Raw genomic sequence first — 57,671 nt, 5'->3', positions numbered from 1 at the left:
CAGCCATATTCAAAGCACGCATTGTAGCATCATAATTGACTCCTTTTTCATAGCGACTTGAAGCCTCTGTGCGATTAGCATGACGTAAAGCAGCTTTTCTGACTAAAGTTGGGTCAAAAATAGCTGCTTCCAAAATGACATCAGTAGTATCCTCTTTGATTTCTGAATTAAGTCCGCCCATCACTCCAGCCATCATTACAGGCTGATCACCATTTGTAATTACAATATCATTAGGATCAAGGTCAACTTCATGGTCATTTAATAAAGTTAGTTTTTCATCCGCAGTGGCTTTTCTAACAACCAATTGACCACTTTCAAATGCTCTTGCATCATAAGTATGCAGTGGTTGCCCAGTTAAAAGCATGACATAATTTGTAACATCAACAACATTGTTAATTGGTCTGATTCCAGCATTCCAAAGACGCGCTTGCATCCACAAAGGGCTATCACAAATTTTGACATTTGTGATTTTGCGGAGATAAAACTTAGGTGCTAATTTACTATCGACCTGAACTTTAAGCTGATCAGTCCAATCAGGACCATCTGCTTTCAAGGCAACGTCTTCGACTTTAACGGGTTCATCAATAATAGCACCAACTTCATACGCGGCCCCTTCCATGGACAAAGTATCAGCGCGATTAGGAGTAATATCAAAGTCAAAAATATAATCATCCATACCTAATAACTCAAACACTTCTTGACCAGGCTGAAGATCAGCATCAGTAGGAAACAGAAAAATACCGTCAACATATTTTTCAGGGACAACGCTATCAGCAAAGCCAATCTCCTGTAATCCACAAATCATCCCATTCGATTCATAGCCACGCAGCTTACCTTTCTTAATTTTAATATTATCGGCAATTCTAGCACCAGGAAGGGCTACAATTACATCTTCTCCTGCTGCAACATTAGGCGCACCACAGACAATTTGATGCAGCTCTTCATCTCCCACATCAACATGTGTTACATTTAAATGCGTCCCTTCAATCGGTGTACAATCAAGAATGTGCCCAACGACTAACTTCTTAAGTCCTTCTTTGGGATGCTTAACATCGGCAACTTCGACTCCAGTTCGAGTGATTTTTTCACCTAATTGATATGGATCTTTGTTAAGTTTAAGAAAATCTTGTAGCCATTTATACGAAACTAGCATTTATCTTTCCTCCTTACTGAATTGTTCTAAGAAACGAACATCATTAGTATAAAAGTCACGAATGTCATCAATCCCATATTTTAAAATTGCAAAGCGATCCAGTCCGACACCAAAAGCGAACCCACCATAAATTTTTGAATCAATACCCGCATTTTCTAAAACATTTGGATGAACCATACCAGCACCTAGAACTTCAATCCATCCTGTATATTTACAAATTGCACAGCCCTTACCGTCACAATTAAAACAGGAAACATCCATTTCAACCGATGGTTCAGTAAATGGAAAGTAACTTGGCCGTAATCGTGTCTTACGATCCTGACCAAAAACGTGTTTAGTCATCATTTCAAGTATCCCTTTAAGATCACCCATGGTAATGTTTTTATCAACAACCAAACCCTCCATTTGCATAAATTGATGAGAATGAGTCGCATCATCATCATCACGACGATAAACCTTACCCGGACCAACCATCTTAAGAGGGCCTTTAGAAAAGTCAAATTTTTCTAAGACACGTGCTTGATCGCCAGAGGTTTGTGATCGTAACAAGTCTTCTGTATCAATGTAAAAAGTTTCTTGCATGTCACGAGCTGGGTGATCTTTGGGAAGATTCATCATTTCGAAACAATAATGGTCAGTTTCGATTTCAGGTCCTTGAACAACTTGATAACCCATTCCAATAAAATATTTTTCTAAATCATCTAAAATAATATTGATTGGATGTTTTGAACCGACATGTGTTGCCCGACCTGGCAATGTAACATCAATCCGTTCTTTTTCTAGCTGTTTTTCTGCAAGTTCTTTTGCAATTTCTGTTTTTACATTATCTAGATTATGATTAAATAAATCACGAACTTTATTAACCTGTTTTCCAATATCACGGCGCTTGTCCGGATCAACATCTTTCATCGAATGTAAGATTTCGGTCAATTCACTTTTACGACCGACAAGTTTAACACGAACTTCATTCAACGTTTGTTCATTTTTAACTTTGGCAATTTCGGCTAAGCCTTTTTCGCGTAGCTTGTTGAGCCTATCAAATAAATCCATTGTTTTTTCCTTTCAAACAAAAAAGTTCCGCCCCCTCTAAAGGGACGAAACTTCGCGGTACCACCCTAGTTTAAGCCACTAATAGCTTACACTTAAGTTTTCGATAACGGCGAATACCGGAATTGATTAGATCCTACTAGTAAGGTGAAATTCACAGATCCGTTCAAACTTTTCTTTCAGCTCACTAAAAAAGTCTCTCTGCATAAATGATTTCTGCTACTAATCTTACTTTCTGTAATTACTTAATAGAATAATTCTTTTTTACAAAACTTGCAAGTAAATACTTTATTCTCACACCCACTTATCTGCCCAATCATGAATTTGATTAAAAACTGGCTTAAGTTCCTCACCTTTTCGGGTTAACCGGTAAGAAATAATTTTAGTATTAGCATCGACAGAGCGTTTAATAATATTTTCCTGTTCGAGCTCTTTCAATCTTTCAACTAACACCCGATCAGAACAAGCAACCACACAACGTGCCAAATCCTTAAATCGAAGATATTTACTACCACACAGAGAGCTAATGATTAAGCCGTTCCATTTTTTGCCAATAATTTGAAAAGCATTAATAAAATGTTCGCATGATTCAAAATCAGTAGCGCCACAGTCAGCTTGATCCTCTGTTTTCGTGACTTGTGACATAAAACTTTCCCTCCATCGTCAAGTGATAATTACGGTTCTAATTATAAAAAATTCACTTACTAAAAACAAGCTCTTTAATCAAGCAAAATGATAAATTATGATACCAGCGGCTACAGCAGCATTTAATGATTCAGCCTGTCCCTTAATTGGAATATATAGCCGTTCATCACAAAGATGTGCAATTTCTTCGCTGACTCCATGAGCCTCATTACCAATCACTAGCCCCAACTGTGGAAGCGGTGCAAAATTTTGTAATTGCTTTGCTGAGTGATCCAGCATGCTTGAATAAACTGGAATTGCGTTGCTATGAAATGTTCCAATCACGTCTGGTAAATCTTGTGTGATTAGATCAATGTGAAACTGACTACCTTGCATTGCTCGTTGAGTTTTGGGATTGTATAAATCGACACTTTGTGGTGCTAAAATTACACCATTGAAGTTGGCAGCATCAGCCGTTCTAATGATTGTGCCAACATTGCCCGGATCCGAAAGTTGATCAAGCAGGACCCATTTGCCATAGTTAAACGAAAAATTTTTAGGTTCGGAAACTTTCAAAACCATAAAAATATTTTGTGAATTCTTGGTACTCGATAAATGCCGTGAAATTGCATTATTAATTGTAACGATTTTACTAGTGGTCAAATCTATATGATAATTGTCTTTAGCCTGAGTTAAAGATTCAGCTGTACCCAAAAGATACACATACTTATGTCCTGCCTTCAGAGCTTCTTGAACCAAATGAAACCCTTCGATTATATATAAGCCAGTTTCTTCACGGTATTTTTTTTGCTTCAACTTGGCTAAGTTTTTGATTAACTTATTGTTAACCGAACTAATTTGTTCCATTAATCAAACATCTTCTTTCAAACTTCAATTATAGCGTATAGTTCTTAGGTAAAATGGTAAAATTAAAATAGTCTAGTCTATAGAAAGGAATAATTATGGGTCTTTTTAATAAAAAACGGCAAACTAATACTGAATCACCAATTGAAACTTGGCAACTAACTGTTTCAGGAATTGTTCAAGGCGTGGGCTTTCGCTGGAGTGTCTTAAACTTAGCAAAACAAATGAACATTTGTGGTACCGTATGCAATAATAGCGATCAAACTGTTACTATCACTTTACAGACTAGTTTAGACCGCGTCAACCAGTTTTGCACTGAGCTGCCCAAAAAAATTTCACAATTTGCACGAATTACAAAAATACATAAAGAAAAATTAACAAATGTAGCCAAAATGAGTAGTTTTCATGTATTATATTAGTTATTGACTAAGTTTATTAATATGGTGGATTTAATGAAAAAATATCGTAAATATATCGGATTGACTGTCCTTTGCTTGGCAGTCATGTTAATTGTTACAGCATGTTCACAACACAGTGGTGCTAACAGTGCCCCACCAACCGGCGGTTTTTATGGGTGGATTTATCAATATATCGGATTACCTTTGCAGAATATTATGTTGTACTTCTCTAATATTATTGGTGGCGCAAATGGTGCTGGTTGGGCAATCATCTTGATGACTTTCGTAGTTAGAATGATCCTTTTGCCTTTAATGTTAAGTCAACAAAATAAATCAACTACACAACAAGAAAAAATGGCCCGTTTACAACCCCAAATGAAGTTAATCCAAGACACAATGAAACGAAAAGATTTAAATCAAGAACAACAAATGACTTTGGCAGGCTGGCAGCGGCAACTTTATTCGCAAAACAATCTATCATTGACTGGTGGAATTGGATGCTTGCCATTGATTATTCAGTTTCCAATCATGATTGGAATTTATCAGGCAGTAATGTATTCTCATAGTTTGGCCAACTCATCATTCTTTGGTATTTCATTGAGCAGTCGTTCAATTGTGGTCACCATTATTGCCACAATCTTTGCTTTTATTCAGGGATATCTTTCATTAGTTGGTATACCTAAAGAGCAGAAAAAGCAAATGCAGTCTATGATGTTGATGAACCCCTTAATGACATTGTTTATTTCATTATCTGTTTCAGGCTCCGTTGCTCTTTATTGGGCAGCTGGTAACTTCTTTTCAGTTATTCAACAGTTGATCGTAACCTTTATTATTATGCCCAAGGTTAAACGAAACGTTGATAAAGAATTACAGCATGAGCCAATTAAAGAAGTAGTTAATAAGGCAAAGATTGATGAACTGTTGAATGTTGCACCTCAAGCATCTCAAGAAAATAAGCAAGTCAATCAATTACATCAAGATCTTCGTAAACGTAATAAGGGAAAGCAGCAAAAAAATCATAAAAATTAAAAATAGCTATATATAAATAAAATATTTTAATTTGCAAGACTTCATTTTGAAGTAAAGCTAACCTCCTAGATGGGTTCAAAACCCAGCTGGAGGTTTTTATTATGGATAAATTAATTTTTAAGCAAAAAGTGTTTCCTATAGCTAAAATAACTATTAAGAAACACTTTTTTAATTATTCAGGAATCACGCTTTTGCTTATCTTGTTCACGCTGACGCAGATTGTCCGCCTGCTGTTTTGTCAAAGATGGAAAGGTTATGATAAATTGGCTTCCTTGACCCTCCACAGATTCAACACTAATTTTACCATGATAGCTAATAACTAACTTTTGAGCAATTGCCAAACCTAAACCATTGCCACCTTTTTCTCGTGTTCTTGCCTTGTCAACACGATAAAAGCGATTAAAAATTTTACTTTGGTCTGCTTCAGAAATGCCTTCACCATAATCCTGTACAATAATATTAACTTCATTATTGAGCAATCCGGCTGAAATATTTAGTTCCTTGCGGGTAGTTGAATATTTAATTCCATTGTCGATTAGTACGACCAATAATTGTTCCAAATGTCCTTGATAAATTTGAATTTCAGTTTCTAATGGTAAATCATCCATATCAAGCCTTATAGAAAAGTCTGGATGAACCATAGATAAATTTCCTGTGACTCTCTTTAATACATCTGAAACCTTAGTCACTGCGTTCGGATACTGTACATTAATTTGTTCAGCTCTGGTTAAATCTAACATTTCTTGAATTAGATGCTGCATTCGCTTTGCTTCTTGCAATGAAGCTGTAATCGACTCAGATAAAATTTCTGGATCATCTTTTCCCCAACGTTCCAACATATTTAAATGTCCTTCAATTACGGCAACCGGAGTTCGTAATTCGTGTGAAACATCGCCTACAAATTCCTTTTGCTGCTCAATATAGCGTTGCATCCTGTCAAGCATTTGATTAAATGAAATTGCAAGTTCCTGCAATTCATCATGGCGATGAAAATCTTTGATTCTTGCCGTACTATTTGGATCTGCATTAACTTCTCCGGCTACTTTAGACATTTCTTTGATCGGCTTAACAATCCCCAAAACAATAATGAAAGAAATTATTGTAAAGATTATAATTGCAACCAGAGAAATACGAATCATCCATTTAAGTAGATCCCTCATCAAGCCGTTATAATATGACATCTTATTTTTGACCACAATATAGCCTGTTACTTGCCCATTCTTCATAGACCGAACCTTTTGATAAGTCAATAATTGACGGCGATGATTATGATAAACAGTCTCCATTAAGATATCACCTTTAAATGATTTGAACTGAGGAATATTGCTACCATTGTCAAAAACGTCTTCTTTTTCAAGATTATAAACCACAACATTTAAATCGGGGTTGGTCAAAGAAGACAGCAAGTCATCGTTAAAAGCACTGGTTCCATATTCTGATTGACTAATTGCAGGACTTCTTTGTAATACTTTTTGTGTTGAAGGAGTCAATGATGGAACCACATTAGAAATCTGCAACTCTGTTGGAATTCGCATAAGATTAGCATTAAGCTTGGTCATCATTTCGCTTGATGTTTCCTTCTGTTGCACCAATGATTGTTGTCCCACAATCGAATATATTACAACTGAAAATACAATAAAAGAGACCATTATCGTTAATGCAACGACACTCACCCAATGTACTATTAAGGATGAATGTTTGGTCTCCTGAAATTGTTTATCTTTATTTCTTCTCATCATCTTCGTCTCTTACCATATATCCAGTACCACGAACGGTCTTAATATACGATTGTTGGCCAGGAATGTCGATTTTATTACGCAAGTAGCGAACATAAACTTCGACAACATTTGTTTCAATATTTGAACTTGGACCCCAAATTTTAGACAATAACTGATCACGACTAACCACATTATTCTTGTTTTGAATTAAAGTCATTAACAAATTATATTCGCGCTTAGTTAGATCAACAGTCTTGCCATCACCACGGCGGACAATTCGATTAGCAGTTTCAATTGTTAAGTCTTTAAACTTAACTACTTTCTTTTCGATAGTACCATCGGAAGCTTCTTTTTCAATTTTTACTCGACGTAAGACTGCTCGTAGACGAGCCAATAGTTCCTCAATTGCAAATGGTTTAACAATATAGTCATCTGCACCATGATCTAAGCCAGAAACACGGTCAATTACAGAGTCACGAGCTGTCATCATAATGATTGGCGTACTCTTAACTTGACGAACACGTCGAGCAATTTCAAGCCCATTTAAATCAGGAAGCATTAGATCTAGCAAAATCGCATCAAAGTCTTCCTTTAATGCTAAATCTAAACTTTTACGTCCATTACCTTCAACGACAGTATCATATTTTTCATGTTTTAATTCTAATTCTACAAAACGTGCCAAATTCTTTTCATCTTCAACAATTAAAATTCTTGCCATTTCTCTATCCTTTTTAAAATTATTAATTTCTAAATTAGACTCCATTTTATAAGTAAAGCATACTTTAAAAGTGATTTTAAAACAAGATTAAAAATCGAGTTACTATTTTTCTTGTTTTTCATTTTGCTTTTGAAGATCACACTTACTTATTGTCATTGCAATCTTCTTGCTTAAATAAATCCTTTAACTTTGCAAATGCCGGATTAATTTGATTGCTTTTATTGCGATTATACTCCTCCTCAGAAATAACTGACCAACCATTTCCATGAGGATATATTTCCTTTTCTTTTTCCTGCTTGGTCAGAATAGTCGTAGGAATATGTAACAAAATATTGTCTTCAATTGCTGTTTGCAAATCAATCAAATCATTTTCAACTTTTATAATTGGGATTTCTGTTTCATCTAATTCTTCCTTCGATACATCTTTTTCTGTATAATTTTCGCAAAAATGGAACTGTTCATGTAGCTCGACTGGAGCAAGACTTCGACTTGAAGGAACTATCAAATCTGCTGTCACAGTAAAATCACCAGTAACATATGGTTCACTATAAAACAAATCACCGCTAATTTTGACTTTCTCAATCTGGTACAGTAGTTTCTGACTTCGCTTTAAAAATTCTGGCCGCATTTCCACGTTTTGTTCAAGATGAATTAAAGGTTCTGTACTTTTAACAATTTGTGAAAAATTCAGTGATAACATTTCTACACCTCCACTGGACGGCGACCAAAATTTTGGTCAACCTTTGTTATTTGTTCATATAATCGATCAACCCGCATTTGTAAATGCAATGACCCATATTTTGTGTTCTTTTGATCTATTTTAGAAACAATTTCAGCAGATGTTTCTTTTCTAATTTGCTTTAAATATTTCTTACCTAGCTTACTATAACCAAGTAAGAATAGCGATTCATGATTGAAACTATCAATCATATCATCTTGTGTAACATTTAATAATGTATATAAACTGAGCCTACGCAAACGTGAATATGTGTAACGTTTAGACTTAACTCTCCGCAAGAAATCAGTGAAATTTTGCGCCAAATGAATTTCATGTTTCATCTTATATTCGAGCCCTTCGTTCATTTGATAAATTTTTTGCAATTCTACAATTGAAGAAGATTCAAGACGATACTTCAAAAAAGGAAACAACAGATTCCAATTTGGATATGCCTGCTGTTTGCGAAGCAAATTTATTTCTTTAAGTGGCATCCATTGTTTTAAGTTAAAGTCAACTTGGTTATGTAATATAAGGTTACGAATCGCACTTGCACTCTGAACTATACCATTGTGTTGCAAAATATCATCGTGACCGGCTCCAATTCGGTTAACTGGATGTAAAACTAATGGCGAACCCAAATTATAATTAGCAACGGCATAAGCCAAGGCTAAAATTGCATTGGGTTCATTAACTTCTTGACCAACTTCACGAGCCACCATTTGATTATACTGAGTAGAATATGTTTGACTATAGTCATTAAAGTTCATATGGTTGGGAGGTATTTCAGCAATTTTACTTCCTAAATAAGCAAAATTTTGAGTTGCATCTTCAACGCCAAAAATTAAGTGATTTACGCCGATCTTAACCAATAAATCAATACTACCAAGAGCAAACAAATCTGCTGGTTCAACTGAGGTTGAAAAAGGGAGTTCAAACACCAAATCTGCTCCACTTTCAAGGGCAGTTTGCGCTCGTGACCACTTATCCATAATTGCCATCTCACCACGTTGCACATAATTTCCTGACATGACGACAATAATTGGATCTTTACTACGAGCAAGATTGCGTGCCTCATTCATCAAAAACTCATGCCCACTATGAAAGGGATTATATTCTGCTATGATCCCAACTACACTCATTGTTAGTTAATCTTCCTTTAATTCTATTTTTTTACCATCTACCCATAATTTTTCAACATTATAAAAATCACGAGCTTCTTCAGTAAATACATTAACCACAACATCACCTAAGTCAAGTAGCAGCCAATTTGATTCACTGGTCCCTTCAACTCGATAATTATAAAAGTTGGCTTTATGAGCTTCATCAATAATCGCATTCGCAATTGCGTGCAACTGCCTATTTGAGCCAGCACTAGTCACAACATAATAGTCAGACAAAATGCTATACCCTTGCATGTCATAGGCAGCCGTATCTTCGCCATGACGATCACTAATCGCTTTCAAGACGAAAGCTAAGATATCTTTACTAGTCAATTTTTCTCCTCATTATCTTTAATACTCCACACATTATATGCAGCCAAAGTGCGTGGATATACCTTATTTCTATTTCCTATTAAAAAATTAAGAGTGTGAGCTAATTGAAAACCAACACCTTCATCCAAATTAGCAAAAGTGATTTCTCGTGCCGTGTCGACACCCACAAAATCTCTTCCCGGCTCAATATAATCAGCCATATAAACGATTTTGTCAAGCATTGTCATTTCAGTATCACCCGTAGTATGGCGTCTAACGGCTGTTAAAATTTCAGGATCAGTAATTTTTAAATCTCGTTTAATAAAATATGTTCCTACAATTCCATGCCAAATTGCCGGCCCCCAATTCAAAAGCTCTTGATCAAAGCCCTGTGTCTGAATTGTTTTGCGAAAATCCGCAACCGAAACTTGTTTGGCATAATCATGGATAAATCCTGCTAAAGCAGCCTTATCTTCATCATAATTGTTAAGATGTGCCAATTTACGTGCCGTCAGACTTACTCCGATACAATGTTTAAAGCGCTTATGATCCATGTTATTTTCTTCTAACTTAATCAATTCACTACTGGATAATGAAGAATAAGTATTTTTCAAAACAAAATCAGTCATTATAAAGCCTCTTTTGGTAAAGATAATTTTCAACAGCTTCTGGCACCAAATATTTAATGGAGCCTCCCATTGCAATTGTTTGTCTAATTAATGTTGAACTTATTTCTACTTTTGGCACATCAACCCAAATTATTGGTAAAGTTGCCTTTTGTGGGTACCCTGGTCGCTGAACACCAACTAAAGTAGCTAATTGTGCTATCTTAGTAGGCTCCTTCCAACTTTTCAAATTATTAACCTGATCACTACCTATAATTAAATAATAGTGGTTTTGGGGCTGTATATTATGTAAATGACGCAATGTATCAACTGTATATGAAACGCCACCGCGAAATAGTTCAAAAAGCTTTACATAAAATTGTGGATTATCGTGCGTAGCTAATTCAAGCATATTGGCTCGATCTTCAGGTGAAACTTTCGGTGCATCCTTTAAGGGTGGAATATTAGTTGGAATAAACCAAATTTCATCTAAATGAAGTTTAGTTACGACTTGTTGCGCAACAAGCAGATGTCCCAAATGAACCGGATTAAAGGTGCCACCCAAAATGCCAATTTGTTTACCCTTAAGTGAATCAATTTTTTCCGTTTCAACAGCAACTACTGGACTTTTTTCATCCTTAGAAATAGCAATCATTTTCCCCTCTAAATCAGTGCGCGTCTTATACCTAAGCCAATTTGGCTAGGTGTATAAACTTTAACTAAACAATCATTTGGCACTGTTACAAATCCGATGCCGCCAAACAAGAGATCACTCTTACTACTTGTATGAAATTTTTTCCCTTTCAATTCTGGTAGTTTATCCTCATTACTTGGCGGACTAAGCAATTTCCCCACATGTTTTGAGTAAAATTCATCAGCTTTTTCTGTCTTAGTTCGGTGAATATATAATTCTCGTGCAGCATAAACTGTAAAACTAGCAGGTTCACCTTTCAAAAAATCAATTCGACCTAATCCGGCCAAAAACAGAGTGTTACCTGGCTTCAATTGATAAGTTGCCGGTTTAAGCGGTTTTTGCGGTGAAATAATTGCTAACTCTTTTGCACTTAAATGCGTTGCCAATTGATTTTCTGTCATAATCCCCGGAGTATCAACCAATAAGTGTCCATTTTCTAGTGGAATTTCAATTTTATCAAGTGTAGTTCCTGGAAAGCGAGAGGTGGTAATCAAATCTTGAATATCGCCCATTTGATCAATGATTGCATTTAGCAAGGTTGACTTGCCGACATTAGTCATCCCAACAAAATACACATCTTGGTTGCGTGATTCTATATCAAGATAAGATATTAATTTTTCAAGATTTTTTTGCTTTTTAGCACTAACCAAAAATATTTTCTTAGGGAATAAACCAACACGATTCGCTTCTTGACGCATCCAATCCTTAATCTTACTTTGACGCAAATTTTGCGGGAATAAGTCAAATTTATTCCCAACTAAAATGAAATCATTATTACCAATAAAACGTGTTATTGATGATAAAAGTGAATTAGTAAAGTCAAACAAATCTACTACGTTAACAATTAACGCTTTTTTTTCTGCCATTGAATTTAACAAAGCTAAAAAGTCATCATTATTGGTATCTACCGGCATAATTTCATTATAGTGACGCAAGCGAAAGCATCGCTGACAATAAACATCATTATCTTCACCATCTTGAACATTCTTCAATCTGGATGCAGGAATGTACCCGGCTTCTTCAGGACAAGTCGATTGCAATATTGCCCCACAACCAATACAAATAATTTTATCATCCATGTTTTAATGTCTCCTTAAAAGTTACAGGGTGTGATAAACCCAAAAAGAAAAAAATAATTTTTTCCAAAAAGCGGTTAATGCGCGTATTCCACTTATCTGTCTGAACAAGTGGTTTAACTAACACTGATTTTACGCCAGCAAGATTACCCGCTTGAATATCCGTAATCAACTGATCACCAACCATCATTACTTGATTAGAACTTAAGCACATTTTTTGTGTTTTATTTTTAATTGCAAACGGTAGCGGCTTTTTTGACTTGGCCACAAAGTCAATCTGATAAGGATTAAGCACCTTACCAACCCGCTCAGCGTTATTATTCGAAATAACCACCAATTTAATTCCAGCATCAGCTAAACGTTCGTTTAGCCTTCCCATTTCATTTGCCGTTTCAAACTTATTCCACGCTAAAAGAGTATTGTCTAAATCAGAAAATACCGCTTTAATTCCTAATTGGTGAAGCATATCGGTATCTAGATGATAAATTGTATCAATTGTATATCGTGGCCTAAATAACATTTAACTTTCCCCTCATTGTCATTCCATAGTTTAATATACCAAAGATTAACCTTCAAGTAATAATTTTTTACATAAAAAAACGGCGCAAATGCGCCATTTTCTAGCTTAGTTTAAAGCCTTCTTAGCAGTTTCGGCTAATGTTGCAAAAGTTTCTGAATCGTTATAAGCAATATCAGCTAACATTTTACGGTTAATGTCAATACCAGCAACTTTCAAACCATGCATCAGCTTAGAGTAAGAAATGTCATTTTGTCTAGCTGCAGCATTGATTCTAGCAATCCATAACTTTCTGAAATCGCTCTTACGTCTTCTACGATCACGGAATGCATATCTATAGGATACAAATAATTGTGTACTTGCAGCCTTAAATTGCATATGCTTTGCGCCACGGTACCCCTTAGCAAGCTTCATAACCTTCTTACGACGTTTACGTGTAACTGTTCCACCCTTAACTCTTGGCATCTAAAATTCCTCCTAAATATCGTTTTTACTTAATAATTAACGCATTTGAGAGAGCATCTGTTTGATGCGCTTCAAGTCGCTGCGTGAAACTAATGCAGCTTTTCTCAAATGACGACGTTGTTTCTTAGTCTTACCGTGGAAACGGTGACCAGTAAAAGCGTGATGACGTTTTAATTCACCAGAGGCAGTTCTTTTAAAACGCTTAGCAGAAGCGCGGTGGGTTTTCATTTTAGGCATTTTCTAATTCCTCCAAATTAACTATTTATTTTTTATCACTCTTAGGAGCAAGTATTAAGAACATCGAGCGACCTTCCATCTTTGGCTTGCTAATCACAGTAGCAATATCAGATGTAGCTTCCGCCATCTTTTCAAGTACATCGCGTCCTAATTCTTTATGAGTAATAGCTCGACCCCTGAACCTAATCGAAACACGAACCTGAGCTCCTTCTTTAGTTAGGAACTTTTGAGCGTGTTTTAATTTAGTATTGAAATCATTGCCTTCAATTGTCGGACTTAGGCGAATTTCTTTCACACTAACAGTCTTAGACTTCTTACGTGATTCTTTAACCTTTTTTTGTTGTTCAAAACGGTATTTACCATAGTCCATAATCCGGGCAACCGGTGGTTTGGCATTAGGCGAAATTAGAACTAAATCTAAACTTGCAACACTGGCTTGGCGTAATGCCTCATCCTTAGTTACAACACCAACTTGTTCACCATCTTCATTAATTAAACGAACTTCACGTGCACGTATCTGATCGTTTAATATCAAATTCCTTGGTATAATTCTTCACCTCCATGTTAATTTGAGGACAAGAAAAAGACGGGTACTAAGTGCCCCGCCTTTAATCAACAGAAAATATCGATTAGCCCAGAGGTCAACTTAACTTAGGCGAGAAGCGGGAAGCTCCTTCTTGTTCTCAACTAATGCGATTATACACGTTCTCATTATTTACGTCAAATAATTTTTGTTTCAAGCGTAAATATAATTCTTAATTGCGATACATCACTTTATAATTAAAACCAGGTACTTTGCTGAACCATTTCTTAATCAACCGATTATATTTCCCACTATGTTGTAATTTCGAAATTGCTGTATTTATGGCATTTTCTAATTCAGGCTGATGTTTATTTATTGCTATTCCGTATGGCTCTTTTGTAAAAGTCCCGCCACGTACCGTTAACCTCGGGTTTTCGACTGCCAAGCCATATAAAACACCGTTGTCACTCGAAAGTGCATCCCCTTGACCCGCTTTTAACGCGATTACGGCTTGACCATAATCCTGCATTTGAACAACTTTAGCTTTGGGTGCCACTTTTTTAATCACATCAACTGAATTATCCCCTACAATGCCAATCACTGTTTTACCAACCAAATCATGAATGTTTTTGATTCTCGAATTTTTTCTAACTAAGAGTGATTGGCCTGCTGCAAAATAAGATTTAGAAAAATTAATTATCTTTTTACGTTCTGGTGTAATAGTCATCGTTGCAATAACGGCATCAACATTCCCATTCTTCAATAATGGAATTCGTGATTGTGCAGTCACCAAAATAAACTTTGCTTTTCCCTTTGATCCTAAAATTTCTTTAGTAATGGCTTTTGCCATATCAACTTCAAAACCTTTTTCTTGATTATCTTGAGTATCAGTTAAACTAAACAATCTAACATCACTCTCAATTCCCCAAGTAAGTGCATGAGACTCTTGTACATTCTTTAAAGCATTTCGATCAGAAACACTTTGGCTACAACCGATTAATAAACAAGCACTGAGTAATATCGGAATTAGCCCTAATATTTTCTTCATAATGGCTCTCCCAATATTTAAATATCGATTGTTAAAAAAATCCAGAGTAACTATTATCAATTATTTATTACGTGAATATGATTTAACATCCTGCTTAATTTCTTTGATGAATTCATCAAATGTCTTTGATACCTCTTCTTCTGTTCCATAACGCCGAACATTAACACTATTTGACTTCATTTCCTTATCGCCTAAAACCAAGGTATATGGAACTTTTTGAGTTTGTGATTCACGAATTTTATAGCCCAACTTTTCATTACGTAGATCAGCTTCTGCTCTAAAGCCACGCTTATTGAGTTCGTCACGAACCTTCTTAGCATACTCAGCATGAGCATCTAGGTTAACTGGAATAATTTGCACTTGAGTTGGAGCCAGCCAAGTTGGAAAGGCACCTTTATAAATTTCGATTAGATAAGCAATAAAGCGTTCCATTGTACCAACAATTCCACGGTGCATCATTACTGGACGATGTTCTTCACCATCTTGACCAATATATGAGAGATCAAAGCGTTCTGGTAGCATAAAGTCAAGTTGAATTGTAGACATTGTTTCATCTGCTCCTAATGCAGTCTTAGTTTGAATATCCAATTTTGGACCGTAAAAGGCAGCTTCGCCTTCAGCTTCAACATAATCAAGTCCCATGTCATCCATTGCCTTTTTTAGCATTGACTGACTTCTTTCCCACATTTCATCATTAGCAAAATACTTTTCTGTATTCTTTGGATCACGATACGATAATCTGAAGTAGTAATCAGTGATATCGAAGTCATTATAAACATCCATAATTAATTTCAATATTTTAGAAAATTCTTCCTGCACTTGATCTAAAGTAACAAAAGTATGACCATCGTTCAGTGTCATTTCACGCACACGTTGCAAACCAGACAAGGCTCCAGATTTCTCATATCTGTGCATCATTCCTAATTCAGCAATACGAATTGGCAATTCACGATATGAACGAATATGATGCTTATAAATTTGAATATGAGATGGGCAATTCATTGGCCGTAGTTCAAGCATTTCACCATCGCCCATGTCCATTGGCGGGAACATGTCATCACGATAATGTGCCCAGTGACCAGAAGTCTTATAGGCATCAACATTCATTAAAACGGGAGTGTAAACATGTTGATAGCCGTCAGCAACTTCTTTGTCGATTATATAACGTTCAACAACACGGCGAATTGTTGCACCTTTAGGCAACCAATAAGGAAGACCTGCACCAACTTTTGGGTCAACAAAGAACAAATCAAGATCACGTCCAATCGTTCGATGGTCACGTGCCTTAATTTCTTCACGCCGTTTCAAATCAGCATCAAGGTCTGCTTTTTTGAAGAAAGCTGTCCCCGAAATTCTTTGTAGCATTGGGTTAGATGATTGACCTTGCCAATAAGCGCCAGCAACTGACAACAATTTAAATTGCTTAATTTTACCAGTATTTGGTAAAAGAGCCGCGAAACCAAAATCAACAAAATTGCCTAACTTGTATGCTGAAATGGTTTCACCTTCTTCGGCCTTTAATAACTCCAACTTATACGGATCAGCTTTAAAAATTTCTTCCAATTCGGCTCTTGGCATTGTAACTGGTTCGATTTTTGCGCCAGACTTAACCATTTGCTTAACAGCTTTTTCTAATTCTGGTAATTCGCTAATTTTAATTTGATTTTCCTTATCAGTATCAACAAAAAAGCCATCTTCGTTTGCTGCATGTGCACCTAAACATATTTCTGGATAAATCTTCTTAGCTGCTGCTTCAAAAACAAAGGCAACGCTGGCACGAAGTATGTTTAGTCCCTCATCATCCTTATCTGTAATAATTGCAACCTTAGCATCTTGGTTAATTTCATAATCAACCGATCGAATTTGACCATCAACCTTACCAGCAAGTGCTGCTTTGCCAAGAGAAGTCGAAATACTATGAGCCAAGTTACTAATCGTAATAGCTTGACTAAAATCCCTTTTTGAACCATCTGGCAAAATTATTGAAAAACTCATGTATACCTCCAAAACAAAAAAGTCCCAGTGCGAAATGCACTGGGACGTATTTAACGTGGTTCCACCCAAAGTTTGGTCAAAAAAATTCTTGACCATCTCTATGAATTGATAATGGAACTCACCCGTTTAAAAATCTTTTTCATGTGAATGAGTGGGGTATTACTCAATTGAAAGACTTACAGAATAATGTCTTTCTCTCTGAATAGAGTAATATCATGTTCATTCATTGATGTTAATTATACATAATTAATATCATATTGCAAACTTTTTTAAAATTTAATGAAGATTGTTAAAGAATTTCTAACCACCTTTATCTAATTGTTAGATTGATAAAATACTAGACAAAAATGCTTCGAAATTATTATAAGCATCAGTTTCATATCACTTAATGCTTTACTTTAATTGCGCCGATTAGGACCAGACACAACAATTTCCTTAGCCAGGAAATGAACTCTTTCCATTAATCGAGCTGCCTTAACGGGATCAATCGCATTTCTTGTTTCCTTGAAATGTTCCTTTAATTCTTCCATCGCCATATTTGAAGAAAAGAAGGTTGGTAAAACATTATCCATTCGAGCTTGCAGAATCACTGCAAGTACCTCATCACGTGACCATTGGCTAAGCGTTTCTGCACCGATATCATCAATAATTAATAGATCACATTGGGCAATTCGTTGAACCTCATCCGCCAAACTATTATCATTAAAATGACTTGACAAATTAGCAATAAAGGTTGGTAAATGCAAAAATATTACTTGTCTGTTCATCGCAGCCACTGTATTTGCAAGTCCAGCCAAAAGATAAGTTTTACCAACTCCAAAATCACCAGATAAATATAAACCCTGGGGATGATGATTTTTTGAATAATTCACTAAAAAAGTTTGAATATCTGCAATCGCAGATGCCCGTCCCGGAGCCATTTCTACTTGACTTAAACGGACATCGTGTAATGCAAATGGTAAATTAATTAAACGCACGTTTTTTTTAATACTTTGCTCACGATCTTTTTCCAATTTGCTTTCTTTTGGTACATATTTTAGTGTGATTGCTTGACCACTTAAAATAAGTTCAGGACGATAGCCACTGGTTACCGGGTCATCATGCTCTTGCGAGAGATAATATTCATATAAACTTGATAGGCTATTATTAATAATTTCAGGTGTCAACCGATCTTGATATTGACTGATAAATTCATGAATTTTTGGATTATTCAAGATTTGCTTACGCAGATTTTCATTACCGTGCCCTTGTGCTTTTGTTGCATTTCCATGTGCTAAAAATTTGTTGATTGGTTGCATAATTATCACCTATTTCATGCCGTTTTGATCTTCAAAATTTTTAAAGAATTGTTTTAGATCTGCCGTAGAGACATCAGTCTTTTTTGCCGACTTCTTTTTACTCCAATCGGTACCTTTTTCGACTGGTTTATGAGAATAAAAACTGGCTGAACGAGTCTGTTGCTTTTTGAATTTATCTTGTTCTCTTTTATCCATGTAATCAATCGCCTGTGCGCCACTTTGCACCCCATGTTGCAACCAATCATGCAAAATTTTGTTAGCTAGTCGGTATGATACATTCGGGGCACTTTTCAAACAGGCATAGGTCAAGATATTTAGTAAATCAGCAGAAATCCCTTTCTGATTATAAAGATTGTCAAGAACTTGATATTCACTAGCATCAACATAATCATGACGATCTGATTTTAGTTGATATATAAATTGAGCGGGAGACTTCGATTGTGCAAGTTGTAATACCTGCTGTTCTCGTATACTAAAATGTTTAATATCCTCACTTTTATTAGAAGCTTGCTCCTGCTGTTTAAGATTCTGGCGTGTATGCTCAGCATGAATACTGTTAGCAATTGTTTGTTTAATCAACGGCATATTCAAGTGGTAATCACCATGTAAACATGGCAAGGTTTCATCAACAAATTCCTGTTCGGACAAGCCATAAGTCCTCATCAAACCTTGAATAGCAGGACGATTTCGCTCAATTTCACTTCCAGCAATCTGATAAATTTCAAACTGTTGTTTCATAAATTCCCAGTCAATTTGTTCTGGAGGATTAATTTCGGCCGGTTTACTTTGCACAATCTGGTTTTCTTGTGCTGCTTTCTTAACCTCAGGAGAGGGATCAATTGCTTCTTCTTCTGACAACCGAAAAACATCAATAAAAGAGGCAGAAACATCTTTAGCAGACTTAAGACCATTAATTTGACTGAACGATTTTTGACTTTCACGAGCAAATTCATGACTCAATGATTGAAACATCGTTATCCCTACTTTTTCCTTTAACAGACTAGTTAAAAGTGCCGTTGAAAAAAATTCACTGCTGCTAGGTACACGCTTCAAAGAGAAGAGTAAAATTTGTCCCATAATCTGATTTTCTAACTTACTAGTTCTGACTAAACCAACGGCTTCAAGCTTATGCAAACTCGATAATAGTTTGTTTATATCACAGTCAAGCTGTTCCTGCAGTATATAAATTCCCTTGGCATCAGACAGCATCGCTCCAGAGTCATAATCTTCAATCATGCTTAAATATAGCGACAAGGCTCGTGAACCAATTAACGGCTGATAAAGTTTAATTAGAACTCGTAAATCACCCGGAAAAATATCTACTCGGTTAGTAATAAAGAAAGGCTGTTTAGGATTAGGCGTTTCATACATCACTAATTGTCCTTCTCACGTTTGGCAATCATGTCTTCCATTGTCTTCATAAAACTAGACATATCTTTAAATTCACGATAAATTGAAGCAAAACGAATATAAGCAACATCATCCAATTCTGCCAACTCATCCATCACTAGTTGACCAATTTTTTTCGAAGAAATTTCACTAATTCCTTGCTGACGGACCAGATTTTCCACATGATCAACCAGTTGCTCAAATTGTTCACTGGTAATCGGTCGCTTTTGTCCCGCAGCCATCACTCCACGTAAAATCTTCTTACGGCTAAACGGTTCACGTGTGCCATCGTTCTTGACAACCAATAAAGGGGTGGTTTCTACTCGTTCAAATGTAGTAAATCGAAACCCACAATTTTCGCATTCACGTCGCCTTCTGATTGCCCGATTCTCGTCACTAGGTCGTGAATCAATGACTCGCGAGGCATTCTGTCTACAGTTAGGACATTCCATATTGATCCTCCTTTTTTATTTTAACTAGTAATTGGCTTAATTTTTGATTTAATTCTTCGATAGTACCAGTATTAGTGATGACATAATCGGCTAATTTTTCCTTCTGAGCTAAGGGCATCTGACTATGAATACGTTTAAGAGCATTTCCTTTAGTTAAATGGTCACGCGCCATTAAGCGTTCAAGTTGGATTTTCTCTGGTACAGTCACTAAGATAGTGCGATCACAATAATTTTGACCTCCGGATTCAAATAACACAGGAGCATCAACAACAATAAACGGCTTCTGTAACTTCCTATATCGCGTAATTTTAGTCTGAATTTCCCGAAAAATCAATGGATGAGTGATCTGATTAAGAACTTGCAATTGTCGCTTATCACTAAAGACCATTTGTCCTAGATACTGACGATTAACTGTTTGATTAGAATTTAAAATTTTCTTACCAAAGTGCCTTACCACATCATTATACCCTTGGTGCCCAATATCCAAAATTTCGTGAGCAATCTGATCACAATCAATAACTGGCAGTTGCCTTTCTTTAAAGAAATCATCGACAGTACTTTTACCACTGGCAATCCCACCAGTTAATCCTAAAACTAATGTCATCGATAGGTTACCTGACAATAAGGGCAAAATGTCGTACCACGACCATTAACCTTAATTTTTTCTAATGCCGTCCCGCAGCGTCGACAGGGTTCCCCTCGGTGCCCATAAACTAAAAGCATTTTTTGAAAATTGCCTGTCTCACCATTTGCATCTAGATATGTATGAATAGTTGTTCCTTTCTCAATGATTGCCTGGGCAATAATCTCATTAATATTGTCACGCAAATTATCCACTTGATTTGAGGGGATTTTACTAGCCAAACTTAGCGGATTAATTTTAGAGCGCCATAAAACTTCATCAACATAAATATTACCTAGACCTGCCACAACTGATTGATCCAGTAATGTATTTTTTATATTCTTTTTTTTATGTTTTAAACTGGTTCTCAAATACGCCTTGGTAAATTCAGGAGAATTTGGTTCAAAGCCAAGTTTACTAATTCCAGTAACTTCTCTTTCTGTTCCCGTCCTAACCAACTGCATTCTACCAAATTTACGCACATCATTATAGCGTAGTGCCGTACTATCTGTGAATGCAAATTGAACATGATCATGCTTGTTTTTAGGATCTAACTCATTAACCAAACGATACTTTCCCTCCATGCGTAAATGCGACACAACGGTAAAATTATCATTAAAACGAATTAGTAAATATTTAGCATAACGATCAATATTAATAACTTTCTTTCCGGTCAATTGATTAACGAATTCCTTAGGATCACTGGCAATAATTTTAGGATACCACAATGTTATTTTCTTGATTGTTTTGCCCGTAATTAGCGGCAGTAGTGTGCGCCGCACGGTCTCAACTTCTGGCAGTTCTGGCATTTATTATTACTCCCTTACTTGGCTTCAAACCAGTTATGACCATAACCCGAATCTGCAATTAGAGGAATATCAAGCTTGACGGCAGATTGCATTACTTGTGGAACAATTTTTGACACAATTTCAAGCTCATCTTTAGGCACATCAAAGATCAATTCATCATGTACTTGAACTACCATCTTGGTCTTTAACTTTAATTCGTCGAGCTTATGCTGCATATTAATCATTGCAATTTTAATAATATCAGCAGCTGATCCTTGAATTGGTGAATTTATCGCTGTTCGCTCAGCAAAAGAACGTACATTATAGTTTTTAGCGTGAATATCTGGTAAATAGCGACGCCGATGCATAATAGTTTCCGCATAACCATGTTCACGTGCAAATTGCACAGCGTTACCCATATATTCACTAATTTTGGGATACTGCTCAAAATAGTTATCAATAAATTCCTTAGCTTGTTTACGACTAATATTTAAATTCTTGGATAAACCATAATCCGAAATTCCATAAACAATACCGAAATTAACAGCCTTTGCACGGCGCCTCATTAGCGGTGTAACTTCATCCGTGGAATTCAAATGAAAAATTTTCATCGCTGTATGAGCATGAATATCATATCCAGTCTTAAAAGCTTCTTGCATTTGCTCATCACCAGAAACTTGCGCTAAAACACGCAACTCAATCTGCGAATAGTCACAAGAAAAAATATATCCATCTGGTTCACTTGGAACAAAAGCCTTTCTAATTTGCTTACCTTCCTCAGTTCTAGTTGGAATATTTTGTAAATTAGGATCAACCGATGACAAACGACCAGTTGCTGTTAATGTTTGCAAGTAGCGCGTATGCACACGGCCGTCTTGTTGAATAACATCCAGTAAGCCATTCACATAAGTTGACTGAATCTTAGAAATTTGACGATATGTCAATATATGAGGAATAATTGGATTTTGCTCCTTTAATTGATTAAGAACATCAACTGAGGTTGAATAACCAGTTTTAGTTTTCTTAATTGGAGGCAAATTCAACTTTTCAAACAGAATATGTCCTAGCTGTTTTGGTGAATTCAAATTGAATTCTTCACCAGCTTCTTCAAAAATCTTCTTTTCTAATTCACTTAATTTTTGGGCAAATTCTTTTTGTAAATCGATTAAAGTACCTGCTTCCACTTTAATACCATTCATTTCCATAATGGCTAAAACTCGCGCAACTGGAATCTCAATACTTGCATAAAGGTCGTCTTGCTCATGTTCTTGCAGTTTATCGACTAAAATATTCTTCAAACTTTCAACAGCCTGTACTTTACTTGCTAAATGATTAAATATCTTTTTATCATCATTAGGAATCTGCAAACTTCTACCTTTACCATAAATTTCCTCATCACGCATAACTGAGTCGTTACCGTACATGTGACAAATTTCACCCATGTCATCAGAATTGTTTTCATTATTAATAAGATATGAGGCTAAAAGCATATCATAATCAATTCCATGAGCAGTGATTCCCAAACGATTTAAGCCGACCATTGTTCGCTTTAAGTCAAACACATTTTTCTTAACCTGCTTATCTTCAAGCGCATGTTGGAGATTAGCGCTTTTTAAAAGATCCATATCGCGACTAACAAAGATTTGCTTACCCACTTTAAGGGCAAAGCCAACAAAATTGGCAAGATGATAATTTGCGCCAAGCATGGCTAAGTAAAAACTAATTGTTGCCCCACTTTTCACTTTAATATCAGTAATATTTTCATTAGTTACAATAGTATATTTAACTGGTACGATTGGAGCTGTTTCTTTAGTTGCAACTAAATCGGTACTAGATTCTAATTCGTTTAAAAATTTACGGAAATTCATTTTTTCATAAAAACGATGAAGCTTTTTGTAATTAACTTCTTGTTTTTTTATGTCATCTAGAGTAATGGTTACGGGCGTTTGGCAATTAATTGTCGCTAGTTTCTTAGCTAAAAAGGCTTTATCCCTATCATTGATTAAATTTTCTTTCAATTTAGACTTCTTCAACTCATCTACATGCTGGTATAAATTTTCCACTGAGCCGTATTGTTGAATCAAATTCGAAGCTGTCTTGGGACCAACTTTGGTAACCCCAGGATAGTTATCCGAATTATCACCCATTAAAGCCTTCATATCAATAAATTCCGTCGGAGTAACGCCATTAACTTCTTTCATGTGTTCTGGGGTATAAGCCTCTAAATTCTGCACACCCGTCTTGGTTACCATAACAGTAATTTTATCAGAAGCAAGCTGCGTTAAATCTTTATCTCCAGTTACAACTGTAACATCATAAGCGGAATTTTCCCCTAGCTTGGCAAAAGTTCCAATAATATCGTCGGCTTCGTAATTGACTAACTCGTAGGTCGAAATCCCCAAATCATGCAATAACTCCTGAATATACGGAAGTTGCTCCGAAAGTTCTGGAGGGGTTTTCTGTCGTCCACCTTTATAATCATCATACATAGCATTTCTAAAAGTCGTTTTGCCAGCATCAAAAGCAACCAATACATGGTCGGGTTTGATGTCATTTAACAAAACATCCAACATATTCTTAAATGTATAAATGGCATTAGTATGCAAACCCTCTGAATTCTTGAAATTATCAAGCTGACGGTATAGTGCATAAAAAGCACGAAAGGCAATAGAATTACCATCGATTAAAAGCAATTTTTGATTAGCCATTAGATCTCCTCATGTAAAACTTCAATTAATTTAACTATCATTTTAACAGTTTTTATCGCTTCTTGCAGACTAGGGCCTTGGTGTGCATAGAAAAGTCGTTTATTTGTTTTTTTGGTATTTAATTTTTAAGATGTTAGATTTAAGTTCAACCAACCTAAATCTTAAATAACATAAACTTTTTAATTACAATTATTCTTTTCGAAATATTTCTAAATTATCTGAGATATTCAAAAACAAAAAATTCAAATTTTCAATTATTGAAAATTTGGATTTTTTAATCTATTTTAATTTAATTATTTTTAGCTGTGATTTTTAAGACTAACGGCCAAAGCACTATTATTACCAATGCAAGTCCCAAGCCGAGCCAAAGGGCAGCCGACGTTGACAAAGTAATCCCGTGATAAAACTCAGTTTGCAGATATTGCAATAATTCATTAACGTAGAATTGTTGCAAGCCAAATGTTGCTCCCGCTGAAAGTAGCAATAATAACGAAGCGATTTTTTTGCCAAGTAAAACAAGAAGCGCTGTAATCGCAAAGACGGCAATTACTCCGAAGAAAAAGTAATGAAACATATTAATTTTTTGCTTTACTGACTGTGAGTTATGTTTCAAATTATGATTAATTCTGTCTATGATAACATAATTAAAGGCCTTCTGAATTTGATTTTTCTCAGTTAGATTTAAATTCTTATCCGTCAATTCTCCATTTTCTTGATAACTAACGCTAAGATTATAAAGGTTTGTATAAGAAAGATTATACTGATACTTGCGTTGAAGTTGACCCCAAATTTTATCCGTAACGCCAAGTTCTTCCCCTAATTTTAACGTATTTTTTAAATCTATATTGTCTGAGTGGTCAACATTCTTTTGAACAATTGCTTTAGCCATTGCTGGAACATTCTCTACAACGATATTTATAGGGCTTTTCAATAATAAGAAACCAGAAATGCAAACCAAAACAGCAAAAACTATTCGCAACAAAAAATTACCAATTTTTTTCATTTAAACTATTCGCCTCCGATTAATTAGCTTAGGGTTAACAATCATGCTGCCCCAGCGTTAAACAATCGCACGGAACCATTGCCGGAGCATTCTCTTTTTTACGGGCTAGTTCTTGTTCAATTGTTGTAATATCATTTTTAGTTAATGGTATCTTTTTGATAATTTCAATCAACACCTGTCCTTTATGCATATCACACATACGACTCATCATTTCATTTGTAACTTGAATCATCATTTCCACTTGAGTAACCGTCGCCGAATATACAAAACGGTGACCATCCTTATGTGTTTGCAAAAGACCTTTCTTCACTAAGCGTCTCATCAATGTTTTAATCGTTGACTGCGACCAATCTTTTTTTAATTGCAACTGTTCAATCACATCACCCGTATGTATTTTACCTAGTGTCCACACAATACGCATGACTTCCCATTCCGCTTCAGAAATATTATGCTCGATCTTTTTTTCCACCATAACCATTAACTCAATCTTAATTCTACTACAATATAAATTTTTTTAGTGCTTGGGCAACTCCGTCATGATCGTTATCTTCGGTCACGTAGTCCGCTTTCTTTTTAATCATATCAATGGCATTTCCCATAGCGATCTTTTTAAATCTAGGATTTGTAAACATAGACAAGTCATTACTCTGATCACCAAAAACCATTATTTGATTTTGGTCAATTTTCAAGCGATCAGCTAATTGTTCGAGGGCACTACCCTTTGAAACATTTTTGGGAGTAATCTCAATGATTTCCGGAAGACTTCTAATAATATCGTATTTAGCAAATGCCCAATCTGGAATACACCGCCATAATTGATCAACATCCTCGATATCGTCAATTAAGCCAAAGGTGGCTTTGTTGAAAGTAAAGTCCGTCTTAATTTCGTCCGGTTCACGAATTTTCAAGATATTATTTAGCAAATATGCGTTTTTAGTCAAATTCAAGCCGAGGTCATGGTCACATGACCAGAAACAATCCGTAGTTTCAAAATGAAGATTTACTTTAGCTAAACGTTGCAACTTATGCATATTGGTAAAATCATTGTAATTCATCTTGTGATTAATAATAATATTACCGTCAAGATCTTGAACGACCGCACCATTAAAGACAACGTTATATTGACTTTTTCCAGCAAGACCTAGCTGCTGATTATAGGAAAAAACGCCTGATAATGGTCGCCCTGTTGCAAGAACAATCTTTATTCCTAAAGTACTAACTTTTTTAATTACTTGTTCAGTTTCCGATGAGATTTCAACGTTACTATTTAATAAAGTACCATCAAGATCTAGCGCGATCACTTTAATTGCCAAATTCGTTTACCTCCTACTTTGTAATAAGCCAATTATACAAAAAGTCGTAATTACTTACGACCCTTTAGTATATTATTTATTCTCTACTCTATATCTATTCTACTGTAACACTTTTAGCCAAATTACGTGGCTTATCAACATCTAATCCCTTTGCCTTTGAAGTATAGTAGGCAATCAATTGCGTAGCCACAACCGCTATTAAAGGTGTTAAATAATAATCAATCTTGGGTAACACTAGATCATCATTTGGTTTTGCCAAATTCTTGCTAGCAATTGTAATCACATTAGCCCCCCGTGCAACTACTTCTTGAATATTACCACGCATTAAATCAGCCGTTATAGGATCATTGATTAAAGCAATAACCGGGGTACCATCTTCAATTAGTGAAATGGTGCCATGTTTCAATTCTGCTGCAGCAAAGCCCTCAGTTTGAATATATGACACTTCTTTTAACTTAAGTGCTGATTCTAAAGCAAGTGGATAATCGAGACCGCGACCAATATAAAAGGCATTTCGAGAAGGCACTATACATTTCTTAGCCAATTTTTCGATTTTTGATTGATCAGACAAGAGTTGATCAATTCCCTCTGCCGCTAAAGACAAATTTTCTTTTAACTGGAAATTCTTAGCTTGCTTGCGATTTGCCTTTTCTCCCAGAGCCTTAGCCAACACTGCCTCAACAGCAATTTGAGCAGTATAAGCTTTAGTTGACGCAACTGCAATTTCAGGTCCCGCCTCAAGTGTCATTGTGTAATCGGCCTCTCGAGCTAAAGTTGAATTTGGAACATTTGTTATGGTTAAGCAAGGAATTCTACGCTTAAGAGCTTCCTGCAAGACCACACGTGAATCGGCTGTCTCACCAGATTGCGATAAAAAAATGAAAAACGGATGTTGCGATAACATCGGGAAATGATATCCAGCTTCTGACGCAAAACCGACTTCAGTTGGTATACCACTTACTTCTTCAAACATAGTCTTTCCTACTAAAGCAGCATGATAACTTGTTCCCGCAGCAAAAAGGTATAACCGATCAGCTTTGACTAAAGCATCAATAATCTTTGAATCGACTTTTGGCTCTCCTTTTTGATCAAGATAAAATTGATTTAAATGACGTAAAACATTTGGCTGCTCAGAAATTTCTTTCAACATATAAAACTCATATGTGCCTTTGCTTGCAGCATTAGGATCAACTCTTACTTGATAAGGTTGAGGTTTCACTACTTTACCTGTAATAGTTTCAATTCGATATTGATTTTTAGTAATATCGCCAACTTCACCATCATGTAAATCAACAAAGGTATTGGTTTGATCTAGAACGCATAATGCATCAGAAGCAATAATATTTCCTTCAGAAGTTAACCCAAGCATTAACGGTGATTTATTCTTAGCGATAAAAATATGATCCGGTTGTTGATTGTCAACAAGAAGGAATGCATATGAGCCTTTAATAAGAGTGAGAGTTTGTTTCAAAGCACTGAAAGCATCTAGTTTTTTATCACGAGCAATCTTACTAATCAACTGGACAACTACTTCGGTATCGGTATCCGATTTGAAGGTTACATCCTTTAAATACTGTTTCTTAAGTTCCTGATAGTTTTCAATCACTCCATTATGAACTAAATAAAATTTTTTCGTTTCATCAAAATGAGGATGTGCGTTATTTTCACTTGGCGCTCCATGAGTTGCCCATCGTGTATGCCCAATTCCGACTACACCTTGCTCATTGGACGTCATTTTATTTTTTAGATTCTGTATCCGACCAGTAGTTTTTGTTAGAAACTCATTTCCTGCTAAATCATTCAAATAGATCCCAGCAGAATCATAGCCGCGATACTCCAACTTTTTCAAGCCATTCAAAACAACGTCTCTGGCAGATTTTCCAATAACACCGACTATTCCACACATATTTATCTCCTTTGGTATAGTTATATTATTTAAAAATGGATTAGTTTTATAACTAAAGCTACATAAAGAATATTAACCTTTTGGTTTGAATTGGTCAAGTACAGTATTTTGAATTGGTATATACATATTTGAAAATGTTTGAAAAATCAATGCTTACTCAAAGATCTTTTTTAGTTTAATTTGGCACAAAGAGATAAATCAAAAATAAAAGAGCTGATAATCAACGAGAATTATCAGCTCTTTTATTTATTTGCAATTTTTCACAGATTTTTTTTATGATACATTGACTAAACGCCCATTTCTTGTTTAACAACATCGGTAATACGTTTAACATACATAGCTGTTTCTTCTTCTGTTGGTCCTTCTGCCATAACCCTTAGAAGTGATTGGGTACCCGAGGGACGAACTAAAACGCGTCCATCACCATTCATATCTTTTTCGACATCATTAATTGCATCAAGAATTGCTTGATGCTGTTTCCAGCTATTCTTATCTTTGACAGGAACGTTTACAAGGCATTGGGGATAATCTTTAAAATCAACCAATAATTCAGATAATGTTTTACCAGTTTTTTTCATAACAAGCATTAAATGAAGCCCGGTTAGCATCCCGTCTCCAGTATTATGATAATCACTCATAATCACATGTCCTGATTGTTCACCTCCCAAATTAAAGCCATGAGCACGCATTTCTTCAGAAACGTACCGATCTCCGACTTGTGTACGAACATTCTTAATTCCGCGTCTTTCTAAAGCTTTTGTAAAGCCGAGATTACTCATCACTGTTGTCACAATCGTATCATTTTTTAGGCGACCACTATCTTCCATGAAAGTTCCTAAAATATACATGATATGATCACCATCAACTTCATGCCCGTTTTCATCAACAGCTATACATCTATCAGCATCACCGTCAAATGCTAAGCCCAGTTGTGCGCCTTGCTTTACTACTTCTTCTTGTAACCTTTCAGTATGAGTTGCCCCAACATGATCATTAATATTCAATCCATTAGGATGAGTTGCAATTGTTGTAAAATCAACGCCACAATCAGCAAATAAACGCGAAATCAAACTACTAGCTGCACCATTCGCGCCATCAATTACAACCTTTATGCCATCAAGATTTTCGGGAATCGTATTTTCAATAAATTGCAGATATTTTGCACTACCCTCATGAAAATCCGTGACAGAACCTAACCCATCAGCTGATGGACGGGGTAAAAGATCTTCATGAGCATCGATCAATTTCTCAATCTCATCCTCCATCTCATCAGATAATTTTAAACCATCACTACCAAAGAACTTAATACCATTATCCTCAACAGGATTGTGCGAAGCTGAAATCTGCACTCCTGCATCTGCTCCTTGAGCACGTACTAAATAAGATAATCCAGGAGTAGTAATCACACCAACTTCAAGCACTTCAATACCAACGGAAAGAAGGCCCGAAATCAAAGCATACTCAAGCATTTGACCTGAAATTCTAGTATCACGAGATACTAGTACCTTTGCTTGTTCTTTCTTCGACTTATTTTTAGTTAAAATGTAACCTCCATTACGCCCAAGTTTAAATGCCATTTCGGGGGATAAATCCTGATTTGCTACGCCTCGAACACCGTCAGTGCCAAAATACTTTAACATATAAAACACCTTTCTATTTATCTTTAAAATCGTTTATATTATCTACTTTTAACTCAACGTTAATCTGATTAGGATTAGCCTTAACGACCCCATTGGGTAATTTTAATTTCACAGTCTTTGTTGTCGAAGAGTTAACATCTCTAAGGTCTACTGCAACTGGTAGACTTTTAATTTTTACCAGAGCTGATTCACTACCGTATAAAGTAACATAATTGTTTTTAGCCGTCAGAGAATAAACTTTTCTAGCTTTTTCATGTTTTGGCTGTAATGCAACCTTAACTTTCTTTTGGGCGGTAGTAATTGGAATTGTCACCCTTGCCGTTGCCGGTTCAATAATCACATTCAATTGTCGACCTCTTTGATCCTCAGCAATCAAACTAACTTGTCTTTCATAAGAATGATCAATTCCATTTGGCAAAACAATCTTTGCTACGATTTGATCAATTTGATCTACTTCGCCACGAGCACCGGTAACTTCGACTTGTTGCGGATCAACACTTGTTTTGCCAAACTTGTATCCGCTTGCTACGGCATTTTTATTATACTCTATTTGTACAGGCATTGTCGTTGATTTTCGACGTTGAACATTTACATGAACAATTTTAGGATTAACTGTATAAGAAATTTGATTATTAATCCCATTAATATGAACCTTAACTGTTTGATCTCCAATCCTGTTATTAGTTAAATCAATATATGCTCGAAAATTCTGCGTATTAACAGTTGACGTTACTAATGCCGTTGATCCTTCCAACGTAACACTAACTTTTTCAGGATAGCCCACAACATAATATTTATCCGTATCAATTGAAACTTGTAAAGGAACTTTGATAGTCTGTACCTTATTAGCAGTTTGCTTGGTTCTTTCCGCTTGTCCTGGAGTCAAAAAACCATTTTGTGTGTAATTAACATAAATTACTAATAAAATTGCAATCAAAAGTGAAACAAGACGAATGAACCATGTTTTTCGCCAAAACTCTTTCATCGATCTGCACCCCACTTCCAAATTTTTTGCAAGGCTTTTTGATACCACTTATCATTACCGTTTTTCTTAGGCACTAATTCAGCGGTTAAATACTTCATGTATTCCTCACGAGTCATATCAAGCATCATTCGACCATTTCGAGTGATTGTGACGCCACCAGTTTCTTCAGAAACAACAATTGTAATTGCATCAGTTACTTCAGAAATACCAACAGCAGCGCGGTGTCTAGTTCCCAGTCTTTTAGGAATCATCGTGCTATCAGATAGTGGCAGATATGCCGCCGCAACCGCAATTGTATGATCCTTATTAATAATTACAGCACCGTCATGCAACGGTGTATTAGGGATAAAGATATTAATCAATAATTCTCCAGTTACGTGTGCGTTCAACTTAATTCCAGTTTCAATATAATCTTCAAGTCCAGTTTCCTGTTGGATAGTAATTAAGGCACCTATGCGTCGCTTAGACATATACTGAATTGCTTTATCAAGCTCATTAATAAAGTGAAGCGATTGATCACGTTCACTGTCTTCTCGCTCACCAAAAATAGGTAGGCGTCCCAAATGCTCCAATCCTCGCCTAATTTCGGGCTGAAAAATAATGATAATTCCTATTACTGACCAAGATACAATCTGATCAATCAACCACGTTGTCGCATGTAATTGCAAAAATCCCGCAATGATACGCACAATAAAAATCAACACAATCCCTTTGGCTAATTGAACAGCCTTAGTTCCTCTGATTAAAACCACAAGGTGATAGACCAAAAACCAAATAATCAATACATCCAGAATGGTTGACAAGCTACTCCAAGTGAAGATATTTGCAACATTATAATGCATAACTAATCCTTTCAATTTATTTTATATTACCAGTTTATTCAACTGGATCACCAATAATTCTAACTTCAGTTTGCAAATCTATCCCATCTTTTTCTTTAATTTTCTGCTGAATTAATTCAATTAAAGCAAGATAGTCGCTTGCGGTAGCACCTCCTTTATTGACAATAAATCCGGCATGCTTCATTGAATCTTGTGCTCCACCAATTTGTTTACCTTGAAGCCCAGCAGCAATGATCATTGGCCCAACAAAATGACCAGTAGGCCGCTTAAAGACGCTACCACACGAGGGATATTCTAGAGGCTGCTTATATTGTCGAAGTGCATTTAAATAGTTCATCTCTGCCAGAATTTTCCTTTTTTGTCCCTTTTTTAAAGCAAAAGTCGCCGACAAAACAATATCACCATTGTCTTGCACTAAAGAATGACGATAGGAAAACACCATTTTATCTTTTGTATATGTTTTTAATTCACCAGCTCGAGTCAATACTTGAACTTCTTTCACTACTGAGCCGATTTCTCCACCATAAGCACCAGCATTCATATAAATTGCTCCTCCGATACTACCAGGTATCCCTGACGCAAATTCAAGACCACTTAATCCCTTATTTGCAGCGTTAAACGCGGTATCAATAATCCGCGCTCCAGCCTGAGCAGTAACTTCATCGCCTAGTACTTTAATTTGGCTCATTTTGGTTAAAATTATTACTAATCCTTTTACTCCACCATCGCGAATAATTAAATTAGATGCATTACCAATTATAGTCAAAGATATATTTTGTTTACGAACTATATAAATTAACTGCTCAAGTTCTTTTTGGCTACGTGGAAAAGCCAAGTATTCCGCTAGCCCACCTGTTTTAGTAAATGTATATTTACTCAGTGGAACATTTTGTTCGATCTCAATTCCTTGTTGGATAAGTTCAACTAACTCCAATACTAAAATCCCTTCTATTGTACAAGTATTTCTTTATATTTTACCGCATTCAGGCTTTTGCTTCACTCTATGTTATACTAAAATTACGTTTTAAAGGAGAAAAAATGAATTTTATTGCAATGGACTTTGAAACTGCCAATCGTCACCCAGAAAGTGCGTGTTCACTTGCCTTAGTGATGGTTCGCAACAATCAAATTGTTGACCGTTTCTATACTTTAATCAACCCACAAATGCCATTTGATGCTCGTAATATTCAGATTCATGATATTACTGCACAAGAAGTAGCAACTGCTCCAACAATGGCTGAAGTATGGCCTTATATTAAAGACCTATATCAACCTGGTATGCTTGTATGTGCACACAATGCACGTTTTGATACCAATGTTATGCGCCAGAGTTTAGCGCGATATGATATTAGTGAACCACATTATTTTGTTATCGATACATTACGGACTAGTAAGCAATTTGAACCTAATTTGCCTAATCATAAATTAAATACAGTAGCAAAGGCATTAAATGTTGAATTGTGGCATCATCATAATGCATTAAGTGACAGTGAAGCATGCGCAGGTATTTTACTTGAACAGGAAAAGCAATTTGGCGATGAAGCAATCAAAAATTTAGTTGAACAAGTTTGATTTTATTAAAAAAGAGGCGGGTCATTAGTCCCACCTCTTTTAGTTTATTTGCTTCATAATTGCTTGAACCCACCGCTCATTCCTTTCACCTTGTGGCTGCAAACTAACTATCCGCTTAGTTGAATCCCAACTGTCATCAACTCGCAGAATTTGTATTTGCAAATATTGATCAGGCAATTCTTGTTTAACTACTTCTGGCCACTCAATGACAACTAAGCCAGGTTCGGCTAAATAGCTGTTTAAATCAATTGATGATAAATCATCATTTTCTAAGCGATAAAAATCCATGTGAAAAAGTGGTAAAGTAGCTTCTTGATATTCCCGCACGATGGTAAATGTCGGACTTTTAACTGGTCTCTTAATCCCTAACGCAGCACCAAGCCCTTGAGTTAGAGTGGTTTTTCCCGCGCCTAAATCGCCATTCAGTAATAATAAATCATGCGGTTGAGCAGTTTGAGCAATGGCTGCTCCAATTTTTTTCATTTCAGTAGAAGAATTGACTTTAAGTTCCATTAATTTTCTTCTCCCAACATTGCTTGTGCTGCTGTCAAAATTGCAACATTATAAATATCGTTACTGTTCGCACCACGGGACAGGTCATTAATTGGTTTGGCTAATCCTTGTAAAATAGGTCCGACTGCATTAAAACTACCTAAGCGTTGAGCAATCTTATATGCAATATTACCTGATTGTAATTCTGGAAACACAAAAACATTTGCTCTTCCTGCAAGTACTGAGGTCGGTGCTTTTTTGGCTGCGATTTCGGGGACAAAAGCGGCATCAAACTGTAACTCGCCATCAGCTGGAATTGCGGGATAAGTTTGTTTAAATAATTTGCAAGCTTGTGCAACTCGTTCAACCATTGGACCTTTGGCAGAACCTTTAGTCGAAAAACTTAAAAATGCAACTTGAGGATCAAGACCTACCATTTGTGCAGTTTGAACCGATTGGTAGGCAATTTCTGCTAGAGTAGCACTGTCTGGTTCAGGATTAATCGCACAATCCGCAAAAATATACTTTTCTTCACCCCGTTCCATAATAAAACTACCAGATACCCTCTTCATTCCAGCAGCGGGATGAATTAATTGCAGTGCGGGACGAACTGTCTCAGCCGTTGAATGAGCAACACCTGAAACCATTCCATCCGCATTGCCAATTTGAACCATCATTGTGCCAAAGTAATTGGGATTTTGTAAAAGCTTCTTTACCATCTCATTGTCCACTTGTTTACCTCGGGCATTGATAAATTCTTGCTGTAACTTTGCAAGTCGAGGATAGTGCATGAAATCAATAATTTGCGGCGAAGAATATATTATTTTTTCTTTTTCTAAAATCATATTAATTTGTTTTGGATCACCTAATAAAATCGGCTCAATGACTCTACCTTGTGCCAGCTGCGCAGCTGCACGTAAAATTCTTAGGTCTTCTCCTTCTGGAAAAACAATACGATATTTCTTACCTGTTATTGTTAATTTTTTTTCTAATAATTCAAAAACACTCATTTATCTTACCTATGCTAATTCTGATTGCATTACTTGAAGCGGCAATTGCCAATCAATTGGACTTTTACCAAATTCTTTTAAGGCTTCATTACATCGCGAAAAGGGACGTGACCCAAAGAATCCGCGATCAGCCGAAAATGGACTAGGATGAGCTGATTTAATCACAAAATTCTTCTCTTGGTCAATTAAAGCGATTTTATTTTGAGCAAACCGCCCCCACAAGATAAACACAACTTGCCCACGATCGCTTAGAGCCTTAATTGCTTTATCAGTTACTTTCTCCCAGCCCATTCCTTGATGGCCATTAGCATTGCCATATGGCACAGTTAAAACTGCATTTAGCATCAATACACCTTGATCTGCCCACTTTTTCAAATAACCATGTTGCACTGGTTGACAACCAACATCGTCATACAATTCTTGATAGATATTTTTTAGAGACGGTGGTAAATCGACCCCCGGCATTACACTAAAACTCATTCCGGTTGCTTGGCCTGGATTATGATACGGATCCTGTCCTAAAATAACTACTTTGGTTTTAGCAAAAGACGTTAATTTAAAAGCAGTAAAAATATGATACATATCAGGGAAAATCTGCTTAGTCGCATATTCTTTTTTCAAAAATGTACGCAGTTTTTGATAATCATTACTTGCAAACACAGGTGCCAAAACTTGATCCCAGTCATTGCCTATAAACTTTTTCATTATTTAAACAGCCTCTCTTTCACCGACTTTTATGGTATCATGAAATTACTTATATTGATAAAAATACTAAAACATTTAATCGCTTTTTAGCAATTTAGCTAAGACGATAGGCAAAATTTTGCAATAGCATTGTTAGCCTGCAGACTGAAGGGAGGAAGCAATTTTATCTTGATTAAATTAGTAGCTTGTGATCTTGATGGAACTTTATTTAATAGTAGCCTAGATATCTCATCTGAAAACATAAAAGCAATTCGTGATGCCCAAAAAAATGGTATTGAATTTATAATTGCAACGGGTCGGGCCCCTGAACAGTCTCGCCAAGAAATCAGAAAATACGGTATTCAAACTGGATTTATTAATATTAATGGTGCTTTAGTTTATGATGCACACGACCAGCTACGTGTTAAACATCCTCTATCACAAAAAAAGGCTTTGCAAATCGCAACGATTTTAGAACGTCACCAGCTTTATTATGAATTGGTTACTGCAGATAAAATTTATTCCGAAGATATCAGTCAGCGAATCGTTAATTTTGCTCGCTCAATGATTGCTTTAAACAAGAAACTTTCTTTCAAACAAGCAGTTGCGATTGCCGCAGGCAGTAACGTGATGTTGAGTATGACATTTGTACCTCACCTGCGAAACCTGTTATTACAGCAAGATCTTGAAGTTATGAAAATTATTTCATTTGATGGTCGGGGACCTAAGGCGTTTATTAATGCTAAAAAAGAAATTCAAGACTTAGGAGGATTGGCGATAACATCAAGTGGTTCTGCTAACATTGAAATTAACGATATCCAAGCTCAGAAAGGGCCAGCCTTACTCGACTATGGTAAAACCAAAAATATTCAAGCAGAAGAAATTGCAGCTATCGGAGATAATTTAAACGATGCCAGTATGATCAAAGCAGCAGGAACTGGTGTTGCAATGGCTAACGCAGTTTCTGAAATTAAAAAAATGGCACAAATAATTACTAAGACAAATGATGAAAATGGTGTGGCACATATTTTAAGAAAATTTATTAGCGACAACGCTAAAGAATAGAGGTGCTTTAATGCGCTATTTATTGGAATTAAATCAGAAACAGGAGTATGGCCAAATTCCCGTAGCTGATCAAAATGGCAAGATTTGCTACATTATTCAAGGCAATCTTGATAATCCAAATCATACGCTTTATTTAAAAAGAACTAATGGCAAAGAAATTGGTCGACTATACTCTGACGGAAATGGTCTCATTTCATCTTTTACAATTGATGTCGTTAATCACTCGCTAGTCAAAGTTAAAAGATTAAATAGTAGACTGACTAATCTTTTTTACATTACCAGATTAAACTATCTTGTTAGTGGTAGTATTAAAAATGGTAGTTACAAATTTTTAAGTGGCTTAAAAAAAATTGCGACTGTTAAAACAGATATGAATAAGTTGGGTGTAATCTTAACTTGTGATATTTTGCGACCTGAGGATGTTCCATTTATTCTATTATGTGCCACCTTATTTACGCAGTGGCACACTACACCACTGCGTCTACCTACTTTTCCGCCAATTGGGCAAAAGTATAATGTAAAATTCAACTAAAAAACCCCCGTAACAGTTATTCAACGTAACTATTACGAGGTTTTTAGTTAATTATTTTGCATCTTTAACAAAATTATCAACGCGAATATATTGTTTCTCTGGACCACCTACACGGTAGTAACCATTACAGTCATAAAATCTGTACCTTGATCCAAAAGTAAGAATCTGCTTACCAGCTGGCACTATACGCTTGCTTGTTTTCTTACTACTAGTTTCATAAACATAAGTATCATTCTTCACTGTCCGTAAGGTTCCAAAAACATTCCCTGCCATAATATACCTATTGGTGTCCGTTTGATAAGCCAAACTACCATCAGTTAGGCGAACAAGTGGTGAATAAACGTTAACCTTTGTAAAAGCTGGCAACATTTCCTTACCAATACGTTGGTGATTCAGGTCATAAATATATGCGTTATGCATCAAGGTCATTGAAACAAGATGGCTATCATTTGAACGATAAACATAGACAACTCTTTGAGGTACTGCACCAAAAATACCGGTAGCGTTAGCTGGCCTACTAATCATTGTATAACCAGGTATTTCTTTTGCATTCGTTATATATCCATTGTTAGCAGTTCCCTCAATAACGTCTCTAGGTACGATATCGTTACCCTGCTCATCTTGGTAATATACAACTACGTCTGGACCAACAAATGGCGCTTGATCAGACACAGCCATTTTTGATTCTTGATTATTCTGTAAAGAATCAGCGTTCACTATTTTAACATTGGTAGACATTAAGGCCATAGCAGCCAAAATTATACTACTAAAAATTGTTTTTTTACTAACCATTGTTTGTCTCCTTAACTTACTAAAACTTAATAATAATAATTTTATAAGGTGTTTAACTCTTACAATAAAACAATTATATCAAATATAAACATTATTTTTTAGAAGAAAATATTTTTATTTTAGGTTAGCAACAAATTTTAAAGCAGTTTTTCAAATGCTTCCTCATATTTTTGGATATCACCTGCACCCATGAAAACGATAACACTGTTTCTGTTCCGAGTTAAGTCAGCAATATTATCCAAATCAATCACTTCTGAATTTGGAATCTGTGCCACAATGTCTTCACTAGCAATGTCACCCCTAGCTTCTCTTGCTGAAGAATAAATTGGTGTTAGATATGCTTTATCTACCCCGCATAAAATTTCAATAAAATCATTGGCATATTTTTTGGTTCGTGAAAAAGTATGTGGCTGGAAAACGACGACTAACCTCTTATGAGGAAATTTCTGTCGGGTAGCCTGAATTGTTGCCCGCATTTCTGTTGGGTGGTGAGCGTAGTCATCAATAATTTTTGTCTCACCAAAATCTTTTTCGGAAAAGCGTCTTTTAGCCCCTCGATATGTCAATAAACCCTTTTGAATATCAGCCAACGGAACATTTTCTTTATAGGCAACCGCAACTACTGCTGTTGTATTTAAAATATTATGATCGCCAAAGAGGTGGATCGTAAATTCGCCAATTAGTTTGCCATGAGTCTGCACCTTAAATGTCGAACCTGTGGTTGTTTTTTGAATATCAATTGCCTGAAAATCATCATTAGCGCTAAAGCCATATGTATATTTAGGAATTCGCGTTTGTAACTGCTTTAGCCGTTCATCTGCTCCCCACACAAATAAGCCCTTTTGGGTTTGATCAGCTGCTGTTTGAAATGCTGAGGCATAATCCGCTTGATCCTTAAAATAATCAGGATGATCAAAATCAATGTTAGTCATAATTTGGTAATCGGGATGATATGCTAAGAAGTGCCTGCGATATTCATCAGCTTCATAAACAAAGAAACGCGAGTTTTGAACTCCTTTGCCTTCACCATCACCAATAAGATAGGAAGTAGGAGCTGCTTCACCTAATACATGAGCAAGCAAGCCGGTTGTCGAAGTCTTACCGTGAGTCCCAGAAACGCCAATACTAGTGTGCATTTTAACAACTTCTTCAACTGTATCGGGGTAACTTTGCCAAGAAATCTTTTTATCTTGACATGCCTTAACTTCAATATTATCTTCTTTAAAAGCATTTCCCTTAACAACAATTTGACCGTTTGGCTTAATATTTTTTGCATCAAATTTAGCTACTTTGATCCCGGCTTTTTTCAGTGGTACCTGAGTAAAGGTGTATTTTTCAATATCACTACCAGCAACATTGTATCCCAAATCATTAAGTAGCAGTGCCAATGAGGCCATGCCAGTTCCCTTAATTCCGATAAACCAAATCTGTTTATTTTTATCTAACATATTTTAAGCTCCAAAATTTAATTCACATTGCTTATCATTTTACCATTATTTTTTTAAAAGAGCAGAAGCGTTAGTGAAACACTACCCATAAAAAAAGAACTTTTATTAAAAAGTTCTTTTTACTGCTACATGCTAATTTTGCCACTCGCAAGTAACTCATCACATTTTTCTGGATTAAAAGCAGCTCCGATCACAAAATCATCCGGAACCACTAAAATACCACGCTTTTGAGGCGCATGTTCAAGGCCTAACTCACGTGCCGAACAAATCATTCCATAAGAATCAACGTGACGCAATGCACCTGGCCAAATTATTTGACCATTAGGCATTAAAGTACCAGGTAACGCCACAACAACTTTTTGCCCTTGAGCTATATTAGGAGCACCACAGACAATTTGATACTCCTTACCATTTCCCACTTCAACCGTGGTAACATGCAGATGATCGGAATCTGGGTGCTTCTCACAGCTCTTAACATAGCCATAAACGAGCGTTGGTTGACCATAAGCAATTTTTTCATCAAAACCCACTTCAGTCAATTTTTTGTTTAAAGCAGCAAGTTCAGCATCCGAAAGTTTAACTTGACCATCTGGTAACTTATCATATGCGATTAATTGATCAACATTAAAAAAGTTATAGCCAGTAACAGTACCATCCTCATTGCTAATACGCGTTACGCCATCTTTTTCTTCATAATTACTTTTGCCATGGTCTTGACCTAAGATCACAATCAAAGTATTAGGATAGCTGCGTTTGTTAATACTAGTAATCATCTATTATAATCCTCTTTCAATTAGTCAAGTGATCGCAAAAAGTTTTCTACTTCTTCCTTAGTTTTGCGATCCTTATTAACTAGTCTATCAATTTCTTTGCCATCTTGGTAGACAACAAATGAAGGAATTCCCATAATATTCAATTCTTTCGCTAAATCAATCGAACCATCCCGGTCAATTTGATAAAACTTAATATTGGAGAAATCTTGTTCAATTTCAGGTAAAAATGGGTCTAAAAAACGGCAATCTGGGCACCAATCCGCCGAAAATTCCAGGACAACACGACCTGACTTAGTAATTTCAGTTAATTTAGCTTGATCTAACTTTTTAATTTGTTCCAATGTAAAAACCTCACAATCATTACTGTTAATTTATTATTTTACTCCAAAATCAGCATGAAGGGCATAAATCGGATTACCTTTGGCCGCAAATTTATGTTCATACTCGGTTTCAATATTATCATTAGCAATCTCACTTGAGTCGTTATGCAAATCTACTGAAACATAATCAAAGTGCATTCCATAATTATTCATGCTCTGCAACGAATAAGAAAAGAGTCCGGAATTATCGGTTTTAAATTCAATTTGCCCTTCTGGAACCAATATTGTTTGATATTTTGTCAAAAAATTCTTATAAGTTAAACGCCGCTTTTCATGACGAGTCTTCGGCCATGGATCACTAAAATTCAAATATAGCACCCCTGCACTATGCTTTTCAAAAAAATGATCAATATTAGCAGCGTCTGCGCATAAAATCTGTAAATTATCTAATTGCTTTTCTAATTTTGTGCGCAAAATAATTCCGGCAGCCGTAATTTGTAATTCCACAGCCACAAAATTTATTTCAGGATGTTGCTCAGCCAGTGTAGTAATAAACTTTCCTTTGCCAGACCCGATTTCGACGGCTAGAGGCTTGGAAGGATCGGGAAAGCGGTTTGTCCAATTGATTTTTTGATCAGGGTCTGGACGATCTAAAACACTTTCTGGATGTTCATTCACTAAGTTAACTGCCCACGGTTTATTACGTAATCTCATCGATTAAATCTTCCTTTGCTTAATTTTTATTGGTAAATATAATCGGCCAACTAATAAACTAAAGATTAAAAGTAGCCCACTTGCTTCAAATAATTGCAGATTGATCGGTAAAATCAACAACCAAAATAAACTAATAATTAACCACTGCATAATTAATGCTAGTGCTAAAACCATTACCAAATCTTGGCCTCTTTTGGCTGACTCAATTGGATAAATCCGATACATAATATTATCATCAAATTCGCTTGCCATGGGTAATAATTGATAAACGGTCAAAAAAACCACTAAACATGATAATCCAAGTGCCCAAAGCCAGTTTTGTACTAACCATGAAATTAGAACAGCAAAGGCTGTCATTCTAACAAGTAAGTTTAAATTTTCCGGATTTCGTATAAGCGAACGTCGGTAAAGAAAACCGTTTGGATTTTCTTTTGCTAATGATTTAGGCAACAAAAAATCCAAGTATTTCCGTCGCTTAATTTTGGGCACTTTTTCCTTAACGTCAGTAAACATGCTAAAGACATTATAAATTTGACTTTTACGATTTTGCTCTTGCTCAACTGCATATCGCCAATCAAATAGGGTAACGTTTTGCGGCTTCAATAGCAAAAAAAGCAAAATTATGATTAATAAAATCGCAACAACATAAATAGTTTGTGGCCAAATCAACGCAAAAGTAAAGATAGCCAAAAACAGTAAATTAACAGTGGTAAGTGAAACTTTACGTGTAAAAAATAGATTGTATTCCATTACTTTTAGCTGCAAAATCTTTGCTGCTAAAACTGCTAAAACTGCAACCACATAAGTTAATGAAGGAACTAATGCCTTAATCGTTGCAAACGGAAATAAAATTCCTGCAAGAAATAATAAGCAGATTACCGGAACTAATAAACTATACTTAAGCATTGGCGCTAAATAAATAAGCATATTCTCATCTTCTGGTAATAAAAATTGTAAATCGGCTGGTTGAATCAATGTTACTAGTTTGCCTATAAATATGGGTAAGGACAATAATGCACCAACTATTGGTCGATAAAACCATAAATTTTCAGGCATAACTTTCATACTTTGAGCATACCAAAACATCAATGCACCAAATAAAAAAATCAACGCTAAAACAAAAAAATCGTTAAACACAAGAACCAAATACTTAAGTGATTGCTGGAAATTAATCTTTAATCTCTTTTTCGCTAACTTACGCATGTTGCTGCTCCTGATTTAGAATACGATAAATTTTATCGAATGAATCGGCAGCTTTTAAGCCGTAATGTTCACGCAACTGTTGTAAACTTCCAACTACCTCAATTGTCCCATTATTTAAGACAGCATAATTCGAGATTGCTTGTTCGGCATCAGCTAAAATATGAGTAGACATCAAAATCATTTTTCCATTATCAACAGCTTGTTTAATTAAAGCAATCAAATTGGCAACGGCTAAAGGATCAAGACCAGTAAAGGGTTCATCAATTACCAGTAATTGCGTATCGGCAAGAAAAGCCGTCACAATCATAACCTTTTGCTTCATTCCTTTAGAAAAATGAATGGGAAGCCAGTCCAGTTTGTCATCTAAGCGAAATTGCTGTAAAAGTTCTTTCGCCCTCTTTTTCGCTTTTTTCTTATCCAAATTATAACTTAGAATTGTCAATTCTAAATGTTCTTGTAACGTTAGCTCTGGATATAGAACTGGCATTTCAGGAATATATGACACCTGTTTCTTAAAGGCAGATGGATTGCTACTTAGCTCAATCCCATTTACTGATATTTTCCCCTTTTGCGGACGTAACAGTCCCAAAATATGTTTAATCGTTGTTGATTTACCAGCACCGTTAAGCCCAATCAGTCCCAAAGCTTCACCGGGTTTAATTTCTAAGTTAATATCTTTAATAACTGGGACACCAGCATAGCCCCCCGTCAAATGATCTATTTTTAGAACCATAATTCCTGTCTTTCTTTTAATGAATTTACTCTTCTTATATGATAGCATGATACTAAAAGAAACTAAATTTTGAAATTAAGAGGTTTTAACATGAACGAACTAAAACAAGATTGTTTATTTTGTAAAATTATTCGCGGTGAAGTTCCCAGCTATACCATTTTTGAAAATGAGGATGTCAAAGCTTTTTTGGACTTGTCGCAAGTTAACCCTGGACATACTCTGATGATACCCAAAAAACATCTCGTTAACTTTTTCGATTATTCATCCCTAGATATTCAAAAATACTTACAGTATATCCCAGAAATTGCTAATGCAATTAAAAAATTCGACCCTAAAATATCCGGAATGAATATTAGTACGAACAATGGCAGCAGTGCTGGACAAGTTGTAATGCACTCACATATTCATTTCATTCCACGCTTTGAAGGCGATGGGCTCAAAATTGCCACTCGCAATAATGAAGAACAATATAGTGAGGCAGATTATCAAAAAATTGCTACACAAATAAAAGCACAGTTTTAGGGAGGAATTATGAAACGATTTAACTTTAATGTGGGATTAGCTACGGGAGCTGCTTGTGGAATAATTCTTTCGTTGTTTAAATTTAAAAATGGCAGGCGGCTCGGACAATCTATACAAGATCAAGGGCAAGCAACAAAAAAAGATGCGACAAATCTTGCACAGGCAATTTCTAACTTAAAAAACGCTCGTCAAGAATTAAATGACACATTACCTGCAAGTAAAAGGGCAATCTCAGCACTGCAAAATGACTTTGAATATTATCAAATGAGTATTAGTCGCTTAATTGATGAACTACAAAAACAGGCTGAACAATTGGTTATTGATAATAAAACTAATTCTAAAAAAGATTAAAGAAAGAATGATTTTTCCATAAAAATCAACAAATTAAAAACGTTTTTACTCAGTTTATGTTATATTAGTTCTCGGTGACTTAATTAAATAAGGATGTGGAGATTTATTTTATGAACAAATATATTAAAAGATTAGCTGCAGTAGTTGCTGTAGCTGGAATTGCATTATCAACTGCTGCTTGTTCTAATGGGGGCAAGACTGTTGCCTCATACAAGGGCGGTAAAATCACCCAACAAGATTATTACGAAGAATTGAAAAAATCACAAGCAGGTAAAACTACCCTGGCAAATATGATCATCAATCGCGCATTGGAACAACAATATGGTAGTAAAGTTTCTAGTAGTCAAGTTGATAAGCAATTTAATAACTATAAAAAGCAATATGGTTCTCAATTCGACGCTGTATTGCAACAAAACGGAATGACTGCTTCCAGTTTCAAGCAGAGTTTAAAGACTAACTTATTGACCGAAGCAGCTTTGAAAGATGTTAAAAAAATTTCCAAGAGTCAAGAAGATAAAGTTTGGAAAACATATGAACCTAAGGTAACTGTTCAACATATTTTAGTTTCGAAAAAATCAAAAGCTGAACAAGTTATTAGCGAGTTGAAAGATGGCAAGAGTTTTAAGAGTTTAGTGAAGAAATATTCACTTGATACCGCTACAAAACCAAATGATGGAAAATTACCAGCATTTGATTCAACAGATTCAACTTTAGATCCCGCATTCAAGGCAGCTGCATTTAAGTTAAAGACTGGTCAAACAACTAAGACCCCCGTTAAATCACAATCTGGATATCACATAATTAGAATGATTGATCATCCAGATAAGGGTTCATTTGCTTCACACAAGAAAGATATTGATGATCAAATTTATCGTTCAATGTCACAGAATCAAGAAGTAATGCGGAGTGTTATTTCAACTGTTTTGAAGAAATCCGATCCCCAAATTAAGGATAAAGACTTACAAGATGCCCTTTCATCATACATCAGTACTCCTGAAAATAAGAAATAATCATCATAAGCTTTAATCAGTAATTTATAAAAAATCTATAAATTTTAAAAAAGGGCTAATTCCAGATTATAATGGAATTAGCTCTTTTTGGTATCTTCTAAAAAAGTCATAATTGAAGAACAACAAAAGTTAAGCACTTTTCTTTATCTAATTATTGCCTACTTTTACCGGCTTAAAATATTTAGTCATTTGAAAATGCTCTTAATACTTAGTTGTATTCTAACTATTTGAGCATTCATAAAGAGCCTGCAGTGATAATATAAACTTCCGCCCTAAACAATATTTTATTCTAATTTATGAGATTTTGTTAATGCTTCATCTATTTGAGGTCGATAAAATTTACGTCCACCTTGACTCATTATACTATCAGTAAAACTACCTGGACGAGTGTGTTGCAGAGCATTTGTTATTGCATAAATCGCTGCGTCTAAGTCATCAATTCTGTGTAATAATTCTGCTTCAAGTAAGGCTGGCAACTTCGGCGAGCCATACTCGTATTTGCCATGATGTGCCAAAACCATGTGCCGTAACAGTAATAAGTCTTCGGACTCTGAATCAATTCCTAGTTCATGCGCTGCAATCATAATTTGCTCATCAATCAGTACCAAATGGCCAATTAAATTTCCTTCTGTTGTATATTGTGTAGCGGCGGGGCCAGTGAGCTCTAGTACCTTTCCCATATCATGTAGAATACAGCCTGCATATAGCAGCGAGCGGTTCACTTGCGGATAGTTATCAGCAAGTGCCTTGGCATCGCGTAACATTGATAAAGTATGATATGCTAGGCCTCCACGAACAGCATGATGATTACTTTTACCTGCTGGATAGTCAAAAAAGCGCTGATTCCATTTTTTTAACAAAAAGCGCACTATTCGGTTCCATACCGGATTCAAAATTTCGAAAACGTATTGATTAATTTCTTCTTTCATTGTTGAAATCTTTTCAGGAGCAGACTTAATAAATTGTTTAAGATCATACCCTTCTTCAGGTCCTACAACACGTAGACTATAAATTTTAATCTGAGGCTGACTTTGATATTCTTCTCGTTTACCATCAAGTTCAACAATCGTTCCAGCGCTGTACATTGTCGCATCTTGATTATTGGCATCCCAGTAGTTACCATGAATTTCCCCTGAGGAATCTCCAAAAGTTAAAGCCAAATATAATTTACCCTTTTTAGTATGCCGTAATTGTGCATTTTTAATTAAAACAACTAACTCTAATTCTTCACCATCATTATAATCTAGCAAACGTCTATACATTTTGGGTTCCTTTCGTTAGCAGTATTGGGTGCTGCAATTTACCAACTATTTTATCTTGAGCCGTAAAAATCAATATTTGATTGCTCATAGCAATTTGTTTTAGTAGATCCTTTATTAACTCTGTTCTTTGATCATCAAAATTTACAAATGAATCATCAATTAAAATTGGTAAATTAATTTGATCCCCTATCTGCTGAACAAAAGCCAGTTTGAGAGCAAAGTAAAGCTGTTCAGAAGTCCCACGTGATAAATATTGGACTTTTATCTTCTTTCCGTCATAGCGACTAACAGTTAATTTCTTACCAACTTCAATATTATTATACCGATTATTTGTTAGTAGTCGCAAATAGTCTTTGGCGACTACCAGCATCTTCGGGAAACGCTCATTAGATGCCAAATCCAGTGCACGTCCCACCCATTCACAAGCAAGAACATTTGCCAAGTATTTAGCTGATAAATTTCTAAAATCTGTTTGCAAATCAGCTAATTCCTGTTTAGCAGCAAAGACAGCAGTTGAATTAGCTAAATTGGCCATTTTTACCTTGATTTCTGCAATTGCACTTTGCGTGGTCTGAATTTTTTCTTGGCATTTCTTTATCTCATAAAGTAATTGGTTATTTTGATCTGTTACAGTTTGTGACTCCAATAAAAATGACTTTAATTGGGGCAAGTCTTTTGCTAAATTTTTCTGTAAGATACTAATCTGAGTCTGTAATTCAGTCTGCTTCTGCTTTTGAGCCTGTAAATCCGCATATTCAGCCATACTATGTACCTGAAATTCTGCCATAGCAGTTTGCAGGCTCAAGTTTGCTTTCTTTAAGGCTGTAGAATTTTCTGCAAGATTATTCTTCAAGTTAGTGGCTGCTTCTTGCTGATAACGACTTTGTCTGTATTTATTATCTAGTTCATCCATTGCTCTAACCACAATGGTGAAATCAGGTTGAACTCGTTGATGCAGAACCGCACTTATTTCAATAGCTAGTTGCTTTAACTGATCTGTCAATTGTTGTTCTTTTTGGAGATTAACTTTATTTTGGTGCTCAAGTGTTTGAAGTTGTCGCCAATCATTAATTAATCTAGTAATATCAAGTTGATCTGGTTTTAAACCATATTTAGCTGTAAAAGCAGTGCGCTGCTTTTCTGCCAAAAGTTTTCTTTTCTGTGCATGTTTTTGTATCTGTGTTTGTTTTTGCTGATTTTTTATTCCTAACAAAAAAAAGACGATTCCACTTATTACCAGTAAACAACCACCAATTTTAGAAATACTCAAAATTAGAACTATACCAATAAGTACTAGAACAACTCCTAACACTGGCAGGCTTTGTCCTTGCTTATCTTCTTGAACTAATACATCGGTATTAAGAGACAATAATTTTTGATATTCTTCTTGAAGTTGAGCAACTGCTGTCTGATCCAATTTAGCGATTTGAGACAATTCAGGATCTAATGCTAATAATTGCTGACGTTCATTAGCAAGCTGCTGGTTTTTTTGACCACAATTATGATCTTCAGCCTGCCACTGCAGCAAAGCAGGTTTTTTTTGCAATAATTTGCTAGCATCAGCCATATTTTCTTGATTATGATTGAGTTGCGCTAAGCGTTCTTGTAAATTTCGCTGATGATCTTCTAAACTCTGCAGCTTTAAGGAAAGTGTTTGTGCTTCTTGATATTTTTCTTCATCAAACTCGACAGGTTTTAGCTGTTTTTCTAACGAAGTCAGTTCTTGATAGCTAGGAATCAAATTTTGCAAATGTTGTAATTTATTCTGTTTTTTTTGAAGCTGCAAAAGTTCATTCTCATACTCTTTTTGTTGCTGTTGTAAGTTTTTAAAGTCTGAATTCAATTCTTGATAAGTCGTAAACTCGCTTTCAGCATCATCAACCTTACTTTTTTGAGATTGTAATCGTTTGATTAACTGATTAAGAGGTGGTTTAGAGCCTCCTTTTTTAAATAATTCACTAGCCTTCTTGGCAAAAAAATCGCGTAAATCAATTAACTTGTCACTATCAGCTGCACCAAGATAATAAATTCGCTCCAGCAAATCTGTCTGCTGAATAGAACTTACTTTAGCTAACATATCTTGATTAAAAATAAAACTATCTGCAAAAAAAGAACCATCAATATTTTTGATTTGGTCAAAAAATGTACTTTCTGGTACTGCCTGATCATTGAGCTTAACAGTTAATGTTCCTGCTTTAGAGCCCTTACCACTCGCAAATAAGCGCTCTAGTTCATAAATATCACCCTGTGCATTTTCAAAAAACAAAGATCCCCCCATAGGACTAACACGAGCTAACGGTTGATAATCTTCGAAAAAGTCGCTCTTATGTTTAGCCAAATGAAAGCCAAACATTATTTGCTTTATAAAGGCAACAATTGTACTTTTCCCTGCCTCATTGGATCCAAAAAAAACATTAATATCAGAATTGGGTAGATCGATTGTCATATCTGAAAATTGGCCAAAATTAACGATTGCGATTTTAACTAATTTCATTGTTAATTACCTTTCAACTTGCTGTTTAACTCTACTTCAGCCAATTGCCTTACTTCATTTAAGAATTGCGAATTTTGGGCAAGTTCTGTTGCAAAAGAATCTTTTTGTGCCCAATCTTTACATAGACGCAGAATTTGATCTTCAGTAAATACTTCTTCCTGCGCTTTCTTAAAATATGCTTGATCATTTTCTGCAATCTTTAGTCGACTGCTTACCGCGAAACGGACATCGACAAGTTGTGAATCGAAATCGAGTTTGTGCGATATCATTTGCCAAAATTCACTATCTTCAACTAACTCACGCTCTTGATCATTTAAAAATTCTGCTCCTGTAATTTTAAGACTATAATACGTAGTTTCTTTAGGAGTGAGGTTCAGCAAAATTTTACTCTGTAAATCTGTTTGTGAAATAGGTTCAGTTATTTTAATTGCAGCTTGTTGCCATGTGATTGGTCCAGTTTGAATAAAACGAATTTGCGTTTGAAATGTCTGTTCATTGATTTCACCTAAATAACAACCCTTAGCTCCCATTTCGTTGATATGTCTTCCTTGAATATTACCCGAATATACAATCAGAGGAGCTTGAGAAAGTACTTGTCGTAAATGAATATGCCCCAAAGCCATATAATTGTAATTAAGCTCCTTTAACTCGCTTAAATTAAATGGCGCATAAACATTTTGTCCTCCGCTACCTGATTTTTCCTGCGCATGCATCATACCAAAGGTGTAATTGGAACTTTTTACAGGAAAATCGGTAACCAAATCATTTGTAATATGATTATTTAAATAAGAAAAGCCCGTTACATCATAGTCAAACCCCCCCTTAGTACGCCTGGTAATAGTTTCAATTTGTTCCCTGTCACCAAGTAATTTAAAGTAGGGACTATCAGAAACCAGCAAGTCTTTTTTTTCCATATGGTCATGATTACCAAAAATCATAACTACTTGAATTCTTGCCTCAATTAAACGCTCAATTTCATGCGCAAAAAACAGCTGACTGCTAGGATTAGGACGTGGACTGTCAAAGGTATCACCCGCTATTAAAACCAGATCAACTTGTTCTTTCACTGCCAAATCAACAATTTTAGTAAGTGAATCGTTGGGAGCTCGATGAATTTTGGTAAAGCTATTAGATGGTAAAAAAGATAGTCCTAAAAATGGACTATCTAAATGTGCATCCGCAAAATGGATAAATTTCATTGCTATCTCTAATTTCTAAGACCATCATACAAATCACTAATTGGCTTAGTAATTGCTTTTTGGATGTCATCAATCAACTTATACAGAACCTGTTCTGTTTGCAAAAGTTTAATAATTTGAGGATCTTTTTGAACGTCTTCATTCAATTTTTGATAATTGTCCTGCAATTCTTTAGATAGATCTTTTCCTTGACTCTGCAGATTGATAATTTTTGTTTGCATTTTATCCATTTCTTGGAACAATTTTAAGCTCTTTTCATTGCTCTTGACTTCTGCAATCGCTTTTTCTAGAGCCTTATATTCATCAATTTGTCGTAAATCAGCTGCTACTTGATTAGCTGAATCATAAATATTTACCATTTAATATCCTCCTAATTTACCGGCCTAAAAGACCCTTGACGTCATTATACCATTCATTAAGTCGTTCACTAGCAGAACCTAACCCTTTTTCAATTTTATTACTCCAATCATTTGTCCAATCAAACCCAGTACCATTATTCTTAATAATTTGACTTGGTGCCTGTTCATTAAACTGATTTTGAGCCGTGTAAGGAAGAATCCCCTCCATCTCAGCTTTATATAGCCTAGTAATTTCTGTTTCGGACACGCCATGCATATAATGAGTCCGATTGGTACGGTCAAACCCTACCCATGTAGCAACAACTACGTCAGGAGTATAGCCAACTATCCATTGGTCTTTGGTTCCAAAACCATATGAATTAGGTACTTCAGTTGAACCTGTTTTACCGGCAACTCGGTAGCCTGCTGGTTGGGCCGAAGCACCAGTTCCACTAGCAAATACTCCTAAGAGCATTGTTGTCATTTCTTTAGCTGTATTCTCCGAAATTATTCGATGCCTTCCTGTATCATGATTTTCTGCAATTACTTTGCCACTAGCATCTGTGATTTTGGTAATGAAATATGAACTATCAGGTAGATTACCCTTATTGGCAAAAGCAGAATATGCCCGTGCCATCTGCAAAGGCGAAACTCCTGTAGATAGACCTCCTAATGCCAATGCTAAATTTTGATCTTCCTTAGCAACTTTTAAACCAAAATTATTTGCAGATTGAACCCCCTTAGAGACTCCAATCCTATCTAGCAACCAAACAGCTGGTATATTTTTACTCTGCGCTAATGCCACATACATTGGAATCCTATCAGAATAGCCATTATCTACATTGTGCGGCTCATAACCATTTCGACCAAAACGCTGTAACTTATTTGACAGTTGTGAATCATAATGATATCCCTGCTGCAAAGCTGGTGCATAACTGACCAATGGCTTAATTGATGAACCGGGCTGACGTTTCATCTGGGTTGCACGGTTATAACCGCGAAAGACATGATCATCCCGACCGCCAATCACAGCTCTAACTGCTCCTGTTGATGGATCCATTACAACACTAGCTCCCTGAGTCTTAGTTCCATCAGGCGCATTTTGAGGAAACAGCCAATCTTGAGCAAATTTTTGCTGAAGTTGATTCTGATAGTTTTGATTTAAAGTAGTGTAAATTTTCAAGCCCTTATTCATTACGTCTTCTTCTTTTAAGCCATAACGACTAATTGCTTCATCAATCACTGCATCAAAGAAATACGGGTAGCGATAGCCATCTTTATTGTGGTACGTATCTTTTAAAGTTAAGCCCTGCTTTTGCTCAATTTTAGCTTGCTGAATTGTTAGCTTATGATTTTGTGTCATTAAATCTAACACTAGATTTCGACGGGCAAGTGCATACGACATATGATCGATTGGATTATATCTACTAGGATTACGTAATATCCCCGCTAACGTGGCTGCCTCACCAGGAGTTAACGCACTAGCATTTTTACCAAAATACTTTTGACTGGCATCTTGAACTCCCCAGACACCATTGCCAAAATATGCCTTATTTAGATACATTGTTAAGATGTCTTTTTTAGAATAAACATGTGTAATTTCCACTGCAAAAAAAAGTTCCTCAATCTTACGGGAAAATGTCTGTTTTTGTGTTAACAATGCATTTTTTGCAAGCTGCTGAGTGATTGTTGATCCACCACCAGCAATTTGACCACGATGAAGCACTAAACTAAGAGCTGCTCGCCCCATTCCTTTAATGCTAAAGCCTGAATTATTCCAAAATGTTCTGTCCTCAGTGGAAATAACAGCATTCCTAACATTAGGTGAAATTTTATTATATTCAACAAAAGTACCTTTTTGTGAGTATAGCGAACCCGCCTTTTGACCTTTATAATCATAAATTGCAGTCGTTGTTGACAAAGACGCCTTTAAATTAGATATATTTGAAGTTTTAACTTTAACTGTATAATAAGTACAAACCACAAGTATTATGCTAAGCAAAATCAAAATAAGCCAGCGGCCAATACAAAAACGGTGATCAAATCGGTGCCATATGGAACCAGCTCCGCTTCTTCTTGGTTCATTGTTTTCCATTGCATCTGCTCCTTTAGCAAACAATTAGAATTGTATCATATTAGGAATTCATTATTCATATTTTCAAAAAGGTTTAATAAATATTTATGAGCTATTATTTTACACTTACCTATCCACAAAATCTTGCACCATGCTCTATTGGTGACTTACTACGTAAACTACTAATACCACGTAAATGGCGTCATTATTTACGTATCGAACAAAACATTCTAATTAATAAGCGCTACCGCCCATTTAATCAGCTTATTTATCCCGGTGAGATAATCGAGATTACATTGAACCATGTTGATTCTGCTCAAGGTAATTATGCAGCAAGCGGTATTTTGCCCGATATCATTTACGAAGACAAGGATTTACTGGTTATTAATAAGCCGGCTGGACAAAAAACACATCCCAACTTATCTGAAACTGACACAGCACTAAATGATTGCGCAACATATTTGAGGCATACTCCTTTTATTGTACACCGTTTAGATATGCTGACTAGTGGGCTATTATTGATTGCTAAAAATGCTGCGGTTGTTCCAATCTTAAATCGGCAACTAACTACTAAAACTTTTCACCGTGAGTACCTTGCCGTTGTAAGCAATAGTGCTAATTTAAAAGATGTTGGAACTATTGATCTTCCTATCGGACGCGACCCGCATGACCAAAGAAAGCGAATGGTGTGCTCTGACGGTCTTCAATCTATAACCCATTATCAAGTTATAAGCCGTACACAAACAACTGCACTAATTAAACTCAGTCTGGCAACTGGTCGTACCCATCAGATTCGCGTTCACTTAGCCGCCCTAAATTCTCCAATCATTGGCGATCCACTTTATAATTGCAAATTTAGTGAAGGTGAATTTTTACATTTAACTGCTTATCAAATGTCTTTTTATAAGCCATTTTCTTTTGAACAAGTATCAATTAAACTACCTGAAGAAAAAATCAGACTATTAAACTAAATCACAATTAAAACAGGAACTTACATTTTCCAATGATTAAGTAGCTGATTTTTTGCATTAAAGTTCTTCAACCCGATTTTGCTCCATGTTTTGCAAATTTGTAGGTTCATACGAATCCGGCTCATCATTAGCTAAAATTTCAGCATAATGACTGACTTTGCGGTTAATTGTCCTCAAATGTTCCTTAAGCTCCGTAATTTCACGTAAAGTTTTTCGTTGCTGTTTCAGCATAATCTGGTAGCGCTCTGGTACAGTTTGCTTACCCTGCTGGACTAAAGTTAAATAATGCTGAATTTCTTTCAACGGCATTCCCGTCTCACGTAAACATACAATAATCTGCAACCATTCCAGATCAATATCATTGAATATTCGATTATTATTGGCATCTCGCTTAACATAAGGTAGCATTCCATTATCATCATAATAGCGTACTGCATATGGCGTTAATCCCACCTTGTGCGCAGCTTCATGTACCGAATAGGACATTTTTATTACTCCCTTTTCAAAAAAATTATTGCCTTCGAGTTACTGTAAAGTTCTAAAATAATTTTAAACTAAAGAAGAAAGGAGTTCAAAACATGTTACCAGATTGTTGTCGGTGATAAAAATTTGGTTCATGCCAAAACCAGCACAAAAATTTTGCAAGAAGCAGGTTTTAAAGCAGAACCAATTGAAATGGACTTATCATCACGTCAATCAATCATTAAAACAATTGAGTTTGCTCAAACTTTCGGTGAAATTGGTGCTTTGATTAACGGTGCCGGTTTATCACCTAGTCAAGCTAAGACAGAAGACATTCTACAAGTTGACCTTTACGGTACAGCAGTCTTATTAGAAGAAGTCGGCAAAGTAATTGCGGATGGTGGCGTAGGTGTAACAATTTCTAGTCAATCTGGTCACCGACTTCCAGCTTTAACACCTGAAGAAGACAAACAACTAGCGCTTACACCCACCGAAGAGTTATTAAAATTACCACTGCTGCAACCAGAAAACATTCCAGACACTTTGCATGCTTATCAGCTTGCTAAACGTTGCAATGAAAAACGAGTAATGGCTGAGGCAATTAACTGGTCTAAGCGTGGAGCTCGTCTTAATGCAATTGCTCCAGGCATTATTGTTACACCTTTGGCACTAGATGAATTTAATGGTATTCGGGGAGACTTCTATAAAAAAATGTTTGCTCAGTCACCAGCAGGTCGACCGGGAACTGCCGATGAAATAGCTAATATAGCTCAATTATTGATGAGTGCTCAGGGGGCATTTATTACCGGATCAACCTTTTTAATAGATGGTGGCGCAACTGCTAATTATTTCTATGGTCAAAATTAAGTCTTTAGAAGCAATGTTATATACGACATTGCTTTTTTGTAATTCGAGATTAATTTAGCTAAATTAGGAAAAGGTTAAATTTATTGAAAATGTATTAGCCAATTAGCAGAAATTATTTAATTTTAAATGAAGTTAGAGTAAAATATAAATCTAAATTACCAATCAACTATCTACTATATGAAAAAGAAGGTATAGCTATGGAGATTAATAAAATTAATGACTTAGCACAAAAAATGATGTCCCAATTCGATTTACCTAGTCTTGGAATTGGTATTTATCATAAAAATGAGCATTTTAGTCATGTATATGGTGCTGCTCAGCAGGACAGTTTATATCCATTAGCTTCCATTTCAAAATCATTTTTAGCGACTGCTATTTGTCAGTTAGCGGATCAAGGAGTGCTTAATTTAGATGATCCACTTAAAAAATATTGGCCAAGGTTTAAATTAGTTGATCAATATGCACAAGATCATCTAACTTTCAGAGATGCACTCAGTCATCAAAGCGGCCTACCAGCACATGATTTGATGCGCTTCACTAATATGAATAAACATGATTTGTCCCTAAAAGAAAAGGTAGAACATGTAGGCTATTTAGAGCCTAATCATGAATTACGTTACAAAATGCAGTACAGCAACCTTATTTATGCTGTTGCAACTTACGTAATGGAGCAAGTAATTGGACAAGATTATGGTACATATGAACGTGAACATTTACTTAAACCCCTACACTTGAATAACACTTTTATCAACCATCATGAAACTACCCAAAACCGAATTGTTAAACCTTATATACACGATAATAATGTAACACAGGAAGTACCCTTTATTGCACCCGGCAAGGTAGGTGGGGCTAGTAGCATGCTGGCTACAATTTCCGATTTGCTAACATGGGCAGAATTTCAGTTAAAGACCCAAAAATCAACTAAAGAAGAGGTAACTGCCCAGCGCTATCTTCCGCAATCAATTATGCAACCTAGTCGAGCATATGGTGAGGCTAATTTTGCAGCCTATGGTCTAGGGATGATGATGGAAGATTATCGCGGGCATAAGTATTTTTATCATAGTGGCTCATATATCGGCTACTGTTCATTTTTAGGCTTTGTACCAGATTTGGATTTAGCATTTGTCTTCACTACCAATATGGATTCAACAGATGCAATTTTCGCTCTTGGTTACCAAGTAATTGATGAAACACTGGGAATAAAGACAACCGATTGGGCACAAAAGGTTAGTCAAATAATGTCAACAAAAATTGCGGCTAAAGAGCAACACATAGCACAACTTATGGGAACGAATCCCCAATTTGTCCACACTGATTCCGCCCTACTTGGTGATTATGAAAATCCAGGTTATGGTCTGATTAGCTTAGGTGATCATGATGGTCACCTAAAAGTTACTATCGGTAAGTGGAACTATCCCGTCATAATCAATGAACAAAATGAAATGTTTGTTGAAGAAAGGTTATACCAACATGAACTCTTACCTATTAGTTTAGAAAATAATCAGATTGCGTTACTAACAGAGCCTGCTCTCAAGCGGCCAACAATTTTTAAGAAGAAACCATAAAAATATTATTAAAAACAAGATTCAATAGTCAGACAACTTACGAATCTTGTTTTTTATTAATTCGCTTTAAACCTATCTAGGCGGCAGTAATAATTCAATCTTCTATCAATATTATCAAATAAAAGAACGTTGTTAATAAAACAAAAAGGATGCTCAAGCTTTATGCTTGAGCACCTTTTATAAAATCATTATTATTGTTGCCTAACAACAAACTTCTACCAGAATTTCCTTAAACTTTAATTTAAGAAAATTAGGCAAAACTTGCAGGTATAAGTGAAAAAATATCACTTAATTGTTAGTTAGTAAGTATCTTGACAAAATCTTAAGTTTATTTAATTCCTGTGGATAAAGTCCAAGTTAATGAAGTCGTATAAGTTCCTGCATCAACACTGGCATCTGATGGTAAAGTCAACTTGATATCACTTGGATCCCAAGCAAAAACGTCTGCTCCGCCACCATCAGGAGCAAGTGATGCGGTTGCAAACTGAACTGCAGTACTATTGGCAGCTAAATTAACCGAAAAATTTTTAGTTGTTGTAGCAGCAACGCTGTTGGGAGCACCAAATCCACTATCCACCATATCATGCGTTACGCTAAAAGGGGTTGTTACTGTGCCAACTGCAGTATTGTTAAAGGCTAATGTGGCTCCAGCAATAGTTTTAGCACTAGCACCACTGCCAGTAGTCAGCGGACCATCGGCTTTAACACTTAATTGCCAACTACCTCCAAATTTATCATTCTTACCAACAAGATTCGGACGATCCCTTTGCTTATCAACCACTGTTACCCAAGTCTTGCCCTTAACATTGTCTAAATCAGGCTCAATGGTAGAAAACTTCGGGGTCTTATTGTCTGCACCGGCATATCCAGGATATACATCATTGTTGGTACCATTTACGATACCATTTACGTTTGTACCAGCTGCTGTAAAGACAGGGCTGACAGAATTAAACGCAGTATGACTACCAAAGTCGAGTACTGCGGGCACGTATTGTAAACGTAAGTACCCGACGCCATCATCATCATGGTGTTTATGATCATCATTACCGCCGCCGCCAGGATTATTACCGCCGCCGCCAGGATTATTACCGCCGCCGCCAGGATTAGTACCGCTGCCTTTTGCAAAGGTAATCCCCACTGTACTATGATTGGTATCTGGTAAGGCTTTACCACCGTTCGCAGATGCATTACCTTCTTCGGATTGAGCCTGGGTAACTGCTGGAGTAACGGCAGCTACAGTTGATAAAACTGTGGCACTTGTCATTACCATACTGGCTATTTTAGTTAATTTCATCTTGAAGTTCCTCCTTCAATACATGTTTTTCATACACAACTAATCATCTTGCAATGATTATTCCAACGATTGTT

At 35.9% G+C, this 57,671-nt stretch carries 59 protein-coding genes, 1 pseudogene and 1 other annotated feature (1 of these 61 running past the window's edge); of the genes and pseudogenes, 11 read left to right on the top strand and 49 right to left on the bottom strand.

The window, feature by feature from the left end; genetic code table 11:
* The 4 genes from pheT to ACYIAQ_RS03790 form a co-directional block, all read right to left on the bottom strand.
* Nucleotides 1–1,153: the 5' portion of a phenylalanine--tRNA ligase subunit beta gene (gene pheT, locus ACYIAQ_RS03805; protein WP_483562554.1), read on the bottom strand. 1,265 nt of this gene lie to the left of the window's left edge; only the first 1,153 of its 2,418 coding nucleotides appear in the window; it begins with the start codon at nt 1,151–1,153; its stop codon lies beyond the left edge, outside the window.
* A complete protein-coding gene (gene pheS, locus ACYIAQ_RS03800; RefSeq protein WP_483562555.1) occupies nt 1,154–2,203 on the bottom strand; it encodes a phenylalanine--tRNA ligase subunit alpha in 1,050 nt (349 codons plus the stop codon).
* Nucleotides 2,204–2,240: 37 nt separating this feature from the next.
* Nucleotides 2,241–2,445: a binding site (T-box leader), on the bottom strand.
* A 49-nt stretch (nt 2,446–2,494) separates the two neighbouring features.
* Nucleotides 2,495–2,845 carry a winged helix-turn-helix transcriptional regulator gene (locus ACYIAQ_RS03795; RefSeq protein WP_122018507.1) on the bottom strand — a complete coding sequence of 117 codons (351 nt, stop codon included), beginning with the start codon at nt 2,843–2,845 and terminating at the stop codon, nt 2,495–2,497.
* A 78-nt stretch (nt 2,846–2,923) separates the two neighbouring features.
* A complete protein-coding gene (locus ACYIAQ_RS03790) occupies nt 2,924–3,691 on the bottom strand; it encodes a TrmH family RNA methyltransferase (protein ID WP_483562556.1) in 768 nt (255 codons plus the stop codon).
* 140 nt (nt 3,692–3,831) lie between these two features.
* On the opposite strand from ACYIAQ_RS03790, the gene ACYIAQ_RS03785 reads away from it, so the two are divergent.
* Together ACYIAQ_RS03785 and yidC are read left to right on the top strand one after the other, a co-directional pair.
* The gene (locus tag ACYIAQ_RS03785) at nt 3,832–4,107 is read left to right on the top strand and encodes an acylphosphatase (protein WP_122023219.1); all 276 of its coding nucleotides are present in this window, start codon (nt 3,832–3,834) and stop codon (nt 4,105–4,107) included.
* Between the two features lie 33 nt (nt 4,108–4,140).
* Entirely contained in the window at nt 4,141–5,115 is a 975-nt protein-coding gene (yidC, locus tag ACYIAQ_RS03780; protein WP_483562557.1) for a membrane protein insertase YidC, read from the top strand.
* Nucleotides 5,116–5,291: 176 nt separating this feature from the next.
* Here yidC and ACYIAQ_RS03775 read toward each other — a convergent pair whose 3' ends face one another.
* From ACYIAQ_RS03775 to murB, 28 genes are all read right to left on the bottom strand, one after another.
* Nucleotides 5,292–6,851, bottom strand: a complete 1,560-nt coding sequence (locus ACYIAQ_RS03775) for a HAMP domain-containing sensor histidine kinase (RefSeq protein ID WP_483562596.1) — start codon at nt 6,849–6,851, stop codon at nt 5,292–5,294.
* Nucleotides 6,838–7,551 carry a response regulator transcription factor gene (locus ACYIAQ_RS03770; protein WP_122018511.1) on the bottom strand — a complete coding sequence of 238 codons (714 nt, stop codon included), beginning with the start codon at nt 7,549–7,551 and terminating at the stop codon, nt 6,838–6,840. Before ACYIAQ_RS03770 ends, ACYIAQ_RS03775 begins: the two co-directional genes overlap by 14 nt.
* 142 nt (nt 7,552–7,693) lie before the next feature.
* On the bottom strand, nt 7,694–8,251 hold the full coding sequence (locus ACYIAQ_RS03765) for a DUF177 domain-containing protein (RefSeq protein ID WP_483562558.1): 558 nt from the start codon (nt 8,249–8,251) through the stop codon (nt 7,694–7,696).
* Between the two features lie 2 nt (nt 8,252–8,253).
* Complete coding sequence (locus tag ACYIAQ_RS03760; protein WP_122023145.1) at nt 8,254–9,408, bottom strand: nucleotidyltransferase; 1,155 nt, start codon at nt 9,406–9,408, stop codon at nt 8,254–8,256.
* Between the two features lie 6 nt (nt 9,409–9,414).
* Nucleotides 9,415–9,762: a ribosome silencing factor gene (rsfS, locus tag ACYIAQ_RS03755; protein WP_122023146.1), complete on the bottom strand. Its 348-nt coding sequence runs from the start codon at nt 9,760–9,762 to the stop codon at nt 9,415–9,417.
* Nucleotides 9,759–10,370 carry a bis(5'-nucleosyl)-tetraphosphatase (symmetrical) YqeK gene (gene yqeK, locus ACYIAQ_RS03750; RefSeq protein ID WP_483562559.1) on the bottom strand — a complete coding sequence of 204 codons (612 nt, stop codon included), beginning with the start codon at nt 10,368–10,370 and terminating at the stop codon, nt 9,759–9,761. The genes rsfS and yqeK overlap by 4 nt, the downstream gene beginning before the upstream one ends.
* A complete protein-coding gene (locus ACYIAQ_RS03745) occupies nt 10,363–11,001 on the bottom strand; it encodes a nicotinate-nucleotide adenylyltransferase (protein ID WP_483562560.1) in 639 nt (212 codons plus the stop codon). The genes yqeK and ACYIAQ_RS03745 overlap by 8 nt, the downstream gene beginning before the upstream one ends.
* Before the next feature lie 8 nt (nt 11,002–11,009).
* Nucleotides 11,010–12,119: a ribosome biogenesis GTPase YqeH gene (gene yqeH, locus ACYIAQ_RS03740; RefSeq protein ID WP_483562561.1), complete on the bottom strand. Its 1,110-nt coding sequence runs from the start codon at nt 12,117–12,119 to the stop codon at nt 11,010–11,012.
* Nucleotides 12,112–12,636: a YqeG family HAD IIIA-type phosphatase gene (locus ACYIAQ_RS03735; protein WP_122023148.1), complete on the bottom strand. Its 525-nt coding sequence runs from the start codon at nt 12,634–12,636 to the stop codon at nt 12,112–12,114. Before ACYIAQ_RS03735 ends, yqeH begins: the two co-directional genes overlap by 8 nt.
* Before the next feature lie 105 nt (nt 12,637–12,741).
* Nucleotides 12,742–13,098 (bottom strand): 50S ribosomal protein L20, encoded by a 357-nt coding sequence (gene rplT / locus ACYIAQ_RS03730; protein WP_122023149.1) that lies wholly within the window; start codon nt 13,096–13,098, stop codon nt 12,742–12,744.
* 36 nt (nt 13,099–13,134) lie between these two features.
* Nucleotides 13,135–13,335 (bottom strand): 50S ribosomal protein L35, encoded by a 201-nt coding sequence (gene rpmI / locus ACYIAQ_RS03725; protein WP_122018520.1) that lies wholly within the window; start codon nt 13,333–13,335, stop codon nt 13,135–13,137.
* Between the two features lie 25 nt (nt 13,336–13,360).
* The gene (gene infC / locus ACYIAQ_RS03720; RefSeq protein ID WP_122018521.1) at nt 13,361–13,870 is read right to left on the bottom strand and encodes a translation initiation factor IF-3; all 510 of its coding nucleotides are present in this window, start codon (nt 13,868–13,870) and stop codon (nt 13,361–13,363) included.
* A gap of 220 nt (nt 13,871–14,090) precedes the next feature.
* Nucleotides 14,091–14,906, bottom strand: a complete 816-nt coding sequence (locus ACYIAQ_RS03715; protein ID WP_483562562.1) for a transporter substrate-binding domain-containing protein — start codon at nt 14,904–14,906, stop codon at nt 14,091–14,093.
* 60 nt (nt 14,907–14,966) lie between these two features.
* Nucleotides 14,967–16,901, bottom strand: a complete 1,935-nt coding sequence (gene thrS / locus ACYIAQ_RS03710) for a threonine--tRNA ligase (RefSeq protein WP_483562563.1) — start codon at nt 16,899–16,901, stop codon at nt 14,967–14,969.
* 398 nt (nt 16,902–17,299) lie between these two features.
* Nucleotides 17,300–18,199, bottom strand: a complete 900-nt coding sequence (gene dnaI / locus ACYIAQ_RS03705) for a primosomal protein DnaI (RefSeq protein ID WP_483562564.1) — start codon at nt 18,197–18,199, stop codon at nt 17,300–17,302.
* Nucleotides 18,200–18,208: 9 nt separating this feature from the next.
* On the bottom strand, nt 18,209–19,570 hold the full coding sequence (locus tag ACYIAQ_RS03700) for a DnaD domain protein (protein ID WP_483562597.1): 1,362 nt from the start codon (nt 19,568–19,570) through the stop codon (nt 18,209–18,211).
* 2 nt (nt 19,571–19,572) lie between these two features.
* Nucleotides 19,573–20,040: a transcriptional regulator NrdR gene (nrdR, locus tag ACYIAQ_RS03695; RefSeq protein WP_122018524.1), complete on the bottom strand. Its 468-nt coding sequence runs from the start codon at nt 20,038–20,040 to the stop codon at nt 19,573–19,575.
* Nucleotides 20,027–20,644, bottom strand: a complete 618-nt coding sequence (gene coaE, locus ACYIAQ_RS03690; RefSeq protein ID WP_483562565.1) for a dephospho-CoA kinase — start codon at nt 20,642–20,644, stop codon at nt 20,027–20,029. Before coaE ends, nrdR begins: the two co-directional genes overlap by 14 nt.
* A complete protein-coding gene (mutM, locus tag ACYIAQ_RS03685) occupies nt 20,641–21,471 on the bottom strand; it encodes a bifunctional DNA-formamidopyrimidine glycosylase/DNA-(apurinic or apyrimidinic site) lyase (protein WP_483562566.1) in 831 nt (276 codons plus the stop codon). Before mutM ends, coaE begins: the two co-directional genes overlap by 4 nt.
* A 14-nt stretch (nt 21,472–21,485) precedes the next feature.
* Nucleotides 21,486–24,158 (bottom strand): DNA polymerase I, encoded by a 2,673-nt coding sequence (gene polA, locus ACYIAQ_RS03680; protein WP_483562567.1) that lies wholly within the window; start codon nt 24,156–24,158, stop codon nt 21,486–21,488.
* A gap of 289 nt (nt 24,159–24,447) precedes the next feature.
* The gene (locus ACYIAQ_RS03675) at nt 24,448–25,161 is read right to left on the bottom strand and encodes a hypothetical protein (RefSeq protein WP_483562568.1); all 714 of its coding nucleotides are present in this window, start codon (nt 25,159–25,161) and stop codon (nt 24,448–24,450) included.
* Between the two features lie 34 nt (nt 25,162–25,195).
* Complete coding sequence (locus ACYIAQ_RS03670) at nt 25,196–25,633, bottom strand: CopY/TcrY family copper transport repressor (protein ID WP_483562569.1); 438 nt, start codon at nt 25,631–25,633, stop codon at nt 25,196–25,198.
* A gap of 25 nt (nt 25,634–25,658) precedes the next feature.
* Nucleotides 25,659–26,474 carry a Cof-type HAD-IIB family hydrolase gene (locus ACYIAQ_RS03665; protein ID WP_483562570.1) on the bottom strand — a complete coding sequence of 272 codons (816 nt, stop codon included), beginning with the start codon at nt 26,472–26,474 and terminating at the stop codon, nt 25,659–25,661.
* A gap of 94 nt (nt 26,475–26,568) precedes the next feature.
* On the bottom strand, nt 26,569–28,380 hold the full coding sequence (gene glmS / locus ACYIAQ_RS03660) for a glutamine--fructose-6-phosphate transaminase (isomerizing) (protein ID WP_483562571.1): 1,812 nt from the start codon (nt 28,378–28,380) through the stop codon (nt 26,569–26,571).
* 287 nt (nt 28,381–28,667) lie between these two features.
* Complete coding sequence (gene glmM, locus ACYIAQ_RS03655) at nt 28,668–30,020, bottom strand: phosphoglucosamine mutase (protein ID WP_483562572.1); 1,353 nt, start codon at nt 30,018–30,020, stop codon at nt 28,668–28,670.
* A gap of 13 nt (nt 30,021–30,033) precedes the next feature.
* Nucleotides 30,034–31,005, bottom strand: a complete 972-nt coding sequence (locus ACYIAQ_RS03650) for a CdaR family protein (RefSeq protein ID WP_483562573.1) — start codon at nt 31,003–31,005, stop codon at nt 30,034–30,036.
* The gene (gene cdaA, locus ACYIAQ_RS03645; RefSeq protein WP_122018533.1) at nt 31,002–31,847 is read right to left on the bottom strand and encodes a diadenylate cyclase CdaA; all 846 of its coding nucleotides are present in this window, start codon (nt 31,845–31,847) and stop codon (nt 31,002–31,004) included. The genes ACYIAQ_RS03650 and cdaA overlap by 4 nt, the downstream gene beginning before the upstream one ends.
* A gap of 34 nt (nt 31,848–31,881) precedes the next feature.
* Complete coding sequence (gene murB / locus ACYIAQ_RS03640) at nt 31,882–32,781, bottom strand: UDP-N-acetylmuramate dehydrogenase (RefSeq protein WP_483562574.1); 900 nt, start codon at nt 32,779–32,781, stop codon at nt 31,882–31,884.
* Nucleotides 32,782–32,885: 104 nt separating this feature from the next.
* Here murB and ACYIAQ_RS03635 point away from each other — a divergent pair, with 104 nt between their 5' ends.
* Nucleotides 32,886–33,419 (top strand): 3'-5' exonuclease, encoded by a 534-nt coding sequence (locus ACYIAQ_RS03635; protein ID WP_122018535.1) that lies wholly within the window; start codon nt 32,886–32,888, stop codon nt 33,417–33,419.
* Nucleotides 33,420–33,458: 39 nt separating this feature from the next.
* Here the strand turns inward: ACYIAQ_RS03635 and tsaE are convergent, their stop codons facing one another.
* The 3 genes from tsaE to ACYIAQ_RS03620 are packed head-to-tail and all read right to left on the bottom strand — an operon-like array spanning nt 33,459 to nt 35,626.
* A complete protein-coding gene (gene tsaE / locus ACYIAQ_RS03630) occupies nt 33,459–33,932 on the bottom strand; it encodes a tRNA (adenosine(37)-N6)-threonylcarbamoyltransferase complex ATPase subunit type 1 TsaE (RefSeq protein ID WP_483562575.1) in 474 nt (157 codons plus the stop codon).
* On the bottom strand, nt 33,932–34,921 hold the full coding sequence (gene pta / locus ACYIAQ_RS03625; protein ID WP_483562576.1) for a phosphate acetyltransferase: 990 nt from the start codon (nt 34,919–34,921) through the stop codon (nt 33,932–33,934). The genes tsaE and pta overlap by 1 nt, the downstream gene beginning before the upstream one ends.
* A gap of 9 nt (nt 34,922–34,930) precedes the next feature.
* Complete coding sequence (locus ACYIAQ_RS03620; RefSeq protein ID WP_483562577.1) at nt 34,931–35,626, bottom strand: uracil-DNA glycosylase; 696 nt, start codon at nt 35,624–35,626, stop codon at nt 34,931–34,933.
* Between the two features lie 168 nt (nt 35,627–35,794).
* Between ACYIAQ_RS03620 and ACYIAQ_RS03615 the strand changes: the two genes are divergently transcribed.
* On the top strand, nt 35,795–36,670 hold the full coding sequence (locus tag ACYIAQ_RS03615; RefSeq protein ID WP_483562578.1) for a Cof-type HAD-IIB family hydrolase: 876 nt from the start codon (nt 35,795–35,797) through the stop codon (nt 36,668–36,670).
* 10 nt (nt 36,671–36,680) lie between these two features.
* The gene (locus ACYIAQ_RS03610; RefSeq protein WP_483562579.1) at nt 36,681–37,202 is read left to right on the top strand and encodes an LURP-one-related/scramblase family protein; all 522 of its coding nucleotides are present in this window, start codon (nt 36,681–36,683) and stop codon (nt 37,200–37,202) included.
* 51 nt (nt 37,203–37,253) lie between these two features.
* Here ACYIAQ_RS03610 and ACYIAQ_RS03605 read toward each other — a convergent pair whose 3' ends face one another.
* The 7 genes from ACYIAQ_RS03605 to ACYIAQ_RS03575 all read right to left on the bottom strand — a co-directional run bounded on the left by ACYIAQ_RS03605 (nt 37,254) and on the right by ACYIAQ_RS03575 (nt 43,185).
* Nucleotides 37,254–37,994 (bottom strand): SLAP domain-containing protein, encoded by a 741-nt coding sequence (locus ACYIAQ_RS03605; RefSeq protein WP_483562580.1) that lies wholly within the window; start codon nt 37,992–37,994, stop codon nt 37,254–37,256.
* A gap of 137 nt (nt 37,995–38,131) precedes the next feature.
* The gene (murC, locus tag ACYIAQ_RS03600; RefSeq protein WP_122023166.1) at nt 38,132–39,442 is read right to left on the bottom strand and encodes a UDP-N-acetylmuramate--L-alanine ligase; all 1,311 of its coding nucleotides are present in this window, start codon (nt 39,440–39,442) and stop codon (nt 38,132–38,134) included.
* A gap of 125 nt (nt 39,443–39,567) precedes the next feature.
* A complete protein-coding gene (ytpR, locus tag ACYIAQ_RS03595; protein WP_122018543.1) occupies nt 39,568–40,215 on the bottom strand; it encodes a YtpR family tRNA-binding protein in 648 nt (215 codons plus the stop codon).
* A gap of 20 nt (nt 40,216–40,235) precedes the next feature.
* Nucleotides 40,236–40,556: a thioredoxin family protein gene (locus ACYIAQ_RS03590; RefSeq protein WP_483562581.1), complete on the bottom strand. Its 321-nt coding sequence runs from the start codon at nt 40,554–40,556 to the stop codon at nt 40,236–40,238.
* A 33-nt stretch (nt 40,557–40,589) separates the two neighbouring features.
* Nucleotides 40,590–41,249 (bottom strand): tRNA (guanosine(46)-N7)-methyltransferase TrmB, encoded by a 660-nt coding sequence (gene trmB, locus ACYIAQ_RS03585; RefSeq protein WP_483562582.1) that lies wholly within the window; start codon nt 41,247–41,249, stop codon nt 40,590–40,592.
* Nucleotides 41,250–41,252: 3 nt separating this feature from the next.
* On the bottom strand, nt 41,253–42,452 hold the full coding sequence (locus tag ACYIAQ_RS03580; protein WP_483562583.1) for an ABC transporter permease: 1,200 nt from the start codon (nt 42,450–42,452) through the stop codon (nt 41,253–41,255).
* Entirely contained in the window at nt 42,445–43,185 is a 741-nt protein-coding gene (locus ACYIAQ_RS03575; protein ID WP_483562584.1) for an ABC transporter ATP-binding protein, read from the bottom strand. The genes ACYIAQ_RS03580 and ACYIAQ_RS03575 overlap by 8 nt, the downstream gene beginning before the upstream one ends.
* Nucleotides 43,186–43,275: 90 nt before the next feature.
* Here ACYIAQ_RS03575 and ACYIAQ_RS03570 point away from each other — a divergent pair, with 90 nt between their 5' ends.
* The 3 genes from ACYIAQ_RS03570 to ACYIAQ_RS03560 all read left to right on the top strand — a co-directional run bounded on the left by ACYIAQ_RS03570 (nt 43,276) and on the right by ACYIAQ_RS03560 (nt 45,068).
* The gene (locus tag ACYIAQ_RS03570; RefSeq protein ID WP_122018548.1) at nt 43,276–43,707 is read left to right on the top strand and encodes an HIT family protein; all 432 of its coding nucleotides are present in this window, start codon (nt 43,276–43,278) and stop codon (nt 43,705–43,707) included.
* 9 nt (nt 43,708–43,716) lie between these two features.
* Complete coding sequence (locus ACYIAQ_RS03565) at nt 43,717–44,058, top strand: hypothetical protein (RefSeq protein WP_122018549.1); 342 nt, start codon at nt 43,717–43,719, stop codon at nt 44,056–44,058.
* A 110-nt stretch (nt 44,059–44,168) separates the two neighbouring features.
* Nucleotides 44,169–45,068 (top strand): peptidylprolyl isomerase PrsA, encoded by a 900-nt coding sequence (locus ACYIAQ_RS03560; RefSeq protein WP_122023171.1) that lies wholly within the window; start codon nt 44,169–44,171, stop codon nt 45,066–45,068.
* Nucleotides 45,069–45,352: 284 nt separating this feature from the next.
* On the opposite strand, the gene ACYIAQ_RS03555 is transcribed toward ACYIAQ_RS03560, so the two are convergent.
* From ACYIAQ_RS03555 to ACYIAQ_RS03535, 5 genes are read right to left on the bottom strand one after another with little or no spacing between them, the layout of a single operon-like run.
* On the bottom strand, nt 45,353–46,330 hold the full coding sequence (locus ACYIAQ_RS03555; RefSeq protein WP_483562585.1) for a 3'-5' exoribonuclease YhaM family protein: 978 nt from the start codon (nt 46,328–46,330) through the stop codon (nt 45,353–45,355).
* Entirely contained in the window at nt 46,323–48,824 is a 2,502-nt protein-coding gene (locus ACYIAQ_RS03550) for an ATP-binding protein (protein ID WP_483562586.1), read from the bottom strand. Before ACYIAQ_RS03550 ends, ACYIAQ_RS03555 begins: the two co-directional genes overlap by 8 nt.
* 2 nt (nt 48,825–48,826) lie before the next feature.
* The gene (locus tag ACYIAQ_RS03545) at nt 48,827–50,023 is read right to left on the bottom strand and encodes a metallophosphoesterase family protein (RefSeq protein WP_483562587.1); all 1,197 of its coding nucleotides are present in this window, start codon (nt 50,021–50,023) and stop codon (nt 48,827–48,829) included.
* Nucleotides 50,024–50,031: 8 nt separating this feature from the next.
* Nucleotides 50,032–50,382 carry a YlbF family regulator gene (locus ACYIAQ_RS03540; protein WP_122018554.1) on the bottom strand — a complete coding sequence of 117 codons (351 nt, stop codon included), beginning with the start codon at nt 50,380–50,382 and terminating at the stop codon, nt 50,032–50,034.
* 16 nt (nt 50,383–50,398) lie between these two features.
* Nucleotides 50,399–52,456 (bottom strand): PBP1A family penicillin-binding protein, encoded by a 2,058-nt coding sequence (locus ACYIAQ_RS03535; protein WP_483562588.1) that lies wholly within the window; start codon nt 52,454–52,456, stop codon nt 50,399–50,401.
* An 86-nt stretch (nt 52,457–52,542) separates the two neighbouring features.
* Between ACYIAQ_RS03535 and ACYIAQ_RS03530 the strand changes: the two genes are divergently transcribed.
* Nucleotides 52,543–53,406: an RluA family pseudouridine synthase gene (locus ACYIAQ_RS03530; RefSeq protein ID WP_483562589.1), complete on the top strand. Its 864-nt coding sequence runs from the start codon at nt 52,543–52,545 to the stop codon at nt 53,404–53,406.
* A gap of 57 nt (nt 53,407–53,463) precedes the next feature.
* On the opposite strand, the gene ACYIAQ_RS03525 is transcribed toward ACYIAQ_RS03530, so the two are convergent.
* Entirely contained in the window at nt 53,464–53,892 is a 429-nt protein-coding gene (locus ACYIAQ_RS03525) for a MerR family transcriptional regulator (RefSeq protein WP_483562590.1), read from the bottom strand.
* Between the two features lie 99 nt (nt 53,893–53,991).
* Between ACYIAQ_RS03525 and ACYIAQ_RS03520 the strand changes: the two are divergent.
* Together ACYIAQ_RS03520 and ACYIAQ_RS03515 are read left to right on the top strand one after the other, a co-directional pair.
* A pseudogene (locus tag ACYIAQ_RS03520) lies at nt 53,992–54,735 on the top strand (SDR family oxidoreductase); the annotation flags it as partial.
* Between the two features lie 197 nt (nt 54,736–54,932).
* Nucleotides 54,933–56,303, top strand: a complete 1,371-nt coding sequence (locus ACYIAQ_RS03515; RefSeq protein ID WP_483562591.1) for a serine hydrolase domain-containing protein — start codon at nt 54,933–54,935, stop codon at nt 56,301–56,303.
* Nucleotides 56,304–56,631: 328 nt separating this feature from the next.
* Here ACYIAQ_RS03515 and ACYIAQ_RS03510 read toward each other — a convergent pair whose 3' ends face one another.
* Nucleotides 56,632–57,597, bottom strand: a complete 966-nt coding sequence (locus ACYIAQ_RS03510) for a WxL domain-containing protein (RefSeq protein WP_483562592.1) — start codon at nt 57,595–57,597, stop codon at nt 56,632–56,634.
* Nucleotides 57,598–57,671 lie beyond the last annotated feature (74 nt).

The organism is Lactobacillus sp. X-49 (genome assembly GCF_057063645.1).
The sequence above is the reverse complement of the archived record's forward strand: the minus strand, read 5'-3'. Positions and strand labels throughout refer to the sequence as shown.

Coding starts and splice junctions, on each gene's coding strand:
- ACYIAQ_RS03510 (WP_483562592.1), bottom strand. CDS start 57,597: ATGAAATTAACTAAAATAGCCAGTATGGTAATGACAAGTGCCACAGTT.
- ACYIAQ_RS03670 (WP_483562569.1), bottom strand. CDS start 25,633: ATGGTGGAAAAAAAGATCGAGCATAATATTTCTGAAGCGGAATGGGAA.
- ACYIAQ_RS03795 (WP_122018507.1), bottom strand. CDS start 2,845: ATGTCACAAGTCACGAAAACAGAGGATCAAGCTGACTGTGGCGCTACT.
- ACYIAQ_RS03580 (WP_483562583.1), bottom strand. CDS start 42,452: ATGCGTAAGTTAGCGAAAAAGAGATTAAAGATTAATTTCCAGCAATCA.
- ACYIAQ_RS03775 (WP_483562596.1), bottom strand. CDS start 6,851: ATGAGAAGAAATAAAGATAAACAATTTCAGGAGACCAAACATTCATCC.
- dnaI (WP_483562564.1), bottom strand. CDS start 18,199: ATGCAACCAATCAACAAATTTTTAGCACATGGAAATGCAACAAAAGCA.
- ACYIAQ_RS03790 (WP_483562556.1), bottom strand. CDS start 3,691: ATGGAACAAATTAGTTCGGTTAACAATAAGTTAATCAAAAACTTAGCC.
- ACYIAQ_RS03535 (WP_483562588.1), bottom strand. CDS start 52,456: ATGGAAAACAATGAACCAAGAAGAAGCGGAGCTGGTTCCATATGGCAC.
- tsaE (WP_483562575.1), bottom strand. CDS start 33,932: ATGGAACTTAAAGTCAATTCTTCTACTGAAATGAAAAAAATTGGAGCA.
- ACYIAQ_RS03605 (WP_483562580.1), bottom strand. CDS start 37,994: ATGGTTAGTAAAAAAACAATTTTTAGTAGTATAATTTTGGCTGCTATG.
- polA (WP_483562567.1), bottom strand. CDS start 24,158: ATGGCTAATCAAAAATTGCTTTTAATCGATGGTAATTCTATTGCCTTT.
- ACYIAQ_RS03745 (WP_483562560.1), bottom strand. CDS start 11,001: ATGATTGCTATTTCTAAGGATGAAAAAAGTCCAGTAGTTGCTGTTGAA.
- glmM (WP_483562572.1), bottom strand. CDS start 30,020: ATGTTAAAGTATTTTGGCACTGACGGTGTTCGAGGCGTAGCAAATCAG.
- ACYIAQ_RS03515 (WP_483562591.1), top strand. CDS start 54,933: ATGGAGATTAATAAAATTAATGACTTAGCACAAAAAATGATGTCCCAA.
- ACYIAQ_RS03735 (WP_122023148.1), bottom strand. CDS start 12,636: ATGTTATTTAGGCCACGATATACAATTGATACAATTTATCATCTAGAT.
- ACYIAQ_RS03770 (WP_122018511.1), bottom strand. CDS start 7,551: ATGGCAAGAATTTTAATTGTTGAAGATGAAAAGAATTTGGCACGTTTT.
- ACYIAQ_RS03530 (WP_483562589.1), top strand. CDS start 52,543: ATGAGCTATTATTTTACACTTACCTATCCACAAAATCTTGCACCATGC.
- thrS (WP_483562563.1), bottom strand. CDS start 16,901: ATGAGTTTTTCAATAATTTTGCCAGATGGTTCAAAAAGGGATTTTAGT.
- pta (WP_483562576.1), bottom strand. CDS start 34,921: ATGAGTGTTTTTGAATTATTAGAAAAAAAATTAACAATAACAGGTAAG.
- coaE (WP_483562565.1), bottom strand. CDS start 20,644: ATGACATTAGTTTTAGGATTAACTGGTGGGATTGCCAGTGGTAAAAGT.
- ACYIAQ_RS03620 (WP_483562577.1), bottom strand. CDS start 35,626: ATGAAAAAGTTTATAGGCAATGACTGGGATCAAGTTTTGGCACCTGTG.
- ytpR (WP_122018543.1), bottom strand. CDS start 40,215: ATGATTACTAGTATTAACAAACGCAGCTATCCTAATACTTTGATTGTG.
- ACYIAQ_RS03675 (WP_483562568.1), bottom strand. CDS start 25,161: ATGAAAAAAATTGGTAATTTTTTGTTGCGAATAGTTTTTGCTGTTTTG.
- mutM (WP_483562566.1), bottom strand. CDS start 21,471: ATGCCAGAACTGCCAGAAGTTGAGACCGTGCGGCGCACACTACTGCCG.
- cdaA (WP_122018533.1), bottom strand. CDS start 31,847: ATGCATTATAATGTTGCAAATATCTTCACTTGGAGTAGCTTGTCAACC.
- ACYIAQ_RS03610 (WP_483562579.1), top strand. CDS start 36,681: ATGCGCTATTTATTGGAATTAAATCAGAAACAGGAGTATGGCCAAATT.
- ACYIAQ_RS03550 (WP_483562586.1), bottom strand. CDS start 48,824: ATGAAATTAGTTAAAATCGCAATCGTTAATTTTGGCCAATTTTCAGAT.
- trmB (WP_483562582.1), bottom strand. CDS start 41,249: ATGAGATTACGTAATAAACCGTGGGCAGTTAACTTAGTGAATGAACAT.
- ACYIAQ_RS03765 (WP_483562558.1), bottom strand. CDS start 8,251: ATGTTATCACTGAATTTTTCACAAATTGTTAAAAGTACAGAACCTTTA.
- rpmI (WP_122018520.1), bottom strand. CDS start 13,335: ATGCCTAAAATGAAAACCCACCGCGCTTCTGCTAAGCGTTTTAAAAGA.
- ACYIAQ_RS03565 (WP_122018549.1), top strand. CDS start 43,717: ATGAAACGATTTAACTTTAATGTGGGATTAGCTACGGGAGCTGCTTGT.
- yidC (WP_483562557.1), top strand. CDS start 4,141: ATGAAAAAATATCGTAAATATATCGGATTGACTGTCCTTTGCTTGGCA.
- nrdR (WP_122018524.1), bottom strand. CDS start 20,040: ATGGAATGTCCTAACTGTAGACAGAATGCCTCGCGAGTCATTGATTCA.
- glmS (WP_483562571.1), bottom strand. CDS start 28,380: ATGTGTGGAATAGTCGGTGTTATTGGAAAATCTGCCAGAGACGTTGTT.
- pheS (WP_483562555.1), bottom strand. CDS start 2,203: ATGGATTTATTTGATAGGCTCAACAAGCTACGCGAAAAAGGCTTAGCC.
- ACYIAQ_RS03650 (WP_483562573.1), bottom strand. CDS start 31,005: ATGAAAGAGTTTTGGCGAAAAACATGGTTCATTCGTCTTGTTTCACTT.
- ACYIAQ_RS03545 (WP_483562587.1), bottom strand. CDS start 50,023: ATGAAATTTATCCATTTTGCGGATGCACATTTAGATAGTCCATTTTTA.
- ACYIAQ_RS03570 (WP_122018548.1), top strand. CDS start 43,276: ATGAACGAACTAAAACAAGATTGTTTATTTTGTAAAATTATTCGCGGT.
- rplT (WP_122023149.1), bottom strand. CDS start 13,098: ATGCCAAGAGTTAAGGGTGGAACAGTTACACGTAAACGTCGTAAGAAG.
- ACYIAQ_RS03635 (WP_122018535.1), top strand. CDS start 32,886: ATGAATTTTATTGCAATGGACTTTGAAACTGCCAATCGTCACCCAGAA.
- ACYIAQ_RS03700 (WP_483562597.1), bottom strand. CDS start 19,570: ATGTATGAAACGCCTAATCCTAAACAGCCTTTCTTTATTACTAACCGA.
- yqeK (WP_483562559.1), bottom strand. CDS start 10,370: ATGACTGATTTTGTTTTGAAAAATACTTATTCTTCATTATCCAGTAGT.
- ACYIAQ_RS03555 (WP_483562585.1), bottom strand. CDS start 46,330: ATGTATAGACGTTTGCTAGATTATAATGATGGTGAAGAATTAGAGTTA.
- ACYIAQ_RS03575 (WP_483562584.1), bottom strand. CDS start 43,185: ATGGTTCTAAAAATAGATCATTTGACGGGGGGCTATGCTGGTGTCCCA.
- yqeH (WP_483562561.1), bottom strand. CDS start 12,119: ATGGATGATAAAATTATTTGTATTGGTTGTGGGGCAATATTGCAATCG.
- ACYIAQ_RS03540 (WP_122018554.1), bottom strand. CDS start 50,382: ATGGTAAATATTTATGATTCAGCTAATCAAGTAGCAGCTGATTTACGA.
- ACYIAQ_RS03760 (WP_122023145.1), bottom strand. CDS start 9,408: ATGAGTGTAGTTGGGATCATAGCAGAATATAATCCCTTTCATAGTGGG.
- ACYIAQ_RS03525 (WP_483562590.1), bottom strand. CDS start 53,892: ATGTCCTATTCGGTACATGAAGCTGCGCACAAGGTGGGATTAACGCCA.
- murC (WP_122023166.1), bottom strand. CDS start 39,442: ATGTTAGATAAAAATAAACAGATTTGGTTTATCGGAATTAAGGGAACT.
- ACYIAQ_RS03560 (WP_122023171.1), top strand. CDS start 44,169: ATGAACAAATATATTAAAAGATTAGCTGCAGTAGTTGCTGTAGCTGGA.
- ACYIAQ_RS03715 (WP_483562562.1), bottom strand. CDS start 14,906: ATGAAGAAAATATTAGGGCTAATTCCGATATTACTCAGTGCTTGTTTA.